This window comes from Bacillus sp. HMSC036E02 (assembly GCF_001836235.1).
GTDB classification, from domain to species: Bacteria; Bacillota; Bacilli; order Bacillales; family Bacillaceae_G; genus Bacillus_A; species Bacillus_A cereus.
This window is the reverse complement of the sequence record NZ_KV827850.1, coordinates 8,852-66,522: the sequence shown is the minus strand read 5'-3', so window position 1 is coordinate 66,522 and position 57,671 is coordinate 8,852. Positions and strand designations below refer to the sequence as shown.

The window sequence follows — 57,671 nt, the reverse complement described above, 5'->3', positions numbered from 1 at the left end:
CCCGCCGTATACACCTTGAATGAATAACGGAATGTAAACAGTTGCTGACATAAATGCAGCACCGTAACATAATGCAATAATTGTACTCATTCCGAATAAGCGCTGCTTAAACATCTCAAATGAAATAATTGGTTCTTCTACTTTTCGTTCAATAAAAATGAATGCGATGATTAAAATAGCGAATCCACCAAATAAACTTAAAATAAAGCTAGAATCCCAATCATATTTTTGTCCGCCTAGTTCAAGCGCAAACATTAAAGAAACTACTGCACCAACTAAAGTAATTGCGCCAAACCAATCAATCTTTTGCTTTCTATGAACGCGTGATTCTTTATAAAAGAATGTAATAAAAATAAGTGCTAAAACGCCAAGTGGTAAGTTAATATAAAATACCCAGTGCCAGCTAATGTAATCGGTAATATATGCGCCAAGTAATGGCCCGAAAATACTAGATAATCCAAATACAGCTCCGAATAAACCACCCATTTTCCCGCGTTTTTCAGGTGGAAAAATATCAAAAACGATAGTAAACGCGATCGGCACTAATGCCCCGCCGCCAATACCTTGAATAGCACGATAAATACCTAACTGTGTAATATTTTCAGCAGTACCACAAAGTGCCGAACCAATCATAAAGACGATTAAACCGAAAATAAAGAATCTCTTTCTACCATACATATCTGATAGCTTACCGAAAATCGGCATGCCTGCCATTTCTGCGACCATATAGGCAGAAACGACCCATACAAAGTTTTCGAGGCCTCCTAAGTCACCAACGATTGTTCCCATCGCCGTTACAACAATGGTATTATCCATCGATGCCATTAAAATACCTAGCAATAAGCCCGCCACAACAAAGCCGAGCTTATTATTCTTCTCAACCATATCTCTTGCTCTCCCTCATACTACTTATATTTGTTTATGTTCTTTTACGACTGCATTACCTTTTTGATTAAAACTAGTATGATATTCTACAACACTAATTTCACATCCAGGACCAATTGTGACGTTGTTGCCTCTTACAACTTCAGCAATCGTATGTTCTAAATAGATATCATCTCCTTCAACAATTGAAGTTTGGAGGTTTCCAGCATGACTAGTAAAAGGAATAAATCTCGCTTTTTTACGAACGGTAATTTTTTTACCACCAATTTCTCTTACCTTACTGCCTTCATAACGAAGTGAGATTTGAATATTTTCAGCATTAAGTAATCCATCACTTTCAAGACCACCAGTTAATGATAAATCTTCTACTTCAATATCTCCCTTTACATTTAAAGCACCTTTTACATCTACGAAATCACCTGAAAACTTTCCTTCAATATTTATCATACCTCTAACTTTTGTTTTTTCAATATGAGCATCACCATGAATTTGTGTATTACCATATACTTTTACATATTCCGCATCTACATTTCCTTGTACTTCGTTATCTCCATACACGACATAGTTTTTCACTTTCACATTACCGCGTACATCACTCGTTCCGTACGTTTTAAACTCATTGCAACTCATATCATTCGTAATTGTTCCTTCACCGCGAATCTTCACTTTATTATAATCTCCGCCTGCTGAATTACCAGAACCATTTACTGTGAGACTATGTGGATGTTCCATACTGATTTCTCCCTTCCGTTAAACCTGCTTAATTTCTTTTACATTTGCATTTTTATCAACAGTAAGAACACCGGTATATTCAATCAGTTCAATCTCACAGTTTGCTCCTACTGTAACATTGTTTCCTCTTACCGTTCTTATGTGAGCATAATCAATATCGATATTGTCACCTTCTAATAGTTCAGCTTCTAACTGCAAGCCAAACACTGTTTTAAATAGTCGACTAAATGTACCTGATCTATGTCTTACTTTAATCGTTTGACCACCAATTTCTTTCGCTCGACATGTACCGTGAATATTTATATTAATTTCATCTGCGCTTAATAAACCACCGATTGTAAATTGTCCTTCTGAAGAAAAAGTATCCACTTCACAATTACCGTCAATTGTAGCTTGACCATTGACTTTAAATTCTTCACCAGTGACATTTCCACCTATCGTACCTTTTCCTGCAATTTTCAAACTGTTTGCTTTTACATTTTGCGTAATTGTTGCTTTTCCATCAATTCGCATCGTTTCAGCATGAACTGTACCATCAACTTTACCAGATCCGCTAATTCGTGCACTGCTACTTTTCAAATCGCCAGTAACTGCACCGTAACCGTTACATTCAAATTGCTCACATTCAACATTTCCATTCACAGTTCCTTTTCCGTTTAATTGCACTTTATGAAACTCGCCGCCATTCGATGAACCGTAACCATTTATAATCAAATTATCTGTACGCATACTTTCTCCTCCACTACAACAATTTAGTTTTTAATGCTTCGGTATATTTCATAATCGCTTCGCGTAAAACGATTTTGGTGCCTTTTTCAAAAATTAAATCGTCCACGTTTGAAACTAATAAACATGTAGAAATCCCTAACTTTCGGACGATGATTAAGTCACAAGTTTTATGTTTAATTGCTTCATAATTTTCACGTAAAACTTGCAAGACCATTTTTCCTTCTTCTAAACTAATCTCTCCTGATTGTAGTAATTCTTCTAACATGTACACATAAAGAATGTCTACAAATTGAAACTCTGCTCTTTTATTCGTTTGTTCTATGAAAAATTGTAAAACTGGTTCTGATGCAATCCCCTTGCGTAAAATGTCTTCCTTTGTTAAAAGAATTTCTCTCACACTCGGTGAAAACATGTTAGCTAGTTCATCAAGTGATAAATCCTCTTTCATCGTTTGGATTTTATCGATCCGCTCTAATATCTTTTCTTTCGGAAAAAATGTCTCTTGACCTGTAAACGTTGATTTTCGTACAAACCAATCTTCCGGAATTAAATTTTTTCTTTTCCACCTATATAACTGTCCATATGAAATACCAGTTAGTTCTAATAAATCTTTTTTTGAAATTAAATCTGTACTCAACTGTATAACACTCCTTCCTGATAACAATGTAACATAACACTGTTACGCTGTAAATAGACTTTTATCACAAGTAGCGTAACAATGTGTAAAACAAACCTATTCCTACATACAAAAAAGGCTCTTACACACCTTATGAAAATGTGCAAAAGCCCTTATATATCAAGACTTAAACCAAATATTATAAAAATCAATCCAACCTTGTGAATTAATCATTATATTTTGAACTTTTTCATGTGTACTTACCTCTTGTTTATTACGATATAAAGGAATAATATGAATTTGACGTAACAAAGTATCCTCGATATCGCGTAACAGTGCAACTCTTTTCTCTAATTCTTCTTGTCTAAAATAAGGAGACAACTTTTCATGAAAGACCATGCTGCTTTGTCCATGAATAAAACTATTTTTTGTAAGAAACATATATAATAGACTATCTTCTATTCGTTCACTGATTGTGGCACTATCATGCATCATATCGGCCTTTTGTATCGTACTTACTTCCAATAGCTCTTCTATATCAAGAAAATTATTTTCTACACGAATCCCATATTTCGCACACTCTTTTTGTATCCACTGTGCATCTTCAACATGATCTCGTCCTGTAAATGTGTAGAGTTGTAGCACTTCATTATGATAAGTACTCCTTTTAATTAAACTTTCTACATCTTCCTCAATCTCTACAATGCTTTCACCTGCTAATATTAGTTTTTTTGCCACTTCTCCACGTTCTCCGCCGAGTTCTTGAACGATTGTATAACCATGAATGATGTTATATAACGCTTTCCGAAATAACTCATCTTGCATTGGTCCTTCTTTCGTAAGATTACATGTTATATATGTCACGTTCGACTCAAGCCGAGACAATTCTTTATTATGTTTTTCTTTATCTTTATACTGCGCCTTTACTAAAACATCGTATGTACCTACACCTTGTTCTACATTCCACAACTCAACACGATCTAAAAAAGGTCTTTCACGAAAATATAAAGGATGTCCTTCTAAAATGAACAGATTTTCATTACTTTTATATAATTGAAAAGGCCCGGTTCCAATTAGCCCTCCTGCTTCATCTTCATTCACGATAGAACACTGTTCTGCACTTAGCATATGTAAAAACATTCGATTTTCTGTATGTAATTGAATTTCGAAAACGTAGTCATCCACTGAACGGATACTTTCAACGTGTTGTAACATCCATGTGTGTGCATTATTTTCCAGCTTTATAAATCGATTCAACGAGTATATAACATCATGTGCAGTAAGTTGTTTTCCATTATGAAAGTGAACTCCTTTTCGTAAGTAAAACGTCCATATTTTTTCAGCGTCATTATATTCCCAGTGAAATGCAAGTCTTGGCTCTATAATGTTTGTATTACCGTCTACATACACGAGTGTGTCGAATATATGTTTTACCATATGGCATTCTGAGCGCATTGTAGCGTATACAGGATCTAATGTGATATCTAAATTCATTTGTACTTGCAACCGGAGTACATCTCTTCTCCCTTCAGATGTCATTTCAACCTTATGACCAAATATTGAATCCACCCAGGAATGATATTCTCCCTTTACTGATGGAAAATGTGAGCTATAGCGTTCCACAAATATACTTCCGCTTTTCACATCCCCTTTTTTCGTTATTTCTTTTCCTCTATCTAAAATTAAAGACATCGGGTGCTTTTGAAATATTAACTTAGACCGATTTCCTCTGCCGCGACCTGGAAACCACTTGATCCAATTTAACTCATCTAATTTTTTTATAATTAATTTACTATTGCGCTCTGTACAAAATAATGTACCAGATATATTTTGCACTGTTACTTCCAATCGTTCTCCCTCTTTTTTTCCTTTTCCATAAGCAATCCATAGTTCAATGTATTGATCTAAAATAAACATCATACTCCCCCTAAAAGGTGAAAAATCCTCCCTATAGTCTCTACCCTTTTTCCAACTCTCCTTTCATCTTATCATTTCAATATAGAAAGGAGGAATTAATATTGAATTATCTCTTACTTCGTTACAATAAACCTATTTTTATTAGATTGTGTGGTGAATTATTAACCCGAACGACTGAATCTATGTTAGCTCTCATTATGATTATTTACGTCAATAAAATGTTAAACGGCAATGTAATAATAACTATGCTAATTTTCGGATTACAGCCACTTTCAGACATTTTATTTACACTTATTGCTGGAGGAATTACTGATAAATATGGCCGAAAAAAGATTATGTTACTCGGATTATTACTACAAGGTGTTGCAATCGGCAGTTTCGTTTTCGCTCAATCTGTTTTTATATTTGCACTGTTATATGTCATTAATGGTATTGGCCGTTCCTTATACATTCCAGCTCAGCGTGCACAAATTGCTGATTTAACAAAACAAGAGCAGCAAGCAGAAATTTTTGCTCTCCTACAAACGATGGGAGCAATTGGATCCGTAGTCGGCCCTTTAATCGGTGCATGTTTTTATAATACTCACCCAGAATATTTATTTATCGTGCAAAGTGTAACCCTTACGATATATGCCGTTGTTGTTTGGACCCAGCTCCCAGAAACCGTTCCACCTATGAGTAAGTCGAAACAAACAGTTGAGGCAAGTTCACCAAAGCAATTTATTTTTAAACATTATGCCATATTCGGTCTTATGGTTTCTACACTTCCTATTAGCTTTTTTTATGCACAAACTGAGACGAATTATCGTATTTTTGCAGAACATGTATTTCCTAATCTCGTATTCATACTCGCATTTATTTCAACATGCAAAGCCATTTTGGAAATCATACTACAAATCTTCCTCGTAAAATGGTCTGAACGATTTTCTATGGCGAAAATCATCCTTATTTCTTACGCCTGCTATACAATAGCTGCAGTTGGCTTTAGTTATTCAACGACGATATTGTCGTTATTCTTCACCTTACTCTTTTTAGTCATTGGAGAAAGTATTGCTCTAAACCACTTATTACGATTCGTTTCAGAAATTGCACCTCACAATAAACGTGGTTTATATTTTTCAATTTACGGTATACACTGGGATATATCTCGAACGTGCGGACCAGTTATGGGTGCAGTTTTATTAAGTAAGTTAAATGGAAGTATGCTGTTTTATATTTGTGCTAGTTTCTTATTAATTGGAGGTATTGTTCAAGCACTGTTTGTTCAAAATTTAGAACGTAAAAAAATCATGAACCAGCCTACACATAATTTATAGGTTACTACTTTTTCAGTAGATCAATATTTCTTATTGGATGAATATTAAAAAACAAAAGTGAAGTATTTCGCGTATGAAAGTATGTTTTATATGGCAGGAGACGTTCCTTATTTACAACTAAAAACACCTCACTTAAGGAAAGTGAGGTGTTTTTGAAATCACTTAATTTCTTATCCTGCCATTTTATTAATACTATCCTCTGGTGAAAATACAGAAATATGATCTACCTTACCAGTCGATTTTGGAATGACAAATTTCAGCTCATACTGGTTATTTACTTTGTATACATATATTTTATCTTCACCATTCTCTTTAACTGAAGATGGTTTTCCTAATGCTTTTTCAATTTCTTGTAATGTAATCAATTTTAGTTCTGCATGATATGAGCGTACATCAAAAACTTGTGACCCTTTATTAAATCCGAAAACAATATTTTTATTTGTAAAAGTTGCGTACATTCCGTTCCCTGCATATTCGGTTTTATTTGCTTTCCCCCACGCTTTTTCAATTTCTTCAATATCCCCTGTATGGGCTCCAAATGGTACATTAGGTACTTTTCCTTCTTTTGCGAGTTCAAACAAATCTTTAACGTGGTTAATTGATTTTTGATTAAGTGTTCTATTTTTCGAATCTGGGTCAGGCGATGGTTTTGTTGTTTTTTCATTGCTTGGTTTTGCTTCAGGATTTTTCTGTTCTTCTGAAAAATTACTTTGTTCATTTTTATTATTTTCCGAGGTTGGATTTGTTTCCTTTTTTTCGTCTGTCCCTTTACATGCGACTAGCGCAAACATACATGTAAACACCAAAAATAACATAACTATTTTTAAATATATTTTCATCATTTTTACCCCCTATTGCATCTTATTCATTTCGTTAACCAACCCATTACATTACTTTTCAAATTATGTTTGTTCCAAAAAGTCAGTGCTTCACTCTCTCCAAAAGCTTGTACAAAATATATTACAAAAGCTGTTTCTAAAAAGTAACCAAGTCTGTTATATCCGAAGTAACTACCTCTTGATAAACGAAACCATTTTCATCTCCTTATTTAAACCTTCTCTTCTCAATGATAATATCCTCTATCTATAACTTAAAACATGCTCTCACAACAGCTCCTTGAAACAGAAAAAAAACAGTAGGAAGTGATTACTCTTTTCCTACTGATTGAAATAAAATTATACGGTAAATCTTAGCTTCTTAAAAAATGTAGCGATAGTATTTTTTACAGTTTCAAAATTATAAGCAAACGTGTTATCTCCACTTAATGATGAAATACATGTTAAACCTGCAGCTTTAATAAAAGCTTTTACATCTACAAGCATAGAATTAGCCTCCATGAATTTAATTACAATCATTATAACAGGTGTTTTACGATGCTAACATGAAAGTAATAAATAAATTTCTATTATTAATTTATCCCGCTATTTGCCGGGCAGTAAGATCCCCACCTCAAAATTCAGCGGAAACAAAGAAGTTAGGTGGGGGCCCTGCTGTCCGTAAAAGCCCGATTGGTGAGGGCTGATAATCAGTGGGGATGAACACCCCCCACTGATTAAAGTTTCACTTTATTTAGCTCACAGTACACCATTCCAATGTCATATAAAAAAGCTGCCCAAAAAGGGCAGCTTCAAATATGTATATTACACTTCGATTGATTTACCATCTTCAACAATATGATAAAGTAAATGCGCTAAATGATGAATTGGACCGTATTCTTCCTCTTCCTCATCTGTTTCACCTTGGAACTCAAGATCGTTTAAGTACAGTGCTAAAAATTGATAGTATAGTTTTAAATCAAATCCGTAGCACGCAGTTGGCTCTTCATGATCACCTTCGTATTGTAACATTAAGTATTGATCGTTTCCTTCTGCATCTTCTGCGTCAAAGAATACGAAGAATCCAACGTTTGTATCTAAATCAAATAGATGACGAGTGCCTTTTTCTGTTGCTTTGTTAAAGTCCTCTTCACTTAATTTATGTACTGTTGTCGCTTTAGCATTATCTTCTTGATGGAAATTTACTGTGAATGTTTTCAATGCTGACACCTCCTGATTGTATAATACTAGCATAACATATAAAAAGGACTGCTTACAAATGTAAACAGTCCTTACATTCATTTTCGCATTGCTCGTAATAAGAAGCTTACGATGAAAATTAAAATGATCGCACCGATTAAAGCTGGAATAATTGCATATCCGCCAATGACTGGACCAAAACTACCAAGTAATTTCGAACCAACCCAAGAACCGATAATACCAGCAATAATATTACCAATTACACCACCAGGTACGTCCTTTCCAGTAATTAAGCTCGCAAGCCATCCTAATATACCACCGACGATTAAAGACCAAATCATATAATAACCTCCTTTGCATTTCACCAATCAAAATATAATTAGAAACAATTGCTTACCATTAGTTATGTGACATTTTTCATAAGTTATTCATGTTGTTCAACTTTAAGATTTTTGAGAATAATACACACAGATTAAACCTTTTTTTGAACTAACGATTTATCCGACTTGTTATTACACACATTAAGGACAATCTGGCTTCAATATTGTTCGCATAAACTCTTCTTTAAAAGCTGCATAGTTAAAACCAACAGCAATTCTTTGAATCGGCCGATTATCAAACCTTGTTGGCTCAGCTATTTTTCTAAAGTCTGCTACACTTTGGCCCCTAGTCACATCATTTGTCGTACTAATCCACACTGCCGATTTTTTATATTCGAAAATACTGTCATTTATAAACGAGATAAACGGTAATAAATCGTGTATAGGACTCCCACCAATACCCGGATATTCTTTTTTATAAAAGTTCTCATAATAAAAATCAATCATTGGTTTAATGAGTTTCGCCTGTCCAGTTCCTTGTTTATCTATTATATTGGCCATTTCAGGTGTTATAAGCGCGCCCTGTGTTACATTTAACGGGTATATGCTAGCGTTTTTCGCATATTTCATAACAATATTTGCTGCAATTGGATCACCATAAAAATTCGCTTCAGATACTGGTGTAACATTACCTGGAAATAGGAAAGCGCCGCCCATTATATAATACGAACAAATACGATCCATTATATTTGGATACAATAAAAATAACGTAGCAAGCGTCGTTAGTCTCCCTGTCGCCACAATTATAATATCTTCTGGACAAGGTTCGATTAATTTGATTAATTCACAAAAATTTTCTCGTTTACAAATTCTCATCTCAGGTGGAATAATAGGACCTAAACCGTGATCCCCGTGGATTTCAGGGAAAAACAAAGGCTCTTCAGCTGTCATCGGTCTACTCGCACCTTCAATAATTTTTACTTGTGTAGCATAATACCTTTCTAAAAAATAAACATTTTCCGTAACGATATCTCGTGATACATTCCCATACTCAGCAACAATACCTAGAATATCTAATTTACATGTTTTATTTGCATAAATTAACGCTACGGCGTCATCAATACCAAAGTCTCCAAAAAAGATAATTTTCTTATTAACTATTCTCACCCCTCTTGAGCATAATCTACTATTATTATTATGTGAAAAAGACAAGGCGGTGAAACAGCGCAAACTAAAAAAGCCGCCTATTTATTGGCGACTTCAATCTTTTTATAAGACAAATATGCAAGTACATTTTTACTTGAATCGTATTTCGGGTTATTTCCTTTTCTCGGCTCTCTCATATGTGTCTTTTCAAATCCAGGAATGTCTGGCATTTTCCCCATAAATTCAAGCATTTCTTCCTCATTACCTTCAATGCGTACACGAATCATTATAACTATTCCTCAATTCTCAGTTTCTCTGTACTAAGTATATCGTACTTCAGAAAGACTGCAACACATTTATCTTTTTAACATTATACTTTTTTTACATATAAACATAGCCATTTCAGTATAGAACGATTCTACTTTATTATTTTTAAATTGAATATTAAAATATTCCTTCATTTCGTTTGGTGCTTCCATCATACATTCTGTTAATTTTTCACGCTTTTGTAAAGGGACATCCATCATATTACACCACCAGTCAAAATCAAACTTCTTATCAAAAGTAAGACATGACTGCATTTGCAAACCATTTTTTTCTAATAAAGTAAGCCATTCTGTCTTTTTTAGAGCTCGTTCATGACTTGGGTCACGCTTTTTTTCTATAAAATTATAAAATGTATCATATTCATTATTTTCTGGCGAAACATTATCTATTAAGATGAATAATCCATTATCCTCCAACGTACGATTTACTTCATAAATAAATTGAGCCGGACTCGTAAAATGATGGGCTGCAATCCGGCATATAATTGTATCAAAAAAATGGTCTGCAAATGGTAAATTCTCTGCATTTCCTGCTACAAAAGATACATTTTCATGACCATTCTGCTTTATAAAAACTTTTGCTTTTTCTAACATCTGTTCTGTTAAATCAAGTGCAACTACTTCTTCAAATATAGGTGCTAACATATTTGCCACATGCCCGCCACCAGTAGCAACATCAAGAAGACGATTATTATGACGAGACTCAACTTGTTGAACTACATATTGTAAATCCAGTCCTTTAGCATGTATTTTACTATTTACATATTTATCTGCATTGCTGCCAAACTGTTTTTTCACAAGCTCTTCTTTACTCATATTATCATCTTCTTTCTATTGTTATTTACATATACGACTCATATAATTATTACAATTCTCTTAATGTATTTTCAAATCCTCTTTTCATCTCACTTCTTATCATATTTACCTTTCATTAAAATAATATAATTTCGCATTTTATTATTAAACAAAAAAAAGGCTATGGGAACTTCCCCCCTAACCTGAATAAATATTTACTACATTTTTATTTCTTCGTATATATCTATATAATATAAATCCTCTTTCAACTTCATAATAACATCTACTTCGTTATAAGTAGCCTCACGAGCATGTAAACCAAATTGATCCATACCAATCCATATCCACCCAGGTGTAAGATATAAAACATCTATATTAAAATAATCTAACTTAGTAAGCTCCGATGTAATAAATTTATCTTTATTAGCGATTTGTTTATCTATTAAACCGTATTCTTTCCCATTTTCAAATAGCGATATAAATTTCCCTACAATCGGATGTTCACGAACAATAAAATGATATTCTTTTTCCTCTATATTTACCACAATCAAACGAGAAACAGATAAATCAGGCCCTGAATTTGACATATTTGTTTATTCACCTCCTTATATAGGCTTCTTAAATATGATAACAAATGAATATTCAAATTAAGTTAATATAATGTAAAAAATAAAAAAGCTGATTTCCCTTTAGAAATCAGCCTTTATAATTTGATCAACTTTATTCTTTTACAAATTATTATAATGTTTCTTTTTCCTCATCATTTCCAGAAACTAAATTTCCTATAGCATCTGCTGTTACTTCCACTACAAATTCACAAATACCAGCCACAACTTCTCCAATTATTTCATCCATCTTTTTACCCCCTTATTTTATGTAACCTATTTGCATTATAGAAGAAACTGGTAAATACAAACTATCGAAAAAGGTGACATAAACCTTACAGAATTGTAAGCTCTTTCATTTCTTTACTTATCCCCTTTGAAACTCCAAGTATTTTTAGCAGACATATAGGCCATCATAATATGAAGCAAGTAATAATCTAGTGTCAGGAGGCGTTTAATATGTATTACGTAAAATTAATTAAAGGTCAATCTTTCTACGCTTTTGATCATCGTTTCTTAGTGTCTGAAGAAGAAGAGGTTTCAGAGAAAATTTATAATTACTTGCGACGTAATGAATTTTTTGAAGTACGTAAAGAAGAATATTCTGCTTAATTACAAAAAGCATTAAGAAAAATATCATCTTATTGTGATATATTCTTAATGCTTTTATGTGAATTTCTTCTTTTCAATAATTATTGTTGACTCTATTAAATAATCCAGTATTTGTCCAAGCTAATTCTTCACTATTTTCATATTCTAGTATATGAGGAGGTGAAGAATATGACTCATATCATTGATTACCAAGCTACTCAGCCTATAAGTAAAACTGGTGAAACAACTTTTGCAATCCCAGCTTCTCCAAATAAAGCAATTTTAGCAAATTTAAAATTGAGAATTTCAAGTAGAGATTCACGAAATAATCGAGTAGAATTAATCGCTACAATTGGTGTAGAAGGTATAACTGAGACTTCACAAGTTTTATTCCGAATTTTCCGTGATAACATTGAAATTTTTAATGCACAAGTAGGTATTGAATCTACAGATTCTGAACAATTCTACGTACAAACATTTCAAGCTATAGATCAAAACGTTAGCAGTGGAACACACGAATATTCATTAACTGTTGAAAACCTTACTAGTGGTGCAAGCGCAGAAGTTGTTGGCCCATTATCTTTTAGCGCTTTAGCTATTGGACAAGAGCGTAAATGTTGCTAAGTGAATCTAATATTTAATTTTGTACTTGAGAAAAGCGAGGCGTAGTTATACGTTCTTGCTTTTTTATATGTATCCTTACTTTCTATTAGCTTTAATCATAAATTTTTTACGTTTTGATTCACTTATTTCATCAATTAACACATCAAATTTTTGACAAATCAAAAAGATTGAAATCCAATTATGAAACACGTAATATAGACTCTGACTCTAAAAAAGTTCGTATGAAAATAATGCATAAATAAGGAGGTTTTATATACGAGTTTTTCATTTTTAAAAGACGGAGAGGTTTTATGTTATGTGGCGTAATAAAAACGTTTGGATTGTTCTAATTGGGGAGTTTATTGCAGGTCTAGGATTATGGCTTGGTATTCTTGGCAACCTTGAATTTATGCAAAAATATGTCCCTTCTGATTTCATGAAATCAGTTATATTATTTATCGGACTATTAGCCGGTGTTCTAGTTGGACCTATGGCTGGCCGTGTCATCGATCAGTATGAAAAGAAAAAAGTTCTTCTTTACGCTGGGTTTGGTCGAGTTTTAAGTGTTATTTTCATGTTTTTTGCTATTCAATTTGAAAGTATCGCATTTATGATCGCATTTATGGTTGCTCTTCAAATTTCAGCAGCATTTTATTTCCCTGCATTACAATCTGTAATTCCACTCATCGTACGTGAGCATGAGTTATTACAAATGAACGGTGTACATATGAATGTTGGTACAATTGCTCGTATTGCAGGCACTTCACTAGGTGGAATTCTTTTAGTTGTGATGAGTTTACAGTACATGTATGCCTTCTCAATGGCAGCATACGCCTTATTATTCCTCTCGACTTTCTTCCTACAATTCGAAGACAAGAAATCAACAACACCAAGTAAACAAGCTGCAAAAGATAATAGCTTTATGGAAGTATTTCGTATTTTAAAAGGAATTCCTATTGCTTTTACAGCACTTATATTAAGTATCATCCCTCTATTATTTATAGCTGGGTTTAATTTAATGGTTATTAACATTAGCGAAATGCAACATGATCCTACGATTAAAGGGTTCATATATACAATTGAAGGTGTCGCATTTATGTTAGGTGCCTTCGTAATTAAACGTCTATCTGATCATTTCAAACCTGAAAAATTACTATATTTCTTCGCAGTTTGTACTGCTTTTGCACATCTGTCATTGTTCTTTAGCGATATAAAATGGATGGCTCTTACATCATTTGGTTTGTTTGGGTTTAGTGTTGGCTGCTTCTTCCCTATTATGTCGACGATTTTCCAAACGAAAGTGGAAAAAAGTTATCACGGTCGCCTCTTCTCATTCCGTAATATGTTTGAGAGGGTTATGTTCCAAATCGTCTTACTTGGCACAGGCTTCTTCTTAGATACAATTGGGTTACAATATATGGTTCTCATCTTTGGAGTCGTTTCATTATTGATTATTTCTATTTCCCTTTCTAAGCAGAAACATTATGAAAAACAGCATTCGCAATCTGCAAATTTATAAAATAAACAAAGAAGTATGGGTCTAATATTGAATCCATACTTCTTTGTTTTATAATACGCCTATTTATTACGTTTATTGAAATTACCTAAAGGAGTATCCCCCTTTTATTTCGAATAGATTATAAAAAGTACTCTTTATAAAAGGAGTGGTAAAATGTCTGATGGCATCGAAGTATTTATTGTCCTGTTCTTTGCAATTGCTCTGTTTGGCATCCTAAACTTTTTAGCCATTTCCTTATCTGGACATAGTTTTAAAAAAAGAATCGTGGCAGGTTTCATATTTTTACTACTGACTCCCATTATCTTTTTGACTATCGCAACATTTGCTTCTATATTCGATAAAGCAGGATTTGGCGCAGGTACGTTAGCCTTTATGACCGCAAGCGTATATATATTAAATGGAATAGTGATTCTGCTTTCCTCTTTATTTATCCTCAAAAAAGACATAACATAGGCTATAGTACTAGCATGAATCTGACTTTACACTAGATTCATGCTTATTTAATTTCTCCTAAATTTTTATATGAAATTAAATAATTCTTTAAAAAAATTTAAACTTTATTTATTATAATATCCCTATCGTATTCGCACGTTTATTCAAATTTAAAAGAAAGGAGCACAAAATGAAAAAGGTTCTACTTACAATTCCTATACTAATCATCCTACTTAGTGGATGCAGCAATAACGATATATACGGTTCTTGGGAAGTCGTTGACAATAAAAAAGGTGAATGCCCTGTATATTATAAATTTGAAACAGTTGTCAAAAAAGAAAATAAAGAGGAAATTGTGCAAAATTTAGTAGAAATGCAAACAACAAAGAATAAAGACGATTTATATAAAGGCTCATTTGTCAAAAATTCTAATGTATATCACATTGATTATGGTAATTCATTTACATCGGACCAAACTTTAAAAGTTGCCGACGGTACATTAAATGTATACTTTTTGACAGCCGAAAAATTATGCACATATAAAAAGAAATGATTACATTTCAGAGGAGACGCAGAAAATATTTTCTGCGTTATTTCACTTTAGAAATCGTCCGCAAAAATAGCCCTTGTTTTCGTATTCTTTTTTATTCAAAACATGAGAAATATACTTAATAAAAACTAGAAAATATCTTAAGTTATATAAAATGAATCCTATAATAGACATTTCAATTAACACATCTACGCTATTTACATCGTTACTTTTCAAAATAGGCTAATCCTCCCTCTAAATTTGTCAATCGTTTTAATTTTCATAAAAAAATGATAAAATGTAAACATGTGTTTTCAGAATAATTAAAAACGCAGAATGAAAGCACTGTTTTTAGGAGGGGTTTTGATGACTTACACGTTAGCAACTAGAATGAAAGCATTCCAATCTTCTATATTTAGTGAATTAGGAGCCTATAAAAAAGAAAAAATTGCAGCAGGTCATAACATGATTGATTTGAGCATCGGAAATCCTGATATGCCGCCCGCTGATTTTGTAAGAGAAACAATGGTACATACAGCGAGTGAAAAAGAGAGCTATGGGTATACATTATCAGGTATTCAAGAATTTCACGAAGCTGTAACTGAATATTACAACAACACTCATAACGTTTTATTAAATGCGGATAAAGAAGTTTTATTATTAATGGGTTCACAAGACGGGCTCGTTCATTTACCTATGGTTTATGCAAATCCAGGTGATATTATATTAGTTCCTGATCCAGGATATACAGCTTATGAAACAGGTATTCAAATGGCTGGTGCAACATCTTACTACATGCCTTTAAAGAAAGAGAATGATTTCTTACCAGACTTAGAAGTCATCCCTGAAGAAATTGCCGATCAAGCGAAGATGATGATTTTAAACTTCCCAGGGAATCCCGTTCCAGCAATGGCTCATGAAGATTTCTTTAAAGAAGTAATCGCATTCGCGAAAAAGCATAATATTATCGTTGTCCATGATTTTGCTTATGCTGAATTTTATTTCGATGGTAATAAGCCAATTAGCTTTCTCTCTGTACCTGGTGCTAAAGAAGTTGGTGTAGAAATCAATTCTTTGTCAAAAAGTTATAGTTTAGCAGGTAGCCGTATTGGATATATGATTGGAAACGAAGAAATTGTTCGTGCACTTACTCAATTTAAATCTAATACCGATTACGGTGTATTTTTACCAATTCAAAAAGCGGCATCTGTAGCACTAAGAAATGGCGCTGCATTTTGTGAGAAAAACCGCGATATTTATCAAGAACGGAGAGATACTTTAGTCGATGGATTCCGAACATTTGGCTGGAATGTCGATAAGCCAGCTGGTAGTATGTTTGTCTGGGCTGAAATTCCACAAGGATGGACTTCTCTAGACTTCGCTTATGCATTAATGGATCGTGCGAATGTCGTTGTTACACCTGGTCATGCATTTGGACCTCATGGAGAAGGCTTCGTACGTATTGCACTCGTTCAAGATAAAGAAGTGTTGCAACAAGTTGTTGAAAATATTAGAAATAGCGGCATTTTCGTCCTTGAAAAAGTAGATGAATTAGTTAAAAATTAGTTCCCACTCCCCTGCTTAACTTTAGCAGGGGTATTATTAATTGGAGGTACTTTCATATGCATATTAAAGACACGCTTCCCCATCGTTATCCATTTTTAATGATTGATAAAGTAACAAATGTAAAACAAGGTGAATCCGTTACAGGATATAAACTCATTACAAATAACGAATGGTTTATAAATGATAGTCAAAAACATATGCCTCATATGTTAATTGTAGAATCACTTGCCCAGCTTAGTGCATTTGTACATACAAGTGATTCTGAAGGACTAGGATTTCTCTCCTCTTTAGATGGAGTTGAATTCCACGGAAAAGCATATCCCGGTGATAAACTTGATTTACATTATGAGCTAACGCGCAATCGCCGAGGTTTTATTCTTGGTAAAGGTATTGCAACTGTAAACGACCAGCCTATTGTAACTATAGAAAAACTATTAATATATCAAGCAGATTAAAGTGTTCCTTATATCAGTTGGAAATATCTATTCTCAACCAATTAAGTAAATAGGAAAACATATTACGTAGTTAGGAGCAGGAAAATGGAACGTACTATCGGTATCGATGCTGGAGGCACATTAACGAAAATAGCTTATTTTAACGAAAAAAAGCTATTAACTTTTGAAAAATTTTATTCACATGAACAACATAAAATAATAGATTGGATTAAAAACAACAATGGCATAAAACAAATATGTATTACGGGTGGTAAATCGAAACTATTACAGCATCTGCTTACAGGTTCATATAAAATAATAGAGCTAAACGAATTTGAATCTACTCTTGCAGGTGTCCAATACATATTAAAAGAAGAAAAACACACTATAAACAATTTTATTTTAACCAATATCGGTACAGGTACTTCTATCCATTATGTTTATAATGAACAATATATTCGCGCTGGTGGAACCGGAGTTGGCGGTGGGACTATTATGGGACTTTCAAAATTGTTAACAAATATAGATCATTTTGAAGATGTAATTCCTCTAACAAAAGTAGGATCTAGAAAAGAACTAGATATTACGGTTGGAGATATTTATGGTGGTATTCTCTCACCTATTGATAATAGCTTAACTGCTAGCAATTTTGGTAAAGCCGCTATTTCAGAATCGAAATATAATAGCTCAGACATACTTGCTACTATACAAGGACTTGTCGGTGAAGTCGTTACTGCATTAAGCCTTCAATTCGCTGAAACAAAAAACATTAAACATATTATTTATATTGGTTCGACTTTATGTAATAACGTACAACTTCAACATATTATAAGTAGCTACACCGAATATCAAAATAAAACACCAATCTTTTTACAAGATGGTGGTAATAGCGGTGCAATTGGTGCATTACTTCATGCTACGAAATAAAAAGCTGACTTTTGTCAGCTTTTTAAAAATGGCACTTCAAATTCAATAATTGATTCCCCGTTCTCTTCAATTCGCTCCACGCTTATTCTATCAATCACACAATTTAACTTCCCATGAAAACTAGGAATCTCCTTCACTACTTCAGCAGCTAATTTGGCACTTTCTTTTCTTCCGACTGTTACATGCGGGATGTACGGAATGTCTTCTTTCAAAAATTGTAATAAAGGTCCTGTATACAGCCTATCATGTAGTTCTTCTATTTGTTTTCTTCCTCTATCAACTTCTAAAAACAAATAGTTTCCTACGCTAGTGATACGATTTGCAAACTCAATTTCAATTTTGCCTCCCCCTTTTGATACATTAAAAATATGAGATTTTAATTCATCATTTGAAATATTACTCTTAAACGGGAATACGATTGTTATATGCGGTGGAATTAATCCAAATAAAGGATCATGTTTATGTCTAATGTTCTCTATTTTATCGATGGACATGTTGTTTAGAAAAAGTAAAATTGTACGCATTTTTATCCCCTCAACTTTTCCTCATTATAATATGTATCATATTCTATGACAGCCTGCCCTTCAACAACTTGTTTTGCTTACCTATAAAAATAAAAAAACTTCTCAAATGAGAAGTTTTCATATAGCATGATTATTATTTTCCCGCCAAACTTTTCTAAACTTATACTTTGAACTGTTCCACCACCGGGTAAATGATTAACAATTGCAACCACATCTGAATTATTACCAACGTATGTCCCAGTATATTTCTTAAAATCATCTGACCTAATATCATATATATCTTTTATTCTTTCTCCATTAGAACAAGCCGCAATGAATAAAAAAATTGTTAGCATAACGATCATGTTATGATGCATATATTTCATTTAGCATCCCCCATTTTTATCGATATTTCGTTAATTACAATATTTACTTTCAAATCCCTTTTAAATATACGCATTTTAATCAAAATTAAAAATTTTCATTTTTTATGTTTACAATTATCCATTAATTGTATATACTTACTAACGTAAGAAAAAAATTCTAAAAGGAGGTCGAAGGAAATGATGAAATTACAATTACATGCATTAACTTTAGCGTTAACTGCACCTGTGTTTTCTGGACAATTAAATATGAATTCGACCACCCTAATGGAGAATTGAAAATCGTACTTTATTTCATTTAATTCATAAATTCGCCACAGGAGGCCGTATACTTTCCTGTGGCTTTTTCACGCCCAGCCATAGGAGAACTGTATCTTCCTGTGGTTTTTTTGCGCGATTTTTTAGTCTCTTACATTATTTTTCTAAGAAAGGAGCAACATTCAATGACTATTAGCGTATTGTTTTTAAGTATTACGATTCAAAGAAATATAATTTCCAAAGATGAAATTCTTCATAATGAGCAAATTGAAAAAGCTATGAATGATGTTAAGGAGCGCCAAGCACTTTACTGTGATCACCTGTAATTCCTTTTCGAAAGGAGGAATTCATTTATGACTTTTCATATTTTCTTTTTTACGACTGTACTTCAAAAAAATAATTTATCTGAAAATGAAATCAATCGTAAACAACAGTTAAAACAACTGACTGATAAAATAACTGACATTAAAAGTTCATACTACACTCAAATGTATTAAAAATATATTTTAAAGGGGTAATATATTCATGAAATTTAAAGCATTCTTTTTAACAATCACCATTCAAAAACGTAAACTTTCACAGAAAGAGATTTTACGTGAGCAACACATCCAAAATATTATGGACGAAGTAAAAGAACGCCAATCTTCTTATTACACTCGTCTTTTCTAAAACACTTATAAAGGGGCAATTATTTTATGAAATTTAAAGTATTCTTTTTAACCATTACCATTCAAAAAAATAAATTTTCTGAGTCTGAAATGCTTCATGAACGACAAATTAATCAGGCTATGGATTCTGTAAAAGAAAGACAAAGTCATTACTGTAGTCACCTGTAATTTCTTATTACACCCGTTTTTTCTAAATCACTATAAAGGGGCAATTATTTTATGAAATTTAAAGTATTCTTTTTAACCATTACCATTCAAAAAAATAAATTTTCTGAGTCTGAAATGCTTCATGAACGACAAATTAATCAGGCTATGGATTCTGTAAAAGAAAGACAAAGTCATTACTGTAGTCATCTGTAATTCCAATTCGAAAGGAGGAATTCACATATGAAGTTTCACCTATTCTTTTTAACGATTACGATTCAAAAAGAAACAATATCTCAAAATGAATTAAAACAAGAAAGACAATATAAACAAGTTATTGATGAAATTCGAGATCGTAGAAGCAAATACTACACTCACCTTTAATCGTTTAACTATATAGAATTGAAAGGAGTCGATTATGATGATGATAGCACGCTGTAAGGAAATGATTTGGATAGTTCAGAGGGATTCCACATAGTTTTATAGAGCTTATGTCACACAAGTTCATCGCTGAATTTGATGTATAAAAAATATATAATAAAATCAAATCAACCCGCTTTTAATTATTTTTTTATAAACAAAAGATAAAAGATACACCACTTAAAAAGAGGTGTATCTTTCTCAGGTTTTACTATTTCCGATTACTTCTCTTCGTTTTAAACAATCTCACTAAGTTTGAAACAACTGTTTTTGTTACTGCATAAACTGGTACTGCTAAAATCATTCCGATGATTCCAGCAAAGTTACCTACCCCTAAAATTAGGATAATAATTGTTAATGGGTGGATGTTTAATTTCGAGCTCATAATACGTGGTGAAATAATATTACTTTCAAACTGTTGTACAATTGTTACGATAATAATTACGTATAAGGCTTGCATCGGAGATACGAACAGTCCTACAATAACAGCTGGTGCTGCTCCGATAAATGGACCTAAGTTAGGAATGATGTTTGTAAATGCTGCAATAATTCCTAAAACGAAAGCGTACGGTAAATCGATAATTAAATAACCGATAAAAGTAAACGCACCTACAAATATACAAACGAGCGCTTGCCCTTGAATATATGCAGATAATGTTTCGTTCGTTTCCTTAATGATACGAAGCCCCTCTTCACGGTAAGACTCTGGTAATAAACTTACCGCTTTCCCTGGAAAGGCATGTCCATCTTTAAACATGTAAAATAAAATGAACGGTACAGTAAATACAACTAATGCAACGTTCGTGATAATACCAAATAAAGCCGTTGCACTCGACGTAATTGTATTTGGTATATCTTTTAAGTATTCAATCGCATTTTTTTCAATTGTTTCAATGGAAACGTAGTTTTGTGTAGATAACCATTCAAACAACCTATGATGTGATAATTCTTGTATGTATACTTTTCCTTCTTTTATGTAGCCTGGCATATTTTTTACTAAGTCCATTAGCTGTTGTGAAATCGTAGGAACAACTACTCCAACGCCAACTGCAGTTAATGTTATGATAAAAAGATATAACAGCAATATCGCTAAATTTCTAGGTACTTTTTTATTCTCCAAAAAGATTAATACAGGATTAAATATGAAGTATAAAAAAAGCGCGATTAAGATTGGGAAAAATAATGTTGATATGAAGATACCAATCGGTTGAAATAAAAATGATATTTTTGTGCAAATAAATATGATTCCTACAACCATTAGCACTTCTAATGTCCAAAAGTGCACTTTTGATTTCAAAAAAATGGCCTCCTTTAAACTAGCACTTCTCTTCATTGTACCAAAATAAGTATGAATTTCACATAATATTTTCCTTTACAATATTCCAAAATACCAATAAATACACTACAATGAGATTACATACAAATTTGCAGGTAAAGGTGATAAAAATGACACAATGCATCATTTGCAGAAAAGATACGAAAGAACTTAGTGAACAATATGTCATTCCAGAAATATTATGTGGATATTATTTCACAAACTCAATTTGTGATACTTGTCATGAACAAATGACAACAAATATTGATCGTCCTTTAATTAGGCATAAATTGAGTCAATTTAAGATTGAACAAATGAAAAGACAAATTGATTCCCCACTCTATACGAATGAGCACGGTGAGGAACTTGCGGCTGCTGAGACTGATGTTGTCGAAGTAAGCGACGAAATTCTTTATTCTAATGCATTAATTATGAAACTATGTAAAAAGCACGATATTTCCTTACATAATGAAATTTGGAAAGAGGAACGTGTAACGAAAGTAGCCAGTTCTATTCAACGTGAATTGCTATTGGATAACCGTAAATATAAAATGAGTATATTAAAAATGGCTTATACATTCGCTGTACAAACAGTTGATGGCTACTTTGAAGATCAAGATGCGATTGATATCTCTACCATTCTCTCAAATGCAGATTTCGTGGAACTAAAAGAAAAAAGCATTGTACGTGATTTAAGCAAAAGTTCTTTATGGAATACGCTAAATACAAGTAGTGAAAATCATTACTTTATTTTACTTAGCGATAAAGACGGTCTGTTTTGCTTCATTCGTTTGTTTGACATTTTTGATGTTGTCGTTCATTTATCAGAAAAAAGATTTGACCTTCCATCACCCATTGTCGGTGTAAATAATGTGAATACACAGAAATTTTATGTCCAAAGTTTAAAACAGTATATGGATGGGCTGTTTAAAGAAAAAGCACCTACTATATAACAGAGACCAGAACATACGGTCTCCTTTCTTGATGAAAAGACACTGTGTTATAATGAGTATGAAAAGAACAATACAATCACATAAACCAATTATAAATTGTATATAAATAAAAAAGACTAGTGTGCGGCTACACACTAGTCAACGTAACTTAGCAGATTGGATTGTTCATTTATCCTATTTGTTTCTTACAAACAAAACAACCCACATTCTATAGGCATAGGTGGGTTGTTATTTTTTGAGCTTGTCTATTAAAACGACGACGAACGTTAACAATGCAACGAGAAACAGTCCACCCTGCAGTAGCAACGCTATTTCACTCACGTATTATCACCCCCCTCCTACTCGGAGAAGTGATAATTGAACAACCAACCGCACCTTAAGTTACCCTTTAATTTTACCATATTTTCTAATAATTTACGATGAAAACCCGCAAGCGAATAACTTGCGGGTTTTTTATCTCGTGTTAACAGGCAGTAAACAAAATGAAGCAATAAATAAGTGAAACTTTATTTCTCACTATTTTTTTAATGCATATGCATCAGCAATCATTTCACCAACAATTTTATTTTCTTCTTTCTTCTCGTCTTTCAATAATGGGAATAACAATTCTGCCACTTCATACGCTTCTTCTAAATGCGGATATCCTGATAAAACAAACGTATCAATTCCTAACGATTCATATTCTTTTATCCTTTCTGCTACTGTATGCGGATCGCCTACAAGTGCAGTACCTGCCCCACCTCTTACAAGTCCGATTCCAGCCCATAAATTAGGGCTTATCTCTAACGACTCTCTCGTACCTTTATTTAAATGGGTCATCCGTTTTTGACCAACCGAATCATATCTTGCAAATGTCTTTTGAGCAAGCTCAATTGTTTCATTATCCACATATTGAATTAAACGTTCTGCCTCTTCCCATGCTTCTTCTTCTGTTTCTCTTACAATTACGTGTAATCTAATGCCAAATCGCACTGTACGCCCCTTCTCTTCTGCAAGTTTTCTTACTTCTTCTATTTTCTCTTTCACTTGCTCTGGCGGCTCTCCCCACGTTAAATATACATCACTATGTTCAGCTGCTACTTCTTTTCCAGCAGCTGACGATCCTCCGAAATATATAGGAGGATATGGCGTTTGAACTGGTGGGAATACAACTTTACTATCTGTAACTTTAATATGTTTTCCTTCTAAAGAGATCGTTTCACCTTGCAATGTCGATTTCCAAACTTTTAAAAATTCATCCGCTGCTTCATATCTTTCATCATGATCAAGATATAATCCATCTCCTTGTAGTTCAACTGGATCTCCTCCAGCTACTACATTAATAAGCAGCCTCCCATGTGAAATTCTATCAAATGTAGATGCCATCCTCGCTGCAACTGTAGGGGACATTAGTCCTGGTCTCACTGCTACTAAAAATTTTAGTTTTTCTGTTTCAGCAGCAAGAGCTGAAGCTAACACCCAAGGGTCTTCACATCCTTGACCAGTTGGAAGTAAAACACCCGTCTATCCTAAATAATCAGCTGCCGCAGCAACTTGCTTATAATAACCATATTCAGCTGCTCTTCCTCGTTTTGTCGTTCCTAAATATCGACCATCTCCATAAGCCGGAATAAACCATAATAATTCCATACCTTTACACACCCCTTATTTATTTTGAATCGTATACTAACACATTCTATATAAATTACCCCTAATAATTTATATGTTAATTCCCTGTCTCACCTTTAAAGTTATCTCGCCATCTTAAAAACTTCACTTCTAGTAAACGTACTAGAGAGTCAGAAAACTTCCCAACAAATGCAAATATAATTATGCCGACAAATACGATATCTGTATTTGAAAATTGCCTTGCATCCATAATCATATAGCCAATACCTTCTGTAGACCCCATAAGTTCTGCTACTACTAAACTCACCCACGCAACACCTAACGATAACCTTGCTCCTAGTAAAAGGTTAGGCAATGCAGCTGGTAAAATTAGTTTCGTGATTAATTTTCTTTTACTAAACTCTAACACTCTCGCAACATCAAATAACTTTGAATCCACACCTCTAATACCTAAAAATGCGTTTACGTATAAAGGAAAAAATGCACCATCTGCAATTAATAACACTTTTGATGTTTCACCAAAACCGAACCATAATACGAAAAGCGGCGCAACAGCTAAATGAGGTACAGTTCTTAACATTTGCACAGATGGGTCTAAATATTGCTCACTTCTCGTTGAAAATCCAACAATCGTTCCTAAAATGATTCCTAAGCCCCCACCAATAAAGAAACCAGCCGCAGCCCTGAATACACTAATACTTAAATGGCCGAATAACTCTCCTGTTTTAATAAGCTCTTGGAAAGCTAGAAAAATATCTAATGGTGTTGGTAAAACTGTTTTAGAAACAAGACCGAATACGCCAGCCAACTGCCAAATTATTAATATAATAACCGGTATAGTAATCGCCCTTACTAAAACTTTTACATTTAACTTTCGTACCTTCTTTATGCCATTTTTCTTAATCGTTATACTCGCTGGTTTCATAACAGCTTTCGTATTTTCCACTTTACAAAACCTCTTTTCACTTCGCTTTCAATGCTTTTTCTACGAAAGAATTATCTACAACTTTTTCCGTCTTAATTTCTTTCTTTATAGAACCGAGCTTATATTGAAAATCCGCAGTCTTTTGTTGTTCTGCTATTATTTCCTTAGTTACCGGAACTAAAATTGGTTTGTCGTGATTAAACACTTCTTTTACAATCTCTGCATCTATCTTTTTTACAGAAGTGTATACTTTTATTGCTTCATCTAAGTTAGCATCTTGCCATACACGTGCTTTCTCATAAACTTTGAGGAATTTCTCAACTAATTCTGGATGTTCTTTCGCAAATTTTGTCCTCGTAATTAAAAATTCTGGTGAAGAGACATTTAATGTTTCACCGTCTGCAATCACCTTCGCACCTTTATTTAACGTATGTAATGATATGAAAGGGTCCCAAATCGCCCATGCATCTACTGATCCTGATTCGAATGCAGGCTGCGCTTCATCTGGTTGTAATTGAATGACATTTACATCTTTTGCATCAATACCTTCTTTATCAAGTGCTCGATATAATAAATTAAAGGCACTACTTCCTTTTGCTACTGCAATTTTTTTACCTTTTAAATCTTTTACACTCGCAATCTTACTATCTTTTTGAACGAGAATTCCAGTTCCTTTTCTCGCATAACTTGTATTGGCGATTTCGGTAAATCCAATACCTGCTGCTTGCGCTGAAATGACTGGAGAATTCCCTACTTCACCAAAGTCTAACCGGTTTGATGCGATTGCTTCAAAATAAGGAGGTCCACTTTGGAACTCTGTCCATTTCACTTTAACTCCTTCTTTTTTAAACTCCTCTTCAAACCATCCCTTTTTCTTTGCTAGTAATAGCGGGCTTAATCCTTGCTGTATACCAATTTCTATTGTTACATCTTCTTTCTTACTACTTGCTGTACTTTTTTCACATCCTAATAAACATACTGATATAGCTAAAGCAAAAGAAAGAATTTTAAATTTTTTATACATATAAAATCATCCTTTTCCTATATACTTGTTTGAATCAACCCTCCATATTCAAACTGCTGTAATACTTTCGTTCGAAGTTGTTGGAACGATTGAGAAGTTTTATTTCGCGGATAAGGCAAATTATTTTCAATCACTTTATGTATTTTCCCTGGTTTTGCACTCATAATGATGATTCGGTTTGAAAGATATATCGCTTCGTCTATATCATGTGTAACGAATATCATTGTTGTTTTCTTCTGCTCCCAAATATTTAGCAATACTTCTTGTAAATGACTTCGAGTAAAAGCATCCAGCGCTCCAAAAGGTTCATCAAGTAATAATACATTCGGATCTCTTAATAACGCTCTCGCTATCGCAACACGTTGTGACATCCCGCCTGAAATCTCTTTCGGATACGATTTTTCAAAGCCATCTAACCGAACGATTTCAACCCATTCTCTCACCTTATCTTTCACATACTTATCTTTTAACGACAAATCTGCCGCTATATTTTCTTCAACTGTTAACCATGGAAAAAGCCTATGTTCTTGAAAAATAAAACCTTGTTTCTTACTCGGTTTTAAGATAGGATCCCCGTCAATAACAACTTCCCCTTCAAAATCATTATCTAGACCGGCAACAATTTTTAGTAATGTACTTTTTCCGCACCCACTCGGACCAATTACTGTAACAAAATCCCCTTTCTCTAATTGAAAATTAATATTCTCTAATACTTGAACAGTACCAGTTTGTTTCAAAAAATATTTTGATACCCCATCAATTGAAACAGTCATTTCTTCTCCTCCTTAAAATGATTCATATAAATGAACAGATTCAGTATTTGTGCAATAAAAAAAACCAAAGGCATTTTATCAACAGATAAAATGCCTTTGGTTTCTCCAATCAGCAATACGTTATGGAATTAAGTACATATTATACAAATATTTCCGATAAGTCAACTAGGTTTTATCAAAACATACATATGATTCGTTTGAATATTTTTACTGTTGTTTATTTGAACAATATCATTTACTTACTATTTTTTCTGATTTTTAATCCACTGTAACCAATAAGAAAACTCACACGCTAAATGCATTTGATGGGATTTAATAACTAAGCGACGAAATTTCTACAAAAAAAAGAGTAATTTCAAGAAATATGCTACTAACCTTAGATTTATTAAAAAAGTTAGATCATATAACTTGAGACTACTCATTCCCATTCAAAATATTTATGTAATTAAATTTTATTTCCTCTGCACCCTGGCTGTCTCCAAAACTATTGGTGGCAGCTCTTTTTGAATGATTTCTTTTAATCCATAAAGAGCTTTCCTCACGTAACCACCTTCGAAATTCCCTAATGGTTCTGGTAATTCATCTTCATCCAATATGAAGTATTCTCCATTTGGAAGTACCATAATATCGATGATTAAATCTTCAAAGGAAACCACTTCATCTTTTATTTGTGTGTTTTTTACAATATTAAAATAGGAACCTAAATACTTTCCTTTTATATCTCTCCATACGTATAAATTGTACGGACGATCTTTCCAGTAATATGCGATTGTATAACTTCCTTTTGGGATTGTTAACTTAGTATCATTTGCAGTCATTGTAAATGAATACTGCACCTCGTGAAATAAAACGATACTTTGTGATTGCTTTTCAAGTAATAAGCAATTGTGATCTACTATTGTTGAGTTATACCGGATTTTTCTTTCTATAATTTCAATTTTCGATGTAAGTAACTTATTCATTATTTTGTTTCCCCTTATGCTAGTTCTATCCTCAATTATATCCATTTATGTAGTGATAAAGAAGTGTATAGTTTTTTATATAATGATTTATAAAAGTATATAATAAAAACTCCTTCTTATTTAGAAAGAGTTTTTCACTATCCATGTTTCATAATTTTTTCACTTCTAACGGAAGCTCATTTGTTTTTATGTAACTAACAGCACTATTACTCATGTTTTAACTTTTCCTTAACCGCATCATAAAATTTTCGTTCTTCATCAACATTTAAGTAAACACGACTTACTGTTTTAGAAAAGCCGTATAACAACTGCGCTTTCACTGGCTCTTTTAATGTTATTTCAAAAGTAGCAGGTTCTTTTATGAACTCCATAACAGTTGCATCCAATACCTGTTTCCTTTCTTTTGCCGTTAGCAATTCACCCTTGTAGAACGCAATATTATCAATTTGTGTAAATGGCATAACAATTTTCTTTCCTAATCCGATTTGAATGACTACTTGTTCTTCTGTTACGACAAGGGGATTTTTGCGCATCGCTTGTATTTCAGCTATAAAATAAATCATCGCGTATACATTTAAAATAAGTAAAATCCATGCTATTACTGGATTCCACTGATGTAGTAAATAATGAAAACCAATGCTTTCAATTATTGTTGCATGAATAATCATGATATACACACCTATAGCACCAGTCTTTTTATGATATGAGTATACAGATTTACCTGTTGGTACTTTTTCACGCCACGATAAAAACGCATAATAGATTAACTTACACTCTGTTAGGATGACATCTACTAACTTACTTCTTTTCATAGTAGCGTCAAACGCTGCATCAATTGCATAAGAAAAGGAATAATTTTCTCTTCTATATTCTTTATATTTTTTTATTATTTTAGGAAGCACTCTAACAATTTTATAGAGAAGGAATAATTCTAGACCTACAAATGCAATTTCAGCCGCAACAATAATATAAAAGATGAATGAAAAAGCTTGTAAATAGTCACTTGGAATAATAAATCTCGCAAAAATATAACCAGCTATTACAACAGGAACTATATACGTTAACGAGTATCTTTTTCGAATAATGAAGAAATACGTGATGATTGGAATGACAAACATGCAATCTAATAATGACCCAAGCACAACTTCTTTCGGCGCAACTGGTACAATTGGAAGGGCATACAATAAATAGTTTGGTAGCATAATTAAAAAGACGAGTCCAATCCAAACACCTTTTCGCCTTCGTGATAGTGTAACCTCCATACGTTCACTCCTTTATTTAAAAACCTCATTTAAATGGTCTTTATAAAATGAAATGGCACGTTCAAATTCTTTTACTTCCTCTACTTTCACGACAGTTTCAAGTAATAATTTCATCGCTGATTCGTGATCGTTTACGTTATATTTTGCTAATGATAAAAATACTTTCATCGGAGCGTTCTCTGGGAATTTTTTCACCCCAGCTTCTAATACTGTAATTGCCTTTTCATATTCCCCTATACAACGATATGTACTTCCTAAACCAATATAAGCACCGCAAAGCGATTCGCCATCAAGTCCATTTGCGATTGCCTGCTCATAATACGGAACTGCTTCTGTTTCTAGCCCCATTACATCATGTATCCACGCACACTGATACAGTACTTCTGCATCCTTTGTAAAGTTTGTTAATCCTATAAGCATCTCTTTAGACTGCGCATATTTCTTTTCGTTTCTAAGTTTAATAGCTTGCTTTAATAAATGTTCCATAGAATCCACTCCTCACCAATTATTCTGTGTATAGCTCTTGATTGGTATACGCTTCACATTCGTGTAAAAGTAAAATTCCCACCAATTAAAGTTTCGCTTACTTATTACTATGCGGATTCATTCTCATCTAAAAACTTAATTTTAAAAAGCAGTGACACGATTACATAATAACTCTAAGCTTTTGACAATTTCTTTCGCTGTTTCATCTTTCCCATTACACAACTTCCCTTTACCATCCTGTCCAATTACATAATGCACAGCTCCGCGCGAATATAAAGAATGTGGTGAATTCGCAATCATTACATTCGCCCTTGCTTCTTTCATTCTATTTTTTGCTCTTTCAAACAGTTCTTCTTCATTTAAATCACTTTCAAGTTTAAAACCAACAAGTACTGTTTCTGGGTCCCATTCTTTTATTTGTTTTAATACTTTTGGAGCCTTTTGAAAGTGAATAATCGGTGCTATATCACTTGAAATTTTTCCGTTCATATTAAGAACATTACCATCTTGATCACAAATTTTCTCCACAATCCAATCTGATCCAGCCGCTGCCATAATGACTGCATCAATCTTTTCATGTGATATGATACTTTTCATTTTATCTTGTAAATCAACGATTCCTTCAAATGGATGTAATTCTAACCCTCTATGTACATCACTCGGTTTCTCCGCAAAATAACCGTGTAAATATATAACATGTGCCCCTTTAGCTAGAAGTTCTTCTGCGATTATCCTTCCGATTGTACCTTTGGCCATATTCGTATGCCCGCGTACTTGATCCCATTTTTCTAGACAACCACCGCTCGTAATTAATACCTTTTTCCCCTTCATTGTAACCATCCCTTACTAATTTTTCTTACGAAACCATTCTGTTCCAAAGTCAACTATATCACGCTGTTTCATTAGACGACACATTGCATTCCCTATCTTCCCATTTTTTACAGTTCCTTTTCGCTCAAACTCCACACCAATTTCTACAAACTTCTCAGATTCGTAATCCATTTCAAAAAACTCTTTCCACACTCTTTCACCGTTTTCTATAATAGGTGCTCCTACTTGTATTAACTCACATGCACCAGAACGCACCTCGGATAAATGAACAGACGTATTGGAATCATATCCAACACCAATTAATAATACGTACCCGTCTAAATCATATATTTTTCTTAATGGAGATTCTTCTCCAAAGCTCATTGATAACGAATGGTTCATTGTTATTTCTACTGCATGTTTTCCCCATGCAGCAAAACTTCCTAACGGATGATTACTACGTACTACATTCGGATATGTACGAAAACATTCAACTATTTCACCCATTCCCCTTGTTGGGGTTATACGTGAATCAAATGCTGGGACGTTATCTCGGATAATTTGCCACCAGTCTTCCGGTACAGGTGGTCTTGACCAATGTTTCGGATCGGACAAATCCGAAGATTGCGTTGGCATTATTATCGTTCCTTCTTCCGTAACAACTTTCATTAATGCTTCTACTACAGCAACCGCACCACCAGATATCCACCCGATAGAACTTAGTGATGAATGAACGATAATTGTCATTCCTTTTTCGACTCCTAATGCTTTTAAATCTTTTGTTATTGTTTCGATTGTATTTGGAAATTGTGTACTTGCTACTATTTCATTCATTTTCATATTGGTTCCCCCACTAGCTACGTAAATTTAAACTTCTATATAAATATATTATCATATTTTTCTTAATTTTTAACTTAATCATTTTTCACATCTATAAAAAATAGTAATATGATTACACAAAAAAACATTTAAATTATAATATTCAGATTTAAAACACAAAAAGAAAGTGAAGATTTTACATCCCCACCATAAAAAGCTGTTTTATACATAGACGAAAGAGCTAATCACAAATGATGAGCTCTTTGTTTACTTTATCCTTCAATTGTAACCCCAGTAAACATTGATAAGTTTCCCGTTATTTTCTCACCTACACGTAAAAATAAGCCTGCTGCTCTTCCGCTTATACAGTGAGAGCCAATTAATAGTTTACCAGTATATGGACCATCCCATGTGTCAATGGTATAGTCAGGCATTTCTATGTATTGCTGGTATATCTTCCTTTGTTCAAAGTAATACTCTGTTTTATCTTCAGCTAATAATTCATCATTTTCGTATATAGATACTCCGCCACCTTCACGACCAAATACAGGTTTGGAAACGTATGATTCATGTCTTTCTAGAAATCGCTTATTTGAAAAATATGTTGGTAGAAAGTATTTATAAATAATGTCTTGCTCTTCTTCTGTAAAGAAAACACTTTCTTCATAAAGCTTCCAAATTAGTGCGAGTACACTTTTGTTTTGCATAACAAATGCGGCTGGCGGATTAATAATTTTCACTCTTTCTTGCGCAATATGATCTAAAAATTGTAAACCAATCCTTTTTCCATTCTTATCAACGTCCGTTACTAAATACTCTATTGGATACAGTCTATATAAATATTTTATTTTTTCTCCACTCGGCGTATATATACCATCTTCCGCAACGACAATGTCTTGTATTCCTACATAGTCCGTTGACTGATTTAAGCAATACGTTCTTAAAAACTGAACCGTTTGACTATCTTCATCGTGCCAATCATAACTAGTAAAATATATCGTCTCTTCAGGGCCTATATGATAGTCATGTTTAATTTGTTCCCATGCCTGCACAATATGCTCTTCTATATGGTTTGGGTGATTTACATCATGATAACGGCATAACACTTCATTTGCGACAGACGGTTCTAAATAGCCTGTTGGCGTATCACAATTTACTTCTATTAATTTTATATCGTCACCATTTACGATAAAATCAAACCTTGTAAAATATGAAAATAAACCATTATGTTTCATTCTCGCCATTTCCCACGCTTCAGCTGGGAATCCAAGTTTTTGAAAATCTTCTGTCGTATTTACAATATATTGATACGTTCTATATAACACATACATGATTTCTTCTGTCGCTTTTGAGATAGCAGTATAAGTTTTTGCTGGCATGCGATACATCCCTGTTGCCATATATTGATTCCATTCTTCATTCTCTAACAGACTAGGCCAAGTGAAACCATTCCTACTAGCCTCTTCTGCAAGTGAAAACCATACTTTCATATACTCTTCTTGCTCTCGTTCTGTATACATTACTCCATTACCCTTTCGTTTTAGGATCCTGCTGGCGCTTTTGCGTTTCCAATTCCACTTGAACCAGAGTTTACTTTCGGTGTTTGCGTAGTAGATGATTTTGGCGTATTTGTATCTGGTGTTACTTTATTGGATGGATTTGGCTGCTGTTTATTTAAATCTACTTTATTGGAAGTATTATTGTTACCGTTAGAACCACCAGTATAACCACCGCTACTACCGCCACCTGTTCTACGCTCATCTTTTTCACGATATGGAATAACATTATTTGCATACGGTTTCTTCATTAAATTTGGTTTTGCTGTATAATTCATATTTGAAGTTCTACTCGCTAATAAATATCCTGCTACAAATGGAAGTATCGGTAAATGAGAGTTTTCATGATAAGATGAAAATGACGGATTATTTTCCTTGCATAACTCATCTTTCTCTACATTTTCATTGGTTGGGGCTTTATCATCACAATTTAATGTTTCTTGTTCATTTCTTTGTTTTGCACCATCTGTTTTAACAGCTGTACTTTCTTGCTGAGCAGTTTTTTCTTCATAATCACCACAACCTGTTAATAAAAAAGATGACACCCCTATTGAAGTAGCTATTTTTATAAACTTACTTTTCTCCATTCTCACGTGTTATACACCTATCTTCTTTTATCTATATTTTTCCAGATACCTATATTATATAATGAAATTATTATTTTTTTCAAACTATATTCAATATGTACAATTATATATTTTCATGCTATTTTTCCATGTAACAATGAAATCTTTCTATCCCTGGATATTTTTCTCCTAAACTTTTAACTTGAAAACCAATTCTTTTATAAAATTCTACCGCCCCATCGTCTGTCTCCGCTTCTATATAAGTCAATTGGTATACTCTTACAATCTCTTTAATCATTTGTAGTGCAATTCCTTTTTGACGATAATCTGGAGCCACTGCTATATGACATATTCGTGCTTTAGTTTCTCCGATTATTTCAATACCTAGACAAGCTTTTTCTTCATATTTGTACAAAGTCCCTTTATTACTTTGATAAAATATTATTGCCTTCTTTAAGCTTATTTCATTTGGACCGACGGCATATTGTAGCACATTTAATATTGAATCTTTTTCAATTTGTTCAACGCGATGTATATTCATACTTTCATCCCTTTCTATGAAAAAAAGACTAACTCTTAATAAAAAGAGCTAATCTCATTACGCCGTTATTTTTTCTTCTTTTTTTACAACGACAGCCACATAACTATGAAGTATCATTCCAATAATAACGAGACTCATACCAATCCAAGATAATGATGACGGAATTGGTGCAGATAACCAGATCAGCTCTCCTACTAGCGCAAATAAAACTTCACCAGACTGCGTCGCTTCCACTGTTGCTAATTTTTGCGGATCATCTTTCACAAGATCTGTTGCAAAGAAAAATAATACTGTCGCGATTAACCCAGAGCTAACTGCTACAATAAAACATTGAAAAACTTGGCTACTTGACGGTAATCCGCCTGTTGATACTTCGTAACCAGATAATAAAAACCAAAATGGTAAACTTGCTAATGTCATACCGAGTACTCGCTGAAATACATCTAATTCCCCTTTACAAACTTGCATCATTTTTCTATTTCCAAGAGGATACGCAAATGCTGCAATAAGTACAGGAACTACACATAAAACGGTTTCACGAATACCTAATGAAGAAGCATGTTCTGCTTGCATGAGAACAACACCGAATAAAATAATGCCCGACATAACTAATTCCTTCATCGGAAGTTTTTTATGTAGTGGATCCACCGCAAAAAATGGTGTTAACAAAATCCCTGCAACGATTGTAATTTGCCATGTTGATGCAACAAGCCAACCTGGTCCGAACGCTCCAGCAAAACTAAGCGGTGCATAAAAGAGACCAAATCCAACGATACTCCACACTAACCATTCTTTCGGATTATTTTTCATATATTGAAAGAGTTGCTTTAAGTTCCCTCTATACATAACAATAAGTAATAGCATTGGAACCATAAAATAATACCGTAATGATGCACTCCAAATCCAGCTTCCACCTTCTAAGTCCATTACCCTGTTTAAAACAAAAGTAAAGGCAAAGAAAAATGATGCCAGTATCCCTATAACAATTGCTTTCATTGTAAAACCCCTTGTATTTAATTTTTTATCTCTATGACATATATTTTAGTATACGCGATGAAAAATCTACATACAAACTTACATTTCACTTTGGGATGATGAAGGAATTGTAGTAGATTTACATGGGAATAAAGTGCATTGGTATGAAATCGAGGCCATTACATATCAAAATTTTCAAGGGTCAAAATCTACTTTAATCTCGACCCACTATACTCACCATGAAAATATACACATCCGCTATAAAAGATGGCTACCAACTATTGCGCATTCAATTTACTGGTTTTCTATTGAGAAACCAAAAGATTATCATAAAAATTTAATGATAGCTTGGGAAGAAAAGCGAACGAATAAAAACAAACGCCTCCTTTAATTATTATTTAGGGGCGTTCGTTCATTCAAAAATTAAAGAATATGTAGTTTATATTCTCTGTATAATTTCTTCAATCGATTTATATGGGCTTGATGATACCGATTATGATCTGCTATATGCCATATTCCCCATCTTATTGTCGCAGTTTCGCCTTTTTCATACAAAACTTCCTCTCTTAAAAGAACAACACCATATGTTCATCATCACTATACACACCATTCATTTTTATAGCCCTTTTTTCAATTCCGTATGTTTTAAATCCCATTGATTCATATAATCGTTTGGCTGGTTCGTTCGTTGACACAACCCCTAAATTCAATTGCTCTAGCTTCATCTCTTTTGCCCTTTCAATTGCTTTACGTATTAAATCACGTGCAAGACCACTTCTTCGATTTTCAGTATCTACATACATTGCAACGATATGTCCTTTATGCTTATATGCGTCTTTTTCTTCTGTTAATAAAGTAACAACCCCAACTAAACGATTTTCATTATTAAAAGCACCAAATGTAAAACTACTATTGGATGAAAGATTACTAGCAACTCGTTCAAGAGGATTTTCTTGACGTACCGCTTCTTCATAAGTCGTTATAAATGCTTCTGGATTTACTTGTAATGCTTGTAAACGTAACTCCCAATATTGTTTTGCATCCGCTTTTGTAAGTAATCGAATCATTTTATCTTCCCCTTTTTAATTTACATAATATTTTTATAGTCTACTTTTTTGATTCATACTCTTCTTTTAATATACTGTAACGATTGCGATGAATGAACTTCCCCTGTCTCAATCGATCATTTCTCATTAACCCTTCGCATACAAATCCGGCACTTTCATAACTCTTTTTAGCTTTTGTATTATCTTCATCTACACGTAACCAAATTTTCTCCAATTCAAACTGAGAAAAACCTATTTGTAACATGCTGTTTAGAGCTGCCATTCCAAATCCTTTACCCCAATAGTCTTTATTTCCAATCGCAATTCCTAGTTCAGCATTTTTATTTGTTTTATCAAAATTTTTAAGGTCTACCCATCCAATATGTATACCTGCCTCAGTAACGATTGCCCTTTGTTCATAACCATTTTTTCGGCTTATACAAGCTTCAATCCAGTTTCTCGTAATCTCCACGAGTGAACGGAGGATATTGATCTGGTACGACTAAATGCTTTGTTACATCTCTATCTAATGACCATTGATAGCGATCTTCTACATCATCTAGTGTCAATTCTCTTAATTGAACATATGGTACATTCATTTTTCTCTCCCCTTTTTATTTACCAATAGAAAATCCTTCGAACACTCTTCCACCATACTGTTCTAACGTCTTTTCTATAAAATGAATTAATTCATTTTTCTCTCCCGTTTTATAAAAATGATCAAAAGCGACTACAAATTTGTTTGCATATTGCTCATCATATCTTCTTAGCACTCTAATAAACCATTTTGAACTCCCAAGCCACTTACCATTTACTCTTAATACATATTCATGTACTAAATCCGCTAATAAATTAGCGATAAACAATTCTTCTTCTCTTTTTGTTGCACCAATAAAGTCATCTAAAGTATCCGTAATAAAATATCGCTTCTGCTTAATCGTTTCTTCGGTCCATTTAGCTGGTCCTTTATGTAGTAAATCATTCGCTTCTTTTTTTAATTTCTCAATAATTTCCTTTTCCCCTTTTAATGCAATCCCTTCTGAAACTAATTGTGGTAACGACGGTCTCCCTCGATCACAATCCATTTTGAAAAAGGTTTTATATGTTTCAAAATTATGAACAAACACCTCAACAGGCCATCCATTACTATAGAAAGATTCCCTATAGCAAGAAGTTAAACTTTGGTCAACTATTACAATATCAAGGTCAGATGTTTTCGTCGCTTCTCCTCGTGCAACGCTTCCGCCGAGTAAAGCTACATCACAATTAGAAAATTGTAATGTAATTATGTTTTGTGCTGCGTCAATTGCTTTCATAACCGATCCTCTTTTCTTATTTCACTTTCTTTTTTTCAGCTCTTTCTCTCGCTTTTTTTATATAGCTTTCTGCATCTGGTGTTTTACATGATGTTGCACCGTGATCAACCTCTACTTTTCCAATTTCACGTGCAATTTCAATCGCTTGTCGCTCTAAGTCTTCATTACGAATTCCTATTGCGATTAAAGCACTATTCATCGCTTCTTTTTTTCTATTTTTTTCATTATGTATATTTTCTTTAATCTCTTCTAAGTACGGAGAGAAGAAATCATCATGTAACGTTTTATTTTTAATCGCTATATTTGCTAATAAAGACCAGCCAGCTCTTCCAATCCATTCATCATTAGACTTTGTCCACTCTTCCATTCTTTCTATTGCAATTGGCGAAGTACATATAGAGTTCATAAGAACATCCATCAAACAGTAATAATCAACATCCTGAATCCAACTATTAAGCTGTTCTGTCGTTATTTTTTTCGGGTCTAAAATATAAGTTGCTAATGTCATTGCGTCCATATTTTTCGTTTCCCACAATCCAACTGCTAAATCATGATCTTTTTTTATCTTCTTTTTTAACAATTTTAAATTCGCAAAACTAACTCCAAATAACGGCTCTTTCGCTCCGTGGTTTTTATACGTTTTTCGATTTTGTTCTGTTCCATATTCCTCTAGTTGCTGCATTACTTCCTCAAGTAACATATACCCACCTCTTTATCTTTTATGTTGACTGTATATATGTATGTACGATATATTCTACATTACTTTTGGGTTTTCCTATATTTATTTTGAAAATACGGTATGTGAAATTTCTAAACATCACACAGCTACACCATCAAAAAACTGTATGTTTAACATGTACAGTTTTTTGATGGTAACAATTTTCCGTAGAATAAAATATTTTGTTTTTCGTCCGCTTCTTGTAAATATTTATTAATCATTCCAAGTGCTGCCCTATCCTTAATTGATCCTGTAGGGTTATGCCATTCACATTTAGCATAGATAGAAAGGTTCTTCGTTTCTTTGCATTCTAATTTAATGAGAGGTGTATTCCCGACATTTTTAGAAAACTCATACAAATGTTTTAATGTCATACTTCTATACCTCCTACATAAATGATATTGATTACATTTATTCTTAACCAAAATACTTTCTACATTTTAATAATTCTCTCAATAAGATTTTCTTATATAAAAATCCCTACAAACGCTGTAGGGATTTATGTCTAAATCATTTTGCTACACTCTATTTCATATGAAAATAGTTTCCTTATTCAGATGCATTCATAAGCACAATTCTCCAACCATCTGGATCCTCTATTGTGGTTCCTTTCTCTATCCAATACGGGTTTTCTGGTTCCACCTCATGATAGCCCATATTACTTAATCGATTCACTATCTTTTCGATTTTATCTTTATTAGGCATATAAAAAACTAGTAAATTATCTTTTGTCGGTGCCGGACATGGACTTCCATTAACATGTGTAGTAAACTCCAAATGATACTCTTCATCTGGTAATCCAAACATAACCCCGTCATATCCTTCATGATTGTGAAATTCCCCTATACGTTTTAGTCCTAATCCTGTTTCATAAAAACTGATCACTTCTTCAAATTTATCTGTTGGTCTTGCAATTCTAAATTGAACCCAATTCTTCATGCAATTCTCCTCCTTTTCATTTTTCAAAGCTTTATAGTAATTAGTATAAGTTACATATATTCCCTTTAACATCCCTCATTAGTGTGAGCTTCCTAAGTTGAAAGACCTATTAGTTAATAAACAATAGGACTTTAGTATAAATTGCTATTTTGCATTGTTTCTAATGTTATCCATGACTGCCCAATTTGATTAACATATGGCCTTTCCTGATTACAAATTTTTACAGCGAGAAGGTGCTTCTTCATTTTCGGAATACTGTACTTCACATGTAGTGCCAATATAATTATTCATATTCCCGCTCCTTTTTTCATGTAATTGTTTCTTTATCAATATTTTAATAAAAATCAAAATATTCGAATCAATATTTGGAACGAAAACGAAGTGATACGAAAGTATGATTTGGTGATTGAAAGTTTAAATAATAAAGTTTCAATTCATTCTATTTTTCAAAACTGCAATTGATATAAAATCTTGCATACTTTTGAGTAAACTTTTTTACACTTGTAAAAAAGTTTTTTTGCATTTCCCTACCTATAATTGCTAATATAGTAGAGTAGAACTTTTATAGAGAGAAGGAAAATTATGCACAATGGAATTCGAATGACAACTTTAGTAAAAAGGGCTATGTTAGTTTGTGCGGGGGTATTATTCACATACGAAGTGGCTTTTGGATCAGTACATACTGCTCTAGCTAGTACAGAGGATGAAGCAAAATCTGTTCAACTTGTAAGTGAGATTCAAACATCTCTTGCTCCGAAAGAAGCTCCAAAACATTATAACGGGCAAGTTAGAAAAGTCGCTTATTTAACATTTGATGACGGTCCTGGAAAATACACAGCTGAGCTTTTAGATATGTTAAAGAAAGAAAATGCAAAAGCAACATTCTTCCTAATTGGTTCAAACGTAAAAGCTTTCCCTGATCTTGTAAAACGCGAAGATGCTGAAGGCCACTACGTTGGGATGCACAGTATGACTCATAACTACAAGAAACTTTACACTGAAGGTCATTACGTAGATGAAATGAAGGAAGACCAAGGCTTAATCGCTGGTGTTTTAGGTAAATCACCAGTATTAACTCGTCCATCTTACGGCTCTATGCCAGGATTAAACGAAGCTCTTCGCAACAAAGTTGTAGAAAATGGCTTAAAAGTTTGGGATTGGACAATTGATTCTTTAGACTGGAAATATAACAAAATGCAAGTTGATGCTGCATCTGCTAAAATTGTAGAAAACGTGTTACATGGTGCTACAAATCCAACAGAAGTTATCCTTATGCATGATATTCATCCACAATCAGTAAAAGCAGTTCCTGGAATTATTAAAGGACTGAAAGAAAAAGGATATGAATTAGAAGCATATAATGAGAACGAACACTTCCCATTAAACTTCTGGCATGATAATCGTATGTAATGAAAAGACTTGATTCCCTCTAGTAGGTTATCAAGTCTTTTTTATCGTTTTTAGAATTTCCTTATAGAGAAAACCTATACACGCTTGCACCATATCAATAGTATACGTCCCTTTCCTTTTATCAAATAAATTTAACTTTGAAATATCACATGCTATCTTTAACCTAGTTTAAATAAGTAGATGTTATATAATCGTATTTATAGTGCAAACTGAAGAAGCTTGGAATCAATTTAAGAAAGAAACGTGATAAGTAAAAAACTACAAAAGCGACTTATCCAAAATAAAAACATACAGTCAAAAAAGAATTGAATATACAATTTCAATCCTTTTTTTATATTATCAACACTTTAGCACATATTACTCTTAAGGAGTGATATGTATATGGATTTTCTTTCATCTGAATATTTGTCTGCCTTGCTTGCCATTATTGTAATCGATTTAGTGTTAGCCGGAGATAACGCCATTGTAATTGGATTAGCAGCAAGAAGATTACCGAAAGACCAACAAAAGAAAGTTATCATTTGGGGAACCATTGGAGCAATCGCTATTAGGGCCCTCGCTACCTTAGTTGTCGTTTGGTTATTAAAAATACCTGGATTACTCCTAATTGGTGGTGTACTTCTTATTTGGATCGCTTACAAGCTGATCGCTGAGGGCAAAAACCATGATATTAAAGCCGAAGAAGGATTTTGGTCTGCTATTAAAACCATTATTATTGCTGATGCGTTAATGGGCATTGATAATGTACTCGCTGTTGCAGGAGCTGCCCATGGTAACTTTTCTTTAGTAATCATCGGACTATTAGTGTCTATTCCAGTAGTCGTATGGGGCAGTACATTAATTTTAAAATGGGTGGATCGTTTTCCTGTCATCATTACGATCGGAGCAGCCGTTTTAGCTTATACTGCCGCGAAAATGATTGTAGATGAGAAGTGGTTCGCTGGATTTTTCGAAAGTAACCCTTTCGTTAAATGGGCATTTATCATTATTATCATCGTCAGTGTAGTTTTCTTCGGAAAGGCAAAACAAAAAGCAACAGCTGGTTCTGTCTCATAATGATGGTATATTTACAAATAAAAGGCGCTATTCATATGAATAGCGCCTTTTATTATTTAGCTTCCCCTTCCGGAGTCGTTTTTACCTTTGTTTTGTTTTTATCACGGTTGTTATAGTTATACTTCGAACGATCTACTGGAGTGAATCCTTCCGGTGTGTAGAATCGTAATAAGTCACCATTTACGACTTGGTCAGAGTATTTTAGTGAGTTTTGAACCATTTGTTCATTTTTCTTTATTTCATCTGTAAATTCTACAGGTTTTCCAGTAGTTGTATCATAGTATTTGCCGTTTAGTGCAGTAACTGTTGGGCTTACGTAGTTACCGTTACGGAACGCAACGACTTGTTTATGATCTGGTGATAATAAATCAGAACCGAATTGAACATAATTCTTTGTATCTGTACCTAGTAAGTGTAATAGCGTTGGAAGAACGTCAATTTCACCACCATATTGATGTTGTACGCCACCTTTCACTCCTGGTACACGAACGATTAATGGTACACGTTGTAACTGTGCATTTTCAAATGAGTTCATTTCTTTACCCATTACTTTTGACATTGCTGCGTTATGATTATCTGAAATGCCGTAATGGTCTCCGTACATAACAATAATTGAGTTATCATATAAACCAGATTGTTTCAAGTAATCGATGAAGCCTTTTACAGATTCGTCTAAATAGCGTGCTGTTTGGAAGTACGTATCTACTGATGAATCACCTGTTGTTGCTGGTTCAATCGTTGCTTCTGCCTTATCGATTGGATAAGGGAAATGGTTCGATAACGTAATAAACTTCGTATAGAACGGTTGTTTCAACGTTTGTAATAACGGAATAGATTCATTAAAGAACGGTTTATCTTTTAATCCGTAGTTTACTACGTCTTTTTCATTCATATCGTAGTATGACGCATCAAAGAATTTATTAAAACCAAATGATTTATAAATATCATCACGGTTCCAGAATGTTTTGTAGTTACCGTGGAATACTGCTGATGTGTATCCTTGTTGTCCTAAAATAGCTGGTGCTGATTGATACGTATTATGAGATTTCGTTGTAAAGACAGAACCTTGCGGTAAACCAAACATTGAATTCTCTAACATAAACTCCGCATCAGATGTTTTCCCTTGTCCTGTTTGATGGAAGAAGTTATCAAAATAAAGTGTATTCGCATCTTTTGTAAATGAGTTTAAGAACGGTGTAACTTCTTGACCATTTAATTTGTAATCAATTAAGAAGTTTTGGAATGACTCTAAATGAATGTAAATTACGTTCATTCCCTTTCCTTTACCGAAATACTCAGGATTTGGACTTGCATAAGTTGATGTTAAATAATTTCGTACTTCTGTCATATTATCACCATCAGCTAATGCTCTTTCTGTCGATGCTTTCGCACTTTGAATTCCATCATAAATTGTGTAGTTGTATGCACCTAAATATTTCACAATATAATTACGGTCAAACGTTCTTGTTAATAATTCAGGACGGTCAGACTCTGCAAGACCTAAGTTAACACTGAATAATAAAATACCTACTACAAATACTAGAGATAATTTATGCTTCGCAACACGAATTGGTTTTGGATTTGCAAATTTTGTTGCGACTAACACAATTAATATAATCGTGTCTAAGAAGTATAATGGATCATAAAGATGTAGCAATGCAAGAATACTACCACCTAAATCTCCAAAGTTATTCGTTTGTGTTAATGTCGGGAACGTAATAAAGTCACTGAAAAAGCGATAGTATACTACGTTTGCGTATAAAAGGATCGACAATAACAAATTAATGATAATTAACCAAATATAAGATCGTTTCCCTTTTGCAAATAATGCTAGTCCTAAAAATAGAACTGCTGAACTAAGCGGGTTAAAAAACAGCAAGAATTTTTGGATTGTGTTTGAAATTCCTAAATTGAATTCTGTTACATAAGCTGCATATGTTTTGAGCCACAATAAAATAACGGCAAACAGAAAGAATCCAAAATGATTGCTTAACACACTTTTGCTCTTTAATAAGAACTGTTTCATTTCTCCACCTCTTTTGATCATCCAAGGCTTATTTTTTTATAAGTCTGTCTCTCTATTCAAATTTTCTTCTTCAAATAGATTATCTTTATTTAACTATATGAAGAATATTAGTAATTATAATTTGAAGCTAGTATTTATTCAACTATTTCTTTCTAGACATTTTGACCTTGGTTTCTATTTAACAAAATAAATTTGTAACATTTCCTGTTTTCTCCCAAGATTCATCCACTAATTATGACACCCCATACTATATACCTTTATAAACTCATTCGCAAACTATTCTATCTCCAAATTTGGTACATATTTCACATGACAAAATAATACGATTTGATTATATTACTCCACTTACATTTCCCTTCTTCAACTAACTCTTTAAATCTTAAAGTCATTACATCCCTTCCATACATGAAAGAATTCTCCTGTTCATTAATATTATATTTGAATAATTATTCATTTGACCGACCAGCGATGTTACGTTTTCTCGACAAAAAAACTCGCTCTAAAAAGAACGAGTTTTTTCATTATATATTATTGACCTTTGTACATTGCATCTACTTGTTTTTGAAGTTCCTCATTTTCTAAGAACTCATCATAAGTAGCCTCTTTATCGATTACACCGTTTGGTGTTACTTCGATAATGCGGTTTGCAATTGTTTGCACGAACTGATGGTCATGAGATGTGAATAAGATTGTACCTTTGAATGCAATTAAACCGTTGTTTAATGCTGTAATTGACTCAAGGTCTAAGTGGTTCGTTGGATCGTCAAGTGTGATTACGTTCGCACCACTTAACATCATTTTAGATAACATACAACGAACTTTTTCGCCTCCAGATAATACAGAAACGTTCTTCTTAACTTCTTCACCTGAGAATAACATACGGCCTAAGAAACCACGTAAGAAGCTTTCAGACTCATCTTGTGGAGAGAATTGACGTAACCATTCAACTAAGTTGTAATCACTGTTCTCAAAGTACTTAGAGTTATCTCTTGGGAAGTAAGATTGAGAGGTTGTAACACCCCATTTGAATGAACCGCTATCCGGCTCCATTTCACCCATAAGAATTTTAAATAATGTTGTCATCGCAATATCGTTACGGCCGATAAATGCAACTTTATCACCTTTATTTAAAGTGAAGTACACATTATCTAACACTTTTTCACCATCAATTGTTTTAGAAAGACCTTCAACAGTTAATAAGTCATTTCCTACTTCACGCTCAGGTGTGAAGCCAACGAATGGGTAACGACGTGATGACGGTCTAATATCATCTAATGTAATTTTGTCTAATAATTTTTTACGAGAAGTTGCTTGTTTCGCTTTAGAAGCGTTTGAACTAAAGCGTGCAATGAAGTTTTGTAACTCTTTTACTTTCTCTTCTTTTTTCTTATTAGCATCTTGTGTTAATTTTAAAGCTAATTGGCTTGACTCATACCAGAAGTCATAGTTACCAACATAAAGTTGAATTTTACCGAAATCAAGGTCAGCCATGTGCGTACATACTTTATTTAAGAAGTGACGGTCATGGGATACTACGATAACTGTGTTTTCAAAGTTCATTAAGAAGTTTTCTAACCATTGAATCGCTTTTAAGTCCAAGTGGTTGGTAGGCTCATCTAATAATAGAATGTCAGGTTGACCGAATAAAGCTTGAGCAAGTAATACTTTTACTTTCTCTGCCCCAGTTAATTCTGACAATTTCTTATCATGAAGGTCTTCACCAATACCTAAACCTTTAAGAAGAATTGCAGCTTCTGACTCAGCTTCCCAACCGTTAAGCTCAGCGAACTCACCTTCAAGTTCAGCAGCGCGCATTCCATCTTCATCACTAAAGTCTTCTTTCATGTAAATAGCATTTTTCTCTTGCATTACTTTGTAAAGTTGCGTGTGACCCATAATTACTGTTTCTAATACTGGGAACTCTTCATATTCGAAGTGATTCTGTTTTAATACTGCTAGACGCTCACCTGGCGTAATATGTATGTCACCTGTTGATGGTTCAATTTCTCCAGATAAAATCTTTAGGAATGTAGATTTACCAGCACCGTTTGCTCCGATTAAACCGTAGCAGTTACCTGGCGTGAATTTTATGTTAACATCTTCAAATAATTTGCGATCCGCGAAACGCAAACTAACGTTACTTACTGTAATCATTTGTGTCCTCCTACTAATACCGCTTATTTCAGCGTTTTCTCACCGATTGTCTTAAAAAATCGCATATTACGACTCAATTATTGTAGACTATAGCTATTATATAGTAGAAGCTGGATGAATAGCAACGGTTGATTACCTTTCTACAATGAAATCGGATAGTTTTTGTCCATTCCCCTAGCTATTGTATGTATATCATCGACCTCTTTCTCATATAACCTTTCACTGCTCATTCTGTAATATATCGGATTCATTTTCATCTGAAATATTATATACCGAAAAAACTGTAGAGAAATCATTCCCTACAGTCTCTTCTTATTTCGTATTTATTATTTTTTCTTTGTAACTCTTCATTTTACTCGTTAACCCTATTAACGCCGGTAATAATATCGGCATCACAATTAAAGCTAATAGAAGAAGTGCAACACCAACTACTGACGCAACTTGTATAAGTGTTAATACACCTGATGGAATTAATGCTGCAAATGTCCCGCCTAAAATTAGCGCAGCTGATAATACAACTCCTCCTATATGACGAGATGCAGTTACAATTTTCGTTACCGAATCCCCTTCTATCTCGTTATAGCGCATCATTACGAAAATACTATAATCCACTCCTAAAGCGACAATCATAATGAAGCTAAAGAATGGAACATTCCAGCTTAATGACCCTACATGTAATACATGTGCACTAATTTGTTCGCTTATACCGAGTGATGCAAAGTACGCCAATAGTAATGAGCCAATAATAAATATTGTGTTTAGTAATGAGCGTGTAATTACGATTAATACAATCGCAATGCCAATCAACATAATCGTAGCTGTACGTAAGAAATCTTGCCCTGTTACTTCTTTTAAATCAACGTTTCTAGCTGTTGTTCCGCCAATTGCTGTTTTCGCATCATGTAATTCCGTTCCCTTTACAGTGCCATCGATTGTTTTATTGATTTCTTGAATAATTGGCATCGCTTCTTTTGAATACGGATTTACATCTAAAATGATAGTCATTTTAGCAATTTTTCTATCCTGTGACATGTAGGTGTTCAATGCTTTTTGGAAATCTTCTCCCTCTAACACTTCTTTTGGAATATAAAACTTCTCAGAGCTTTTCGATTCATTGAGCTCCCCTAAATATTTCTGTGCGTCATGCAGGCCATTACTTACTTTTCCAAGCCCTTCTGTACTTTTAGATAAACCGGATTGTAATTGGCCCATCTTTTCCTGCAGGTCTTTAAGGCCCGTTAAAAGTTGTCCCTGCCCATCGTTTATTTTCGTTAATCCAGATTGTAACTCAACTGATTTATTTGCAATTTTTTTTGAACCTGAAGAACCTTCATTTAATCCATTTTTAAGATCGGCTGCTCCCTTTTGTAACTTATTAACTCCATTGCTCATTTCTTTTAAGCCGTTATCCACTTTCAGTAACGATTGATTCGCTTCTTTAAATGAACTCATCGCCGTTTTGTGCTGTGTTGCTAATTGATTTAATTCATTTGAAAGTACGCTTAATTTCTTTTGAGCCTCTTTAGCAATTCCTATCGTTTGTTGTATGTTTGGGTCATTCGCTAATTCTGGTTTCGTTTGAACGAAATTGGTCATTAACATTTCAATTTGTTCATATCCCTTTTTCGCACCATCAATCGCTTGAAAAATACTTCCGAAGTATTGATCGTAAGAGTTTAAACCTTTTTCTAACTGTGCATAACCAGCATGCAGCTGCGACGTTGCATTAGATAGAACATTTATATTTTCGTTTACTGAAGCTAAACCACTCTCAATTTGCTGTGCTCCTTGTGCACCGTCGTTTATGCCATTTGATAATTGATGTAAAGCTGTTCCTAATGCTGATACCCCGTTTTTCGCCTCGTTCGTTCCATCAATTAATTTTTGAACATTCGCAAGACTATTTGAATCATTACTTCCCATTTTATTTTTCGCATCTGTTAATCCATCATTAATTTCCTTTATGCCACCATCGGCATCTCCTAATCCTGTATTCAATTCTCCCGCTTGCTTATTTAAATATAATTCTTTTATCTTCTCACCAGTTGGACGTGTTGGTGCATATACTTCTGACACACCTTTAACTTTCGAAATTTTATCAGTTAATTCGTCTAAAATTTGTAGAGAAGTTCCTTCATCCAGCTTTTTATCAGATTGAATGACTAATGTACTCGGTGAAGAGAAACCAGGCGGAAAATGATCCTCTATTACGTTAATACCCATCTTGGATTCATACTTATTATCCACTTCAAATAAATCATTGTAATTAAGTGTATTAGAGTATTTTAATACGAAAGGAATCGATATTACGAATACGATGATTAAAGCGACAAATGGCCTTGCTACTGAGTTTTTCGCAAAGAATCCCCATAAGCGACTATCCTCATGACCTTTAAATGTTTTAACTGGATAAAACATTCCTTTTCCTAAAAGCACCATGAAAAATGGATTTAAAGTCGTTAATACGAGTAATAATACTAAAACACCAATTGCTACCGCTGAAGTCGATTGATATAATTTAAAACTTGCTAAAGCAAGTGATGCAAAACCAATTAGCACCGCTATTCCGCTATATAATACAGTTTTACCTGCTGATTTGAATGTTTCTTTCGTAGCTAAAAATGCATTTTCTTGTTTACTTAATTCTTCTTTAAACCTCGTATATAATAAAATGTTATAATCTGTTCCTACCCCAAACAGGACGACGACTACGAACACTTGTGTAAAGTTTGAGAATGGAAAATTAAATTGATCTACAAGCTGGGCAATAATCCCCATTGAAACTAAATACGATATACCAACTGTAAGAAGAGAAACAATTGGAACAACTGGTGAACGGAATACGAGGATTAATACTACAAGAATGAAAATGATTGAAATAACTTCTGTCTTTTTCACTCCCTCTTGAGAGGATTTAAGAAAATCACCCGCTATTAAGTCACTTCCTGTTAAATACGTTTTTACCCCTTTCGTTTGCACTTTTTCATGAAGATTATTTGAAACTTTTGATGTTTCACCATGTTTTTTATCTATCGATATTTGCGTTAAAATAGTCGTATTATCTTTAGAAACTAATTGTTTCTCCAAGTCTTTATTGTCTAAATGTGAAACAACTTCCTTAATTCCTAATCGCTCTTTTTCATTTTGCAGAGCGTTGATTGTTTTTGTTATTTCCTTTTTTTGTTCATCTGTTAAAGCTGCCTTATTGCCACTATTAAAAACGGCTATAATTTCATACTTTTCAACCCCTTCTTTATCCATCTCTTTCATCATATTGTCAGCAATACTGCTTTGCTTTGTATTAGGGATTGTAATTTTCCCTTTTTCTTTCACTAATTGATCCATATTAGGCATCGTTACGACCATTGTAATAGTAATAACTATCCATAATAGAAAAGATAAACTTCTCCAACTTTTTAACTTGCTCATTTGAATCATCTCCCGTTTTGAAAGTTTCACGTTAGTAACGGAATGAACGTTCATTCCTATTGTTCTATTACATTATTTTGTGAATTCTATTAAACTAGTCTTTCCGGAATGAATGTTCATTCCCTTAGTTACACAAACATCCTTTCCTACTCTCATTTTTTAAATCTATTTAGGAATGAATATTCATTCCTTTCCTTATAAAGCTATAGAATCAAATGATTCTAATAGCGTTCCAAGAGCTTTCTTCTAATTCTTTTACTAACTCTTTCGAGTATTCTAATTGCCCTGTTGCAATTACTTTCGTTAATTTTTCTAGCGGTTGATATACAATAATAATTAAAGCAACTGGAGGCAATGGACGAAGAAAACCTTTTGCGATTCCATCTTCAATAATATTCATAAAGAAGCCTATAAAATCATCAAATATTTTCTTACTCTGTTCATCAAGAAAATAACTATCACAGTGAGAATTTGTAAATAAAAAAGCATCTACATTGTTTCTCGCAAATTCAAATAAACGGTTGTACGTATGACTAAACTGTTCACGAATATTTGCTTCAACAGGAAAATCCGTTTTTATTATTTCAGAAAGCTCTAACATACTTTTTGAAAATAATGAGTTAACAAGTGCCTCTTTATTTTCAAAATAGCGATAAATAGTACCCGCACCGACTTTTGCCTTTTCAGCGATCATTGGAATTGTCGTACCATCGTAACCACGCTCTGCAAAAAGTTGCATCGCAGCATCAAAAATATCCTCTTGTTTGTTTTTAGCCATTTTTTCCACCTCTATTTCCAGGAATGAAAATTCATTCCGTTTTTAATTATAAATTACATGGATTAAAAGTCAAGTGCGTGACAAAGTATAGTTACGTTTTAGTGAAAAAATTATATCAACGATTATTAGAATATATCAGCGCAAGTCTAATTATATCAGCGATTTTCAGAATATATCGGCGCATCTCCAATTATATCAGCGATTTTCAGGATATATCGACTTACCGACAACCAAAGAGAAAGCTGTCCCAAAAATTGTTTTTGGGCAGCCCAATTTTCTATTGAAAACTTAAAAGAAATCATAAATAAATGCTTCTCGTACCGGAACTATTTTCTCAAACGCTTGTATTTCCTCTTCACTTCCGCTAATTAATTCTAATTCATTCAGTTGTAACGGACGTTTATAGCCGAACATTATTGTAGATAACTCGTTTATATCCAGTTTGATGCCTTTATCTATTGTTTTTTCTTTTATTATTGTTATTTCATGATTTGCAAGTCTCACTGTTATGTTATTCCACGGAGCAAATGCGTCTGTAATGTTTAGGATCACTTCTTGCTGTACATTGCTCCAATTCAACTCATATTGTTTTAAGAACTGCTCTACATCTACAATTCTTCCCATAAAATATGGTTTTATTTCTGTCTTCACGCGCGGCTCTTGCAATGAATATAATAACGGTTCGCTTTCACTTACTGTCATTTCAATTTCTTTAATCATAGAATCATGCTGACAAATAAAGTTCCACAGACCATTTCGTGCTTCATTATGCAGTGGTACAAATTCTTCTACTGTCATTTTATAGTTTTCTATTTTGTATAACATGTAACCTGCTGCCTTTTTATTTTCATCATAGTAAATCGCTAATGTTAAATCATCATAAACCGCTTGTAACCACCAGTTCTTCTCTCGAACTAACATACATGAAAAACGTTCTGCAAATGCTTCATAGAGCTTCTCGACTTCTTCTGGATGATTTTCTTTATTAAAACGTTTCACAGTACCATTTACTTGTTTTTTCATCACTAAATCGCTCTTACTTATATGACATTTGAGTAGATTCGCACAAAGTTCCCAGCCGTATTTACGATAAAATGAAACAGCAAATGGATGTAACATAGAGACTGTATAGCCATCTTTTTTCATTGTTTGAAGTGAATGTTGAAGTAGCTCTTTTACATACCCACTTCTTCTGTACTCTGGATACGTCGCTACTCCTGCAACGCCACCCATTTTAAATTTTTCTTTACCTATGTAAATATGAAACGGAATGAGGTGTAGTTTTGCAGCTAAGTCTTCCCCTTCCATAATGCCGTATATTTCATGACTTTCCTTCATCTTTGTAAGTTGCTGCTGTAATCGTTCCTCATCTACTTTATATTGAAAAGCGTATTCTGATAAACGTAATGCTTCTCTGAACTTATCTTCTTTTAATTGTATGACATTCATATAATTCTCCTCCATTCCCTGTTTGAATTGTATCATAATTCTTACTATTATAGTTCGGTAAGTGAAACTACAAGGACGTTTTAACAAAAAAAGCAGATACATCACGTATCTGCTTTCCATCCTTTTTATTTAGCTAATTTTTGAAGTTCGTCAAAGAATGTAGGATATGATACACCTACTGCTTCTGCATCTTCAATAATTGTTTTTCCTTCTGCCAGGCAACCAGCAATTGCAAGCATCATTCCGATACGGTGATCACCATAACTATTTACTGTATTGCCTTTTAGAGCTGATTTTCCGTAAATGATCATACCGTCATCAGTTGCTTCTATGCGAGCTCCTAGTTTCGTTAATTCAGCAACGACTGTATCAATACGGTTTGTTTCTTTTACTTTCAATTCATGTGCATCTTTAATTACTGTAATTCCTTCTGCTTGCGTTGCCGCTAATGCGATTACAGGAATCTCATCGATTAATCTAGGGATAATATCTCCGCCAATTTCAATTCCTTTTAATGAAGATGTTTCGATTGTAATATTTGCAGCTGGTTCCGATGCCCCTTCGTTAATTAGATCTACAGTGAACGTAGCACCCATTTTTTCTAAAACATCAATAATACCTGTACGGGTTGGATTCATCCCTACATTTTGTAATACTAGTTTACTATTTGGGATGATTGCACCTGCTACTAAGAAAAATGCTGCTGATGATACGTCACCTGGCACTTGAATGTCTGTTGCTGTTAATTTTTGTCCACCTGACAGCTTCACTGTTTTCCCTTCGCGAGTTACTTTAACACCAAATGCTTCGAGCATTCTTTCCGTATGGTCGCGTGAAATATGTGGTTCTGTAACAGCTGTTACACCTTCTGCACGAAGACCTGCAAGTAAAATAGCCGACTTTACTTGTGCACTTGCAACAGGAGAAATATATTCAATTGCTTTTAAATCGCCGCCACGTATTGTTAACGGTGTAAATGTTCCTTCTTCTCGGCCGTCTATGTTTGCGCCCATTTGTTTTAATGGGTTTGTTACACGCTTCATCGGTCTTTTTGCGATAGATTCATCACCTTGTACGCAAGAGAAAAATGGTGTGTTAGCTAATATACCTGACATTAATCGGATTGTTGTACCAGAATTACCAACATCTAATACAGCTTTCGGTTCTTGTAAACCTTCTAATCCTTTACCAACTACAGTAACCTCATCACCGTTTTGCGTAATTTCTACTCCCATTTCTTTAAAACATGAAATCGTACTTAAACAGTCTGCACCGGGCAAGAAACCTTTAATTGTTGTTTTCCCTTCTGCAATAGAACCGAACATAACAGCACGGTGTGAAATGGATTTATCACCTGGGATTGTAATGTTGCCATTCAATCCGTTATTAACAGGTTGTATTGTTCTTTCTTTCACGTTTTTCACCTTCTCATTTAAATTGTTTCATAAGTTTGGTATTCTTCTTCTCCAAGCGCTAGCTTTGCTTTCATACGATCTTCTTCCCTTTGGAAGCTAATACGTAATACCCCAAGCAGTCCTTCACGCGCTTCTAATATTTGCAAGTTCGTAATACTAATTTCCTCGCGAGCTAAAATACTCGTAATATGAGCCAATGCCCCCACCTTATCTAATACATCGACGTATAAGTCGTGATAGGCAGGAATTGCCCCTCTCTTTCTTACTGGTAAAGAATCACGGTATTCTTTCGCATCTGCAAAATAGTTTTGAATCTCGCCTGCATCTCCGGTAGAAACTGTTTTATATAAATCTTCCATTTCAGAGATCCACTCTTTTAATAATACCATTAAATGCTCTCGATTTTGCTTTACAATATCACTCCACATTTTTGGACTACTAGATGCGATACGTGTAATGTCTTTGAAACCTCCAGCAGCTAGTTGATGAATGAGCGGATTATCTCCTGCATGTTTCTCAACTTGCTTTACTAAACCTGCTGCGATAAGGTGCGGAAAATGACTAACGATCCCTGTTACATAATCATGTTCTTCCGTATTTAAAACAAGAAAATGTGACCCTGTTCCTTTTAACCATACTTTAAGGTCTTCCACTTGTTTATTTGGCACGTGATTCATCGGTGTTAAAATGTAAAATGCATTTTCAAACAAATGTGCCTTTGCACTTTCAACTCCCGTTTTATGAGAACCCGCCATCGGATGTCCACCAATGAAAGAAACATCCTTTGAAAATAAAGCTTCCGCTTCGTTCATAATAGACCCTTTTGTACTACCAACATCAGTCACTATAACATCTTCTCGTAAACGGAATGACGCAAGTTTGTGTAATAGCTTCTTCGTTTCTTCAACTGGAGAAGCAAAAACAATTAAATGTGCCTCTTCACATGCACGCTGTAAATCAACTCCTATTTCATCTACTACGTGTAATTCTTTTGCACGCTCTACTTGCTCTTTAAATATATCGTACCCTGTTATCGTTACATCGTGCTCTTTCTTAATTGCTAATGCGAGAGAGCCTCCTATTAAACCTGTTCCAATTAATACTACCTTTTTACGCATTTGCCTCATCTCGAGACTTATTTTTTTTATTTTCAAAGTGTTGTTTTAACACTGAAATCACTCCTTCATTTTGCTCCCTTGTTCCAACTGTAATACGGACACCATTCGGGAATGGACGAATAATAAATCCTGCATGTGCACAAGCTTCATAAATCTCTCCAGCATTATCTACCGGTAAGAAGATGAAATTAGTTTGTGACGAATAAAATGGTATACCGTTTTCCTTACAGAAACTCTCGTATTGCTGTAATCCTTCTGTATTCATGTGAACTATTTCTTTAATAAACTCGTCATCACCAAAAGCAATCGTCGCTGCTTTTTGCGCTAATGAAGATACGTTAAATGGTAAACGTACGACATTTAATTTCTCAATTAGCTCTTCCTGTCCGATCGCATATCCAACGCGGAAAGAAGCTAATCCGTATGCTTTAGAAAACGTTCTAAGTACAAGAATGTTTTTATGTTTTTCTAAAAGCGGTAATGTCTCAGGGAAATCTTTTGCTGTTACGTATTCATAGTACGCTTCATCAATGACAATTAACGTATTTTCACTAATGCCTTCAATAAATTGAGTTAATTTTTGCTCATTCACATATGTGCCCGTCGGGTTGTTTGGATTACAAATCCATACGATTTTCGTATTATTATTTACCGCTGACGAAATTTCGTCTAAATCGTATACACCTTTATTTAAAGGAATTTCTTTCACTTCACACCCTTCAATAATCGCATGATGGCGGTACTGCGGGAATGTTGCACCTGCTGTTACAATGTTATCTCCCGCTCGTAATACGGCGCGGCTTATCATTTGAATGATTTCATCTAAACCACTACCACAAAGTACTTGTTCCATTTGCACATGCAACTTATCTGCGATTGTTTGACGGAGCGTTGTAGCACCTCCGTCAGGATATAAAGCATGTTCCAACCAAGAGTTTTGCAACTCTTCTAAAACTCTCGGTGAACAACCGAATGGATTTTCATTCGATGCTAATTTCACAAACGAATGATCTCCGTACACTTCTTTCATTTGTTCTGGTGATTTACCTGGTTTATATGGTTGTAATGATGATAGTTGATCTTTTACTTGCACGTTAAACCCACCTTTTTATTAAAATTCTTTTGCGTAGTTATTGTGTTGCATAATGTTTTGTTTTAATAATTCCATACGATCTTTTCCGAATTGTTCGACTAGTGCATCTGCAAGTTCCCATGCCACAACAGATTCAGCTACTACACCCGCTGCTGGTACTGCGCAACTATCAGATCTTTCAATACTCGCTTGGAATGCTTCTTTCGTATCAATATCAACGCTTGCTAACGGTTTGTATAAAGTAGGAATTGGCTTCATCACGCCTCTTACGATAATTGGCATACCTGTTGTCATACCGCCTTCTAAACCGCCGGCATTATTCGTTTTTCTCGTGTATCCTTTTTCTTCATCCCACAGAATTTCATCATGCACTTTGCTTCCTGGTTGTCGTGCCGCTTCAAAACCTACGCCGATTTCAGCACCTTTAAATGCATTTATACTCATAATTGCACCAGCAAGTTTTGCATCTAATTTACGATCGTAATGAACGTAACTACCAACGCCAATCGGCATACCTTCTGCAATGACTTCCACAATACCACCGATTGAATCTCCACTACTTTTTGCGTTGTCAATCGCATTCATCATTTCTTGCTCTACTTCTTTATCTAAACATCGAACTGGTGAGTTTTCAGTAATTGTTTGAATTTCTTCAATTGATAAGTTTGAAATATGTTTTGCTTTTACTCCACCAATTTCAAGAACATGTCCTGCAATTCCCACGCCTAATTCGCTTAAAATTTGTTTTGCAACTGCACCAGCAGCTACACGAACTGTCGTTTCTCTTGCAGATGACCGCTCTAATACGTTTCTTATATCACGATGACCATATTTAATTGCTCCATTTAAATCTGCATGTCCGGGACGTGGTTTTGTAATTGTACGTTTCATGTCTTTACTTTCTTTTTCCGAAATTGGCTCTGCACCCATTACTTTCGTCCAATGTTTGAAATCATCATTTTTTACAATTAACGTAATCGGTGATCCAAGTGTCATCCCGTGACGAACACCACTTACAATTTCAACTGTATCTGTTTCAATTTGCATACGTCTTCCGCGTCCATGACCTTTTTGTCTTCTTAATAATTCTTTATTAATATGTTCCGCCGTAAGTGTCAAACCTGCTGGTACACCTTCTAAAATAACTGTTAACTGCGGTCCATGTGATTCTCCAGCTGTAATGTATCTCATTTCTCTTGCCCCTTTACTATTTTTTTGTACAAAAAAGTCCCTACTGAGCGCTCAGTAGGGACGATGTTTATCGCGGTACCACCCTAGTTGTAGACTTCTTTCGTCTACCTCTCTTCTTCTTTAACGATCGTTCGACCGTCTTACCCTCCAAAAGTTGTCGGGAAAGATGCTCCAAGGCTGTAATTCATGCTTACCTTTGTACTGATTCACACCGACCATCAGCTCTCTTTAACAGTGAGATAAGCACTACTGTTTCCTCTTCAATGCATATATGATATGGAATTAAGATAATTTATTTTTGAAACCTTTTAACTCATCCATGAATCTATGGAATTCTGGAATGTCCATTTGTTGTGCAGAATCTGATAATGCAACTGCTGGATCTGGATGAACTTCAGCCATTACTGCATCTGCGCCAATTGCAAGTGCCGCTTTCGCTGTTGGTAATAATAAATCTCTGCGTCCAGTTGAATGTGTTACATCAACGATAACTGGTAAATGTGTTTCTTTCTTTAAAATTGGTACTGCAGAAATGTCTAATGTGTTACGTGTTGCTCTTTCGTATGTGCGGATACCGCGCTCACAAAGAATAATTTGATCGTTACCTTGCGCAATGATGTATTCCGCTGCGTTAATGAACTCATCAATTGTTGCTGCTAATCCACGTTTTAATAATACTGGTTTGTTAACTTTACCTACAGCTCGTAATAAATCGAAGTTTTGCATGTTACGTGCGCCAACTTGAATTACATCAACGTAGTCTAATGCCATTTCAACATCGTTCGGATTTAAAATTTCACTAATAATTGCTAAGTCAAACTCGTCTGCTACTTGACGTAAAATTTGAAGTCCTTCTACTCCTAAACCTTGGAAATCATATGGAGAAGTTCTCGGTTTGAATGCACCACCGCGCATTAATTTTAAGCCTTGGTCTTTCATCGCTTGCCCTACTTGACGAACTTGTTCTAAACTTTCTACTGCACAAGGTCCCATGATGAACGTTTGTGTTCCGTTTCCAATCAATTCACCTTTTACATCAACAATTGTATTTTCTTGTTTCTTTTTACGTGATACTAGTAACGCTTTACGGTTATCATCTTCTTGTAACTCTAAGCTTGCTTTGAAAATCGTTTTGAAAATATGTTGAACTGTTGATGTTTCGAATGGTCCTTCGTTATGCTCTGCAATCATATCAAGTACTTCACGCTCACGTACTGGATCAAAGCGTTTCGTGCCTTGTACTTGCTTTTGCTCTCCAATTTTTTGAACAATTTCACCACGTTTGTTTAAAAGGTGTAATAGTTGTAAGTTAATTTCATCTACCTGTTTACGTAATTGATCTAATTCATGATTTGCCATTTGGAAATCCTCCTCTAATGTTTTAAAAGTATAGTAAGAGAATAAAAAATTCTCTATTTTCTGAACTGACTAATTATACAAATTTATAGTGGAATCGATACCTCTTCTTATTTTAAACTAATAATTCGTACAAAGACATGAACTACTAGTTAAAAACCCACTTTTTTGTACAAAAAAGCCCTACTGATTCAATCAGTAGGGACGATATTTATCGCGGTAC

60 protein-coding genes, 7 pseudogenes and 1 other annotated feature (1 of these 68 cut by a window edge) are annotated in these 57,671 nt (G+C 34.0%); of the genes and pseudogenes, 18 read left to right on the top strand and 49 right to left on the bottom strand.

Going from position 1 to position 57,671, the window contains the following annotated elements; translation table 11 throughout:
• The 5 genes from HMPREF2590_RS14440 to HMPREF2590_RS14420 all read right to left on the bottom strand — a co-directional run.
• A protein-coding gene (locus HMPREF2590_RS14440) for an MDR family MFS transporter (RefSeq protein ID WP_000229637.1) crosses the window boundary here: on the bottom strand, positions 1-885 show its 5' portion. 648 nt of this gene lie to the left of the window's left edge; 885 of the gene's 1,533 nt are visible here — the first part of the coding sequence; the start codon lies at positions 883-885; its stop codon lies off the left edge, out of view.
• A gap of 24 nt (positions 886-909) precedes the next feature.
• Positions 910-1,617 (bottom strand): hypothetical protein, encoded by a 708-nt coding sequence (locus HMPREF2590_RS14435; RefSeq protein WP_000400911.1) that lies wholly within the window; start codon positions 1,615-1,617, stop codon positions 910-912.
• A gap of 18 nt (positions 1,618-1,635) precedes the next feature.
• Entirely contained in the window at positions 1,636-2,346 is a 711-nt protein-coding gene (locus HMPREF2590_RS14430) for a bactofilin family protein (protein ID WP_001258384.1), read from the bottom strand.
• A 13-nt stretch (positions 2,347-2,359) separates the two neighbouring features.
• Positions 2,360-2,983, bottom strand: a complete 624-nt coding sequence (locus HMPREF2590_RS14425) for a YhbD family protein (RefSeq protein WP_030026006.1) — start codon at positions 2,981-2,983, stop codon at positions 2,360-2,362.
• A 159-nt stretch (positions 2,984-3,142) separates the two neighbouring features.
• Positions 3,143-4,879 carry an ABC transporter substrate-binding protein gene (locus tag HMPREF2590_RS14420; RefSeq protein ID WP_050821902.1) on the bottom strand — a complete coding sequence of 579 codons (1,737 nt, stop codon included), beginning with the start codon at positions 4,877-4,879 and terminating at the stop codon, positions 3,143-3,145.
• 101 nt (positions 4,880-4,980) lie between these two features.
• Between HMPREF2590_RS14420 and HMPREF2590_RS14415 the strand changes: the two genes are divergently transcribed.
• Entirely contained in the window at positions 4,981-6,195 is a 1,215-nt protein-coding gene (locus HMPREF2590_RS14415; protein WP_001108459.1) for an MDR family MFS transporter, read from the top strand.
• 170 nt (positions 6,196-6,365) lie between these two features.
• Here HMPREF2590_RS14415 and HMPREF2590_RS14410 read toward each other — a convergent pair whose 3' ends face one another.
• From HMPREF2590_RS14410 to HMPREF2590_RS14375, 9 genes and pseudogenes are all read right to left on the bottom strand, one after another.
• Positions 6,366-7,037 (bottom strand): YjgB family protein, encoded by a 672-nt coding sequence (locus HMPREF2590_RS14410; RefSeq protein ID WP_002098287.1) that lies wholly within the window; start codon positions 7,035-7,037, stop codon positions 6,366-6,368.
• A gap of 23 nt (positions 7,038-7,060) precedes the next feature.
• Positions 7,061-7,231: pseudogene (locus HMPREF2590_RS29015) on the bottom strand (aminopeptidase); the annotation flags it as partial.
• Between the two features lie 139 nt (positions 7,232-7,370).
• Positions 7,371-7,517, bottom strand: a complete 147-nt coding sequence (locus tag HMPREF2590_RS14405) for a hypothetical protein (protein WP_000959548.1) — start codon at positions 7,515-7,517, stop codon at positions 7,371-7,373.
• 318 nt (positions 7,518-7,835) lie between these two features.
• Complete coding sequence (locus HMPREF2590_RS14400; RefSeq protein ID WP_000847587.1) at positions 7,836-8,231, bottom strand: hypothetical protein; 396 nt, start codon at positions 8,229-8,231, stop codon at positions 7,836-7,838.
• A gap of 77 nt (positions 8,232-8,308) precedes the next feature.
• Positions 8,309-8,551 carry a GlsB/YeaQ/YmgE family stress response membrane protein gene (locus tag HMPREF2590_RS14395; protein WP_000638306.1) on the bottom strand — a complete coding sequence of 81 codons (243 nt, stop codon included), beginning with the start codon at positions 8,549-8,551 and terminating at the stop codon, positions 8,309-8,311.
• A gap of 180 nt (positions 8,552-8,731) precedes the next feature.
• Positions 8,732-9,697, bottom strand: a complete 966-nt coding sequence (locus HMPREF2590_RS14390; RefSeq protein ID WP_001223683.1) for a nucleoside hydrolase — start codon at positions 9,695-9,697, stop codon at positions 8,732-8,734.
• 77 nt (positions 9,698-9,774) lie between these two features.
• Positions 9,775-9,963 (bottom strand): DUF3970 family protein, encoded by a 189-nt coding sequence (locus HMPREF2590_RS14385; RefSeq protein ID WP_050821903.1) that lies wholly within the window; start codon positions 9,961-9,963, stop codon positions 9,775-9,777.
• Between the two features lie 69 nt (positions 9,964-10,032).
• Positions 10,033-10,818: a class I SAM-dependent methyltransferase gene (locus HMPREF2590_RS14380; protein ID WP_070861458.1), complete on the bottom strand. Its 786-nt coding sequence runs from the start codon at positions 10,816-10,818 to the stop codon at positions 10,033-10,035.
• A gap of 197 nt (positions 10,819-11,015) precedes the next feature.
• Positions 11,016-11,384, bottom strand: coding sequence for a hypothetical protein (locus HMPREF2590_RS14375; protein WP_000071478.1), 369 nt, complete (start codon positions 11,382-11,384; stop codon positions 11,016-11,018).
• Between the two features lie 477 nt (positions 11,385-11,861).
• Here HMPREF2590_RS14375 and HMPREF2590_RS29010 point away from each other — a divergent pair, with 477 nt between their 5' ends.
• From HMPREF2590_RS29010 to coaW, 8 genes are all read left to right on the top strand, one after another.
• Positions 11,862-12,014 carry a YqbF domain-containing protein gene (locus tag HMPREF2590_RS29010; RefSeq protein WP_000291905.1) on the top strand — a complete coding sequence of 51 codons (153 nt, stop codon included), beginning with the start codon at positions 11,862-11,864 and terminating at the stop codon, positions 12,012-12,014.
• Positions 12,015-12,182: 168 nt separating this feature from the next.
• Entirely contained in the window at positions 12,183-12,617 is a 435-nt protein-coding gene (exsC, locus tag HMPREF2590_RS14365; RefSeq protein WP_000148797.1) for an exosporium protein ExsC, read from the top strand.
• A 295-nt stretch (positions 12,618-12,912) separates the two neighbouring features.
• On the top strand, positions 12,913-14,115 hold the full coding sequence (locus tag HMPREF2590_RS14360; RefSeq protein ID WP_000269261.1) for an MFS transporter: 1,203 nt from the start codon (positions 12,913-12,915) through the stop codon (positions 14,113-14,115).
• A gap of 153 nt (positions 14,116-14,268) precedes the next feature.
• Positions 14,269-14,568, top strand: a complete 300-nt coding sequence (locus HMPREF2590_RS29975) for a hypothetical protein (RefSeq protein ID WP_070861457.1) — start codon at positions 14,269-14,271, stop codon at positions 14,566-14,568.
• Between the two features lie 169 nt (positions 14,569-14,737).
• Positions 14,738-15,100 carry a hypothetical protein gene (locus HMPREF2590_RS14350; RefSeq protein WP_000757017.1) on the top strand — a complete coding sequence of 121 codons (363 nt, stop codon included), beginning with the start codon at positions 14,738-14,740 and terminating at the stop codon, positions 15,098-15,100.
• A 342-nt stretch (positions 15,101-15,442) separates the two neighbouring features.
• The gene (locus HMPREF2590_RS14345) at positions 15,443-16,642 is read left to right on the top strand and encodes an LL-diaminopimelate aminotransferase (RefSeq protein ID WP_000222700.1); all 1,200 of its coding nucleotides are present in this window, start codon (positions 15,443-15,445) and stop codon (positions 16,640-16,642) included.
• Between the two features lie 56 nt (positions 16,643-16,698).
• Entirely contained in the window at positions 16,699-17,097 is a 399-nt protein-coding gene (locus HMPREF2590_RS14340) for a 3-hydroxyacyl-ACP dehydratase FabZ family protein (RefSeq protein WP_000547659.1), read from the top strand.
• A gap of 84 nt (positions 17,098-17,181) precedes the next feature.
• On the top strand, positions 17,182-18,003 hold the full coding sequence (gene coaW, locus HMPREF2590_RS14335) for a type II pantothenate kinase (protein ID WP_000442493.1): 822 nt from the start codon (positions 17,182-17,184) through the stop codon (positions 18,001-18,003).
• A 14-nt stretch (positions 18,004-18,017) separates the two neighbouring features.
• On the opposite strand, the gene HMPREF2590_RS14330 is transcribed toward coaW, so the two are convergent.
• Together HMPREF2590_RS14330 and HMPREF2590_RS14325 are read right to left on the bottom strand one after the other, a co-directional pair.
• Entirely contained in the window at positions 18,018-18,527 is a 510-nt protein-coding gene (locus tag HMPREF2590_RS14330; protein ID WP_044584563.1) for a 2'-5' RNA ligase family protein, read from the bottom strand.
• Between the two features lie 134 nt (positions 18,528-18,661).
• Positions 18,662-18,892, bottom strand: a pseudogene (locus tag HMPREF2590_RS14325) (DUF4825 domain-containing protein); the annotation flags it as partial.
• Between the two features lie 440 nt (positions 18,893-19,332).
• On the opposite strand from HMPREF2590_RS14325, the gene HMPREF2590_RS14315 reads away from it, so the two are divergent.
• Genes HMPREF2590_RS14315 through HMPREF2590_RS14290 form a run of 6 tightly spaced genes read left to right on the top strand, consistent with a single transcriptional unit; the run spans position 19,333 to position 20,343 of the window.
• On the top strand, positions 19,333-19,473 hold the full coding sequence (locus HMPREF2590_RS14315) for a YrzI family small protein (protein ID WP_000156176.1): 141 nt from the start codon (positions 19,333-19,335) through the stop codon (positions 19,471-19,473).
• Positions 19,474-19,500: 27 nt separating this feature from the next.
• Positions 19,501-19,644, top strand: a complete 144-nt coding sequence (locus HMPREF2590_RS14310; protein WP_000142715.1) for a YrzI family small protein — start codon at positions 19,501-19,503, stop codon at positions 19,642-19,644.
• A 28-nt stretch (positions 19,645-19,672) separates the two neighbouring features.
• Positions 19,673-19,816, top strand: coding sequence for a YrzI family small protein (locus tag HMPREF2590_RS14305; protein WP_000668963.1), 144 nt, complete (start codon positions 19,673-19,675; stop codon positions 19,814-19,816).
• Positions 19,817-19,842: 26 nt separating this feature from the next.
• Positions 19,843-19,983, top strand: coding sequence for a YrzI family small protein (locus tag HMPREF2590_RS14300; RefSeq protein ID WP_000669805.1), 141 nt, complete (start codon positions 19,843-19,845; stop codon positions 19,981-19,983).
• Positions 19,984-20,034: 51 nt separating this feature from the next.
• Positions 20,035-20,175, top strand: a complete 141-nt coding sequence (locus HMPREF2590_RS14295) for a YrzI family small protein (protein WP_000669805.1) — start codon at positions 20,035-20,037, stop codon at positions 20,173-20,175.
• Positions 20,176-20,202: 27 nt separating this feature from the next.
• Complete coding sequence (locus HMPREF2590_RS14290) at positions 20,203-20,343, top strand: YrzI family small protein (protein WP_000668497.1); 141 nt, start codon at positions 20,203-20,205, stop codon at positions 20,341-20,343.
• Positions 20,344-20,590: 247 nt separating this feature from the next.
• Here the strand turns inward: HMPREF2590_RS14290 and HMPREF2590_RS14285 are convergent, their stop codons facing one another.
• Positions 20,591-21,676: an AI-2E family transporter gene (locus HMPREF2590_RS14285; protein ID WP_000837892.1), complete on the bottom strand. Its 1,086-nt coding sequence runs from the start codon at positions 21,674-21,676 to the stop codon at positions 20,591-20,593.
• A gap of 149 nt (positions 21,677-21,825) precedes the next feature.
• Between HMPREF2590_RS14285 and HMPREF2590_RS14280 the strand changes: the two genes are divergently transcribed.
• The gene (locus HMPREF2590_RS14280; RefSeq protein ID WP_000189710.1) at positions 21,826-22,647 is read left to right on the top strand and encodes an HNH endonuclease; all 822 of its coding nucleotides are present in this window, start codon (positions 21,826-21,828) and stop codon (positions 22,645-22,647) included.
• A 228-nt stretch (positions 22,648-22,875) separates the two neighbouring features.
• Here the strand turns inward: HMPREF2590_RS14280 and HMPREF2590_RS30780 are convergent, their stop codons facing one another.
• From HMPREF2590_RS30780 to HMPREF2590_RS30775, 22 genes and pseudogenes are all read right to left on the bottom strand, one after another.
• A complete protein-coding gene (locus HMPREF2590_RS30780; RefSeq protein WP_001289320.1) occupies positions 22,876-22,968 on the bottom strand; it encodes a putative holin-like toxin in 93 nt (30 codons plus the stop codon).
• A gap of 195 nt (positions 22,969-23,163) precedes the next feature.
• Positions 23,164-24,276, bottom strand: a pseudogene (gene ssuD / locus HMPREF2590_RS14270) (FMNH2-dependent alkanesulfonate monooxygenase).
• Positions 24,277-24,352: 76 nt separating this feature from the next.
• Positions 24,353-25,201 (bottom strand): ABC transporter permease, encoded by an 849-nt coding sequence (locus HMPREF2590_RS14265; RefSeq protein ID WP_000432134.1) that lies wholly within the window; start codon positions 25,199-25,201, stop codon positions 24,353-24,355.
• Positions 25,202-25,217: 16 nt separating this feature from the next.
• Entirely contained in the window at positions 25,218-26,204 is a 987-nt protein-coding gene (locus HMPREF2590_RS14260) for an aliphatic sulfonate ABC transporter substrate-binding protein (RefSeq protein WP_000276905.1), read from the bottom strand.
• A gap of 17 nt (positions 26,205-26,221) precedes the next feature.
• Positions 26,222-26,977, bottom strand: coding sequence for an ABC transporter ATP-binding protein (locus tag HMPREF2590_RS14255; RefSeq protein ID WP_002005342.1), 756 nt, complete (start codon positions 26,975-26,977; stop codon positions 26,222-26,224).
• 452 nt (positions 26,978-27,429) lie between these two features.
• Positions 27,430-27,939 (bottom strand): ribonuclease FAU-1 family protein, encoded by a 510-nt coding sequence (locus HMPREF2590_RS14250; protein WP_001037878.1) that lies wholly within the window; start codon positions 27,937-27,939, stop codon positions 27,430-27,432.
• A gap of 206 nt (positions 27,940-28,145) precedes the next feature.
• Positions 28,146-29,201 (bottom strand): hypothetical protein, encoded by a 1,056-nt coding sequence (locus HMPREF2590_RS14245; protein ID WP_050821905.1) that lies wholly within the window; start codon positions 29,199-29,201, stop codon positions 28,146-28,148.
• Positions 29,202-29,213: 12 nt separating this feature from the next.
• Positions 29,214-29,687, bottom strand: coding sequence for a tetratricopeptide repeat protein (locus HMPREF2590_RS14240; protein ID WP_000400636.1), 474 nt, complete (start codon positions 29,685-29,687; stop codon positions 29,214-29,216).
• A gap of 141 nt (positions 29,688-29,828) precedes the next feature.
• On the bottom strand, positions 29,829-30,518 hold the full coding sequence (locus tag HMPREF2590_RS14235; RefSeq protein WP_000676724.1) for a phosphopantothenoylcysteine decarboxylase domain-containing protein: 690 nt from the start codon (positions 30,516-30,518) through the stop codon (positions 29,829-29,831).
• A 15-nt stretch (positions 30,519-30,533) separates the two neighbouring features.
• The gene (locus tag HMPREF2590_RS14230) at positions 30,534-31,337 is read right to left on the bottom strand and encodes an AAC(3) family N-acetyltransferase (RefSeq protein ID WP_000783343.1); all 804 of its coding nucleotides are present in this window, start codon (positions 31,335-31,337) and stop codon (positions 30,534-30,536) included.
• A gap of 251 nt (positions 31,338-31,588) precedes the next feature.
• A complete protein-coding gene (locus HMPREF2590_RS14225; protein WP_000287883.1) occupies positions 31,589-32,836 on the bottom strand; it encodes a glutathionylspermidine synthase family protein in 1,248 nt (415 codons plus the stop codon).
• 20 nt (positions 32,837-32,856) lie between these two features.
• Complete coding sequence (locus tag HMPREF2590_RS14220; RefSeq protein ID WP_050821906.1) at positions 32,857-33,465, bottom strand: hypothetical protein; 609 nt, start codon at positions 33,463-33,465, stop codon at positions 32,857-32,859.
• Positions 33,466-33,577: 112 nt separating this feature from the next.
• Entirely contained in the window at positions 33,578-33,979 is a 402-nt protein-coding gene (locus tag HMPREF2590_RS14215; protein WP_001020845.1) for a GNAT family N-acetyltransferase, read from the bottom strand.
• A 57-nt stretch (positions 33,980-34,036) separates the two neighbouring features.
• Positions 34,037-34,975 carry a DMT family transporter gene (locus HMPREF2590_RS14210; RefSeq protein ID WP_050821907.1) on the bottom strand — a complete coding sequence of 313 codons (939 nt, stop codon included), beginning with the start codon at positions 34,973-34,975 and terminating at the stop codon, positions 34,037-34,039.
• A 402-nt stretch (positions 34,976-35,377) separates the two neighbouring features.
• Positions 35,378-35,524, bottom strand: a pseudogene (locus tag HMPREF2590_RS28995) (DinB family protein); the annotation flags it as partial.
• Positions 35,521-36,021 carry a GNAT family N-acetyltransferase gene (locus HMPREF2590_RS14205; RefSeq protein ID WP_000620317.1) on the bottom strand — a complete coding sequence of 167 codons (501 nt, stop codon included), beginning with the start codon at positions 36,019-36,021 and terminating at the stop codon, positions 35,521-35,523. The pseudogene HMPREF2590_RS28995 and the gene HMPREF2590_RS14205, both read right to left, overlap by 4 nt.
• A 40-nt stretch (positions 36,022-36,061) precedes the next feature.
• Positions 36,062-36,599 (bottom strand): annotated as a pseudogene (locus HMPREF2590_RS14200) (GNAT family N-acetyltransferase).
• Between the two features lie 15 nt (positions 36,600-36,614).
• On the bottom strand, positions 36,615-37,316 hold the full coding sequence (locus tag HMPREF2590_RS14195; RefSeq protein ID WP_000643679.1) for a nucleotidyltransferase domain-containing protein: 702 nt from the start codon (positions 37,314-37,316) through the stop codon (positions 36,615-36,617).
• Positions 37,317-37,332: 16 nt separating this feature from the next.
• Entirely contained in the window at positions 37,333-38,016 is a 684-nt protein-coding gene (locus HMPREF2590_RS14190) for a DNA alkylation repair protein (RefSeq protein ID WP_000923454.1), read from the bottom strand.
• Positions 38,017-38,168: 152 nt separating this feature from the next.
• Positions 38,169-38,408, bottom strand: a pseudogene (locus HMPREF2590_RS14185) (pyridoxal-phosphate dependent enzyme); the annotation flags it as partial.
• 175 nt (positions 38,409-38,583) lie between these two features.
• A complete protein-coding gene (locus HMPREF2590_RS14180) occupies positions 38,584-38,973 on the bottom strand; it encodes a VOC family protein (protein ID WP_000800671.1) in 390 nt (129 codons plus the stop codon).
• 134 nt (positions 38,974-39,107) lie between these two features.
• Positions 39,108-39,264, bottom strand: a pseudogene (locus HMPREF2590_RS30775) (hydrolase); the annotation flags it as partial.
• A 291-nt stretch (positions 39,265-39,555) separates the two neighbouring features.
• Between HMPREF2590_RS30775 and HMPREF2590_RS14175 the strand changes: the two are divergent.
• Positions 39,556-40,383: a peptidoglycan-N-acetylglucosamine deacetylase gene (locus HMPREF2590_RS14175; protein ID WP_000551452.1), complete on the top strand. Its 828-nt coding sequence runs from the start codon at positions 39,556-39,558 to the stop codon at positions 40,381-40,383.
• Between the two features lie 381 nt (positions 40,384-40,764).
• Positions 40,765-41,439, top strand: coding sequence for a TerC family protein (locus HMPREF2590_RS14170; RefSeq protein WP_000346956.1), 675 nt, complete (start codon positions 40,765-40,767; stop codon positions 41,437-41,439).
• Between the two features lie 52 nt (positions 41,440-41,491).
• Here the strand turns inward: HMPREF2590_RS14170 and ltaS are convergent, their stop codons facing one another.
• The 10 genes from ltaS to HMPREF2590_RS14120 all read right to left on the bottom strand — a co-directional run bounded on the left by ltaS (position 41,492) and on the right by HMPREF2590_RS14120 (position 57,451).
• Positions 41,492-43,465: a lipoteichoic acid synthase gene (ltaS, locus tag HMPREF2590_RS14165; protein ID WP_000808774.1), complete on the bottom strand. Its 1,974-nt coding sequence runs from the start codon at positions 43,463-43,465 to the stop codon at positions 41,492-41,494.
• 528 nt (positions 43,466-43,993) lie between these two features.
• Positions 43,994-45,619, bottom strand: coding sequence for an ABC-F family ATP-binding cassette domain-containing protein (locus HMPREF2590_RS14160; RefSeq protein WP_000633864.1), 1,626 nt, complete (start codon positions 45,617-45,619; stop codon positions 43,994-43,996).
• Between the two features lie 312 nt (positions 45,620-45,931).
• Positions 45,932-49,048, bottom strand: a complete 3,117-nt coding sequence (locus HMPREF2590_RS14155; protein WP_070861455.1) for an MMPL family transporter — start codon at positions 49,046-49,048, stop codon at positions 45,932-45,934.
• 211 nt (positions 49,049-49,259) lie between these two features.
• Positions 49,260-49,826, bottom strand: a complete 567-nt coding sequence (locus tag HMPREF2590_RS14150; RefSeq protein WP_001107299.1) for a TetR/AcrR family transcriptional regulator — start codon at positions 49,824-49,826, stop codon at positions 49,260-49,262.
• A 288-nt stretch (positions 49,827-50,114) separates the two neighbouring features.
• Positions 50,115-51,275, bottom strand: a complete 1,161-nt coding sequence (locus HMPREF2590_RS14145; protein WP_001100920.1) for a GNAT family N-acetyltransferase — start codon at positions 51,273-51,275, stop codon at positions 50,115-50,117.
• A 125-nt stretch (positions 51,276-51,400) separates the two neighbouring features.
• Positions 51,401-52,690, bottom strand: coding sequence for a 3-phosphoshikimate 1-carboxyvinyltransferase (aroA, locus tag HMPREF2590_RS14140; RefSeq protein ID WP_000664630.1), 1,290 nt, complete (start codon positions 52,688-52,690; stop codon positions 51,401-51,403).
• 17 nt (positions 52,691-52,707) lie between these two features.
• Positions 52,708-53,808: a prephenate dehydrogenase gene (gene tyrA / locus HMPREF2590_RS14135; protein ID WP_001228131.1), complete on the bottom strand. Its 1,101-nt coding sequence runs from the start codon at positions 53,806-53,808 to the stop codon at positions 52,708-52,710.
• Entirely contained in the window at positions 53,801-54,901 is a 1,101-nt protein-coding gene (gene hisC, locus HMPREF2590_RS14130) for a histidinol-phosphate transaminase (protein WP_001197276.1), read from the bottom strand. The genes tyrA and hisC overlap by 8 nt, the downstream gene beginning before the upstream one ends.
• Before the next feature lie 18 nt (positions 54,902-54,919).
• Entirely contained in the window at positions 54,920-56,092 is a 1,173-nt protein-coding gene (gene aroC, locus HMPREF2590_RS14125) for a chorismate synthase (RefSeq protein ID WP_001269428.1), read from the bottom strand.
• Between the two features lie 53 nt (positions 56,093-56,145).
• Positions 56,146-56,365, bottom strand: a binding site (T-box leader).
• Between the two features lie 9 nt (positions 56,366-56,374).
• Positions 56,375-57,451 carry a bifunctional 3-deoxy-7-phosphoheptulonate synthase/chorismate mutase gene (locus HMPREF2590_RS14120; protein WP_001273575.1) on the bottom strand — a complete coding sequence of 359 codons (1,077 nt, stop codon included), beginning with the start codon at positions 57,449-57,451 and terminating at the stop codon, positions 56,375-56,377.
• Between the last annotated feature and the right edge of the window lie 220 nt (positions 57,452-57,671).

Excerpts from the sequence above, each read along its gene's own strand:
- HMPREF2590_RS14435 (WP_000400911.1), bottom strand. The coding sequence starts at position 1,617 with ATGGAACATCCACATAGTCTCACAGTAAATGGTTCTGGTAATTCAGCA.
- HMPREF2590_RS14430 (WP_001258384.1), bottom strand. The coding sequence starts at position 2,346 with ATGCGTACAGATAATTTGATTATAAATGGTTACGGTTCATCGAATGGC.
- HMPREF2590_RS14420 (WP_050821902.1), bottom strand. The coding sequence starts at position 4,879 with ATGTTTATTTTAGATCAATACATTGAACTATGGATTGCTTATGGAAAA.
- HMPREF2590_RS14410 (WP_002098287.1), bottom strand. The coding sequence starts at position 7,037 with ATGATGAAAATATATTTAAAAATAGTTATGTTATTTTTGGTGTTTACA.
- HMPREF2590_RS14405 (WP_000959548.1), bottom strand. The coding sequence starts at position 7,517 with ATGCTTGTAGATGTAAAAGCTTTTATTAAAGCTGCAGGTTTAACATGT.
- HMPREF2590_RS14395 (WP_000638306.1), bottom strand. The coding sequence starts at position 8,551 with ATGATTTGGTCTTTAATCGTCGGTGGTATATTAGGATGGCTTGCGAGC.
- HMPREF2590_RS14385 (WP_050821903.1), bottom strand. The coding sequence starts at position 9,963 with ATGATTCGTGTACGCATTGAAGGTAATGAGGAAGAAATGCTTGAATTT.
- HMPREF2590_RS14380 (WP_070861458.1), bottom strand. The coding sequence starts at position 10,818 with ATGAGTAAAGAAGAGCTTGTGAAAAAACAGTTTGGCAGCAATGCAGAT.
- HMPREF2590_RS14375 (WP_000071478.1), bottom strand. The coding sequence starts at position 11,384 with ATGTCAAATTCAGGGCCTGATTTATCTGTTTCTCGTTTGATTGTGGTA.
- HMPREF2590_RS29010 (WP_000291905.1), top strand. The coding sequence starts at position 11,862 with ATGTATTACGTAAAATTAATTAAAGGTCAATCTTTCTACGCTTTTGAT.
- exsC (WP_000148797.1), top strand. The coding sequence starts at position 12,183 with ATGACTCATATCATTGATTACCAAGCTACTCAGCCTATAAGTAAAACT.
- HMPREF2590_RS14360 (WP_000269261.1), top strand. The coding sequence starts at position 12,913 with ATGTGGCGTAATAAAAACGTTTGGATTGTTCTAATTGGGGAGTTTATT.
- HMPREF2590_RS29975 (WP_070861457.1), top strand. The coding sequence starts at position 14,269 with ATGTCTGATGGCATCGAAGTATTTATTGTCCTGTTCTTTGCAATTGCT.
- HMPREF2590_RS14350 (WP_000757017.1), top strand. The coding sequence starts at position 14,738 with ATGAAAAAGGTTCTACTTACAATTCCTATACTAATCATCCTACTTAGT.
- HMPREF2590_RS14345 (WP_000222700.1), top strand. The coding sequence starts at position 15,443 with ATGACTTACACGTTAGCAACTAGAATGAAAGCATTCCAATCTTCTATA.
- HMPREF2590_RS14340 (WP_000547659.1), top strand. The coding sequence starts at position 16,699 with ATGCATATTAAAGACACGCTTCCCCATCGTTATCCATTTTTAATGATT.
- coaW (WP_000442493.1), top strand. The coding sequence starts at position 17,182 with ATGGAACGTACTATCGGTATCGATGCTGGAGGCACATTAACGAAAATA.
- HMPREF2590_RS14330 (WP_044584563.1), bottom strand. The coding sequence starts at position 18,527 with ATGCGTACAATTTTACTTTTTCTAAACAACATGTCCATCGATAAAATA.
- HMPREF2590_RS14315 (WP_000156176.1), top strand. The coding sequence starts at position 19,333 with ATGACTATTAGCGTATTGTTTTTAAGTATTACGATTCAAAGAAATATA.
- HMPREF2590_RS14310 (WP_000142715.1), top strand. The coding sequence starts at position 19,501 with ATGACTTTTCATATTTTCTTTTTTACGACTGTACTTCAAAAAAATAAT.
- HMPREF2590_RS14305 (WP_000668963.1), top strand. The coding sequence starts at position 19,673 with ATGAAATTTAAAGCATTCTTTTTAACAATCACCATTCAAAAACGTAAA.
- HMPREF2590_RS14300 (WP_000669805.1), top strand. The coding sequence starts at position 19,843 with ATGAAATTTAAAGTATTCTTTTTAACCATTACCATTCAAAAAAATAAA.
- HMPREF2590_RS14295 (WP_000669805.1), top strand. The coding sequence starts at position 20,035 with ATGAAATTTAAAGTATTCTTTTTAACCATTACCATTCAAAAAAATAAA.
- HMPREF2590_RS14290 (WP_000668497.1), top strand. The coding sequence starts at position 20,203 with ATGAAGTTTCACCTATTCTTTTTAACGATTACGATTCAAAAAGAAACA.
- HMPREF2590_RS14280 (WP_000189710.1), top strand. The coding sequence starts at position 21,826 with ATGACACAATGCATCATTTGCAGAAAAGATACGAAAGAACTTAGTGAA.
- HMPREF2590_RS14260 (WP_000276905.1), bottom strand. The coding sequence starts at position 26,204 with ATGTATAAAAAATTTAAAATTCTTTCTTTTGCTTTAGCTATATCAGTA.
- HMPREF2590_RS14255 (WP_002005342.1), bottom strand. The coding sequence starts at position 26,977 with ATGACTGTTTCAATTGATGGGGTATCAAAATATTTTTTGAAACAAACT.
- HMPREF2590_RS14250 (WP_001037878.1), bottom strand. The coding sequence starts at position 27,939 with ATGAATAAGTTACTTACATCGAAAATTGAAATTATAGAAAGAAAAATC.
- HMPREF2590_RS14245 (WP_050821905.1), bottom strand. The coding sequence starts at position 29,201 with ATGGAGGTTACACTATCACGAAGGCGAAAAGGTGTTTGGATTGGACTC.
- HMPREF2590_RS14240 (WP_000400636.1), bottom strand. The coding sequence starts at position 29,687 with ATGGAACATTTATTAAAGCAAGCTATTAAACTTAGAAACGAAAAGAAA.
- HMPREF2590_RS14235 (WP_000676724.1), bottom strand. The coding sequence starts at position 30,518 with ATGAAGGGGAAAAAGGTATTAATTACGAGCGGTGGTTGTCTAGAAAAA.
- HMPREF2590_RS14230 (WP_000783343.1), bottom strand. The coding sequence starts at position 31,337 with ATGAAAATGAATGAAATAGTAGCAAGTACACAATTTCCAAATACAATC.
- HMPREF2590_RS14225 (WP_000287883.1), bottom strand. The coding sequence starts at position 32,836 with ATGTATACAGAACGAGAGCAAGAAGAGTATATGAAAGTATGGTTTTCA.
- HMPREF2590_RS14215 (WP_001020845.1), bottom strand. The coding sequence starts at position 33,979 with ATGAATATACATCGCGTTGAACAAATTGAAAAAGATTCAATATTAAAT.
- HMPREF2590_RS14210 (WP_050821907.1), bottom strand. The coding sequence starts at position 34,975 with ATGAAAGCAATTGTTATAGGGATACTGGCATCATTTTTCTTTGCCTTT.
- HMPREF2590_RS14205 (WP_000620317.1), bottom strand. The coding sequence starts at position 36,021 with ATGATTCGATTACTTACAAAAGCGGATGCAAAACAATATTGGGAGTTA.
- HMPREF2590_RS14195 (WP_000643679.1), bottom strand. The coding sequence starts at position 37,316 with ATGAAAGCAATTGACGCAGCACAAAACATAATTACATTACAATTTTCT.
- HMPREF2590_RS14190 (WP_000923454.1), bottom strand. The coding sequence starts at position 38,016 with ATGTTACTTGAGGAAGTAATGCAGCAACTAGAGGAATATGGAACAGAA.
- HMPREF2590_RS14180 (WP_000800671.1), bottom strand. The coding sequence starts at position 38,973 with ATGAAGAATTGGGTTCAATTTAGAATTGCAAGACCAACAGATAAATTT.
- HMPREF2590_RS14175 (WP_000551452.1), top strand. The coding sequence starts at position 39,556 with ATGCACAATGGAATTCGAATGACAACTTTAGTAAAAAGGGCTATGTTA.
- HMPREF2590_RS14170 (WP_000346956.1), top strand. The coding sequence starts at position 40,765 with ATGGATTTTCTTTCATCTGAATATTTGTCTGCCTTGCTTGCCATTATT.
- ltaS (WP_000808774.1), bottom strand. The coding sequence starts at position 43,465 with ATGAAACAGTTCTTATTAAAGAGCAAAAGTGTGTTAAGCAATCATTTT.
- HMPREF2590_RS14160 (WP_000633864.1), bottom strand. The coding sequence starts at position 45,619 with ATGATTACAGTAAGTAACGTTAGTTTGCGTTTCGCGGATCGCAAATTA.
- HMPREF2590_RS14155 (WP_070861455.1), bottom strand. The coding sequence starts at position 49,048 with ATGAGCAAGTTAAAAAGTTGGAGAAGTTTATCTTTTCTATTATGGATA.
- HMPREF2590_RS14150 (WP_001107299.1), bottom strand. The coding sequence starts at position 49,826 with ATGGCTAAAAACAAACAAGAGGATATTTTTGATGCTGCGATGCAACTT.
- HMPREF2590_RS14145 (WP_001100920.1), bottom strand. The coding sequence starts at position 51,275 with ATGAATGTCATACAATTAAAAGAAGATAAGTTCAGAGAAGCATTACGT.
- tyrA (WP_001228131.1), bottom strand. The coding sequence starts at position 53,808 with ATGCGTAAAAAGGTAGTATTAATTGGAACAGGTTTAATAGGAGGCTCT.
- aroC (WP_001269428.1), bottom strand. The coding sequence starts at position 56,092 with ATGAGATACATTACAGCTGGAGAATCACATGGACCGCAGTTAACAGTT.
- HMPREF2590_RS14120 (WP_001273575.1), bottom strand. The coding sequence starts at position 57,451 with ATGGCAAATCATGAATTAGATCAATTACGTAAACAGGTAGATGAAATT.